Origin of the sequence: Pseudarthrobacter sp. L1SW, from assembly GCF_020809045.1 — a bacterium.
GTDB lineage: Bacteria > Actinomycetota > Actinomycetes > Actinomycetales > Micrococcaceae > Arthrobacter.
The window spans coordinates 2,736,184-2,791,829 of record NZ_CP078079.1; the positions used below are offsets into that span (position 1 = coordinate 2,736,184).

Annotated in this window: 57 protein-coding genes, 1 tRNA gene and 1 pseudogene (2 of these 59 only partly in view); 24 read left to right on the forward strand and 35 right to left on the reverse strand. The window is 65.7% G+C overall.

Annotation, left to right across the window (positions count from 1 at the left end; genetic code table 11):
• Nucleotides 1-332 carry the 3' end of an Mrp/NBP35 family ATP-binding protein gene (locus tag KTR40_RS12555; protein ID WP_228403945.1) on the forward strand. 811 nt of this gene lie to the left of the window's left edge, so only the last 332 of its 1,143 coding nucleotides appear in the window; the start codon falls outside the window, past its left edge; it ends in the stop codon at nt 330-332.
• Between the two features lie 7 nt (nt 333-339).
• On the opposite strand, the gene KTR40_RS12560 is transcribed toward KTR40_RS12555, so the two are convergent.
• From KTR40_RS12560 to sigE, 3 genes are all read right to left on the reverse strand, one after another.
• Nucleotides 340-747 carry a Sec-independent protein translocase TatB gene (locus tag KTR40_RS12560; RefSeq protein ID WP_228403946.1) on the reverse strand — a complete coding sequence of 136 codons (408 nt, stop codon included), beginning with the start codon at nt 745-747 and terminating at the stop codon, nt 340-342.
• A 69-nt stretch (nt 748-816) separates the two neighbouring features.
• Nucleotides 817-1,629: an anti-sigma factor gene (locus tag KTR40_RS12565; RefSeq protein ID WP_139029815.1), complete on the reverse strand. Its 813-nt coding sequence runs from the start codon at nt 1,627-1,629 to the stop codon at nt 817-819.
• Nucleotides 1,630-1,717: 88 nt separating this feature from the next.
• On the reverse strand, nt 1,718-2,332 hold the full coding sequence (gene sigE, locus KTR40_RS12570) for an RNA polymerase sigma factor SigE (RefSeq protein WP_139029816.1): 615 nt from the start codon (nt 2,330-2,332) through the stop codon (nt 1,718-1,720).
• Between the two features lie 226 nt (nt 2,333-2,558).
• Between sigE and KTR40_RS12575 the strand changes: the two genes are divergently transcribed.
• Complete coding sequence (locus KTR40_RS12575; RefSeq protein ID WP_139029817.1) at nt 2,559-3,191, forward strand: O-methyltransferase; 633 nt, start codon at nt 2,559-2,561, stop codon at nt 3,189-3,191.
• A 56-nt stretch (nt 3,192-3,247) separates the two neighbouring features.
• Here KTR40_RS12575 and KTR40_RS12580 read toward each other — a convergent pair whose 3' ends face one another.
• The 4 genes from KTR40_RS12580 to KTR40_RS12595 form a co-directional block, all read right to left on the reverse strand.
• Nucleotides 3,248-3,415: a DUF3117 domain-containing protein gene (locus KTR40_RS12580; protein ID WP_009357720.1), complete on the reverse strand. Its 168-nt coding sequence runs from the start codon at nt 3,413-3,415 to the stop codon at nt 3,248-3,250.
• Between the two features lie 233 nt (nt 3,416-3,648).
• Nucleotides 3,649-4,914, reverse strand: a complete 1,266-nt coding sequence (locus KTR40_RS12585; protein ID WP_370633131.1) for a hypothetical protein — start codon at nt 4,912-4,914, stop codon at nt 3,649-3,651.
• Nucleotides 4,911-5,294 (reverse strand): DivIVA domain-containing protein, encoded by a 384-nt coding sequence (locus KTR40_RS12590; RefSeq protein ID WP_228403947.1) that lies wholly within the window; start codon nt 5,292-5,294, stop codon nt 4,911-4,913. The genes KTR40_RS12585 and KTR40_RS12590 overlap by 4 nt, the downstream gene beginning before the upstream one ends.
• 49 nt (nt 5,295-5,343) lie before the next feature.
• The gene (locus KTR40_RS12595; protein WP_104998519.1) at nt 5,344-6,126 is read right to left on the reverse strand and encodes a TIGR00730 family Rossman fold protein; all 783 of its coding nucleotides are present in this window, start codon (nt 6,124-6,126) and stop codon (nt 5,344-5,346) included.
• A gap of 105 nt (nt 6,127-6,231) precedes the next feature.
• Between KTR40_RS12595 and KTR40_RS12600 the strand changes: the two genes are divergently transcribed.
• The 4 genes from KTR40_RS12600 (at nt 6,232) to KTR40_RS12615 (ending at nt 9,517) form a co-directional block, all read left to right on the forward strand.
• Nucleotides 6,232-6,987 carry an amino acid ABC transporter ATP-binding protein gene (locus KTR40_RS12600; protein WP_228403948.1) on the forward strand — a complete coding sequence of 252 codons (756 nt, stop codon included), beginning with the start codon at nt 6,232-6,234 and terminating at the stop codon, nt 6,985-6,987.
• Nucleotides 6,988-7,057: 70 nt separating this feature from the next.
• Nucleotides 7,058-7,945, forward strand: coding sequence for a glutamate ABC transporter substrate-binding protein (locus tag KTR40_RS12605; protein WP_139029821.1), 888 nt, complete (start codon nt 7,058-7,060; stop codon nt 7,943-7,945).
• An 85-nt stretch (nt 7,946-8,030) separates the two neighbouring features.
• A complete protein-coding gene (locus KTR40_RS12610; protein ID WP_228403949.1) occupies nt 8,031-8,681 on the forward strand; it encodes an amino acid ABC transporter permease in 651 nt (216 codons plus the stop codon).
• Nucleotides 8,678-9,517 (forward strand): amino acid ABC transporter permease, encoded by an 840-nt coding sequence (locus tag KTR40_RS12615; RefSeq protein WP_228403950.1) that lies wholly within the window; start codon nt 8,678-8,680, stop codon nt 9,515-9,517. Before KTR40_RS12610 ends, KTR40_RS12615 begins: the two co-directional genes overlap by 4 nt.
• A 76-nt stretch (nt 9,518-9,593) precedes the next feature.
• On the opposite strand, the gene dapE is transcribed toward KTR40_RS12615, so the two are convergent.
• Nucleotides 9,594-10,730, reverse strand: a complete 1,137-nt coding sequence (dapE, locus tag KTR40_RS12620) for a succinyl-diaminopimelate desuccinylase (protein WP_228403951.1) — start codon at nt 10,728-10,730, stop codon at nt 9,594-9,596.
• Between the two features lie 50 nt (nt 10,731-10,780).
• Here dapE and dapD point away from each other — a divergent pair, with 50 nt between their 5' ends.
• Nucleotides 10,781-11,803, forward strand: coding sequence for a 2,3,4,5-tetrahydropyridine-2,6-dicarboxylate N-succinyltransferase (gene dapD / locus KTR40_RS12625; RefSeq protein WP_228403952.1), 1,023 nt, complete (start codon nt 10,781-10,783; stop codon nt 11,801-11,803).
• Nucleotides 11,804-11,810: 7 nt separating this feature from the next.
• Nucleotides 11,811-12,668 carry a hypothetical protein gene (locus tag KTR40_RS12630; protein WP_139029826.1) on the forward strand — a complete coding sequence of 286 codons (858 nt, stop codon included), beginning with the start codon at nt 11,811-11,813 and terminating at the stop codon, nt 12,666-12,668.
• A 49-nt stretch (nt 12,669-12,717) separates the two neighbouring features.
• Here the strand turns inward: KTR40_RS12630 and KTR40_RS12635 are convergent, their stop codons facing one another.
• Entirely contained in the window at nt 12,718-13,329 is a 612-nt protein-coding gene (locus KTR40_RS12635; RefSeq protein WP_139029827.1) for a hypothetical protein, read from the reverse strand.
• A 101-nt stretch (nt 13,330-13,430) separates the two neighbouring features.
• Nucleotides 13,431-14,033: a TetR/AcrR family transcriptional regulator gene (locus KTR40_RS12640; RefSeq protein WP_228403953.1), complete on the reverse strand. Its 603-nt coding sequence runs from the start codon at nt 14,031-14,033 to the stop codon at nt 13,431-13,433.
• Between the two features lie 142 nt (nt 14,034-14,175).
• On the opposite strand from KTR40_RS12640, the gene galE reads away from it, so the two are divergent.
• Nucleotides 14,176-15,189, forward strand: coding sequence for a UDP-glucose 4-epimerase GalE (gene galE / locus KTR40_RS12645; RefSeq protein WP_228403954.1), 1,014 nt, complete (start codon nt 14,176-14,178; stop codon nt 15,187-15,189).
• Between the two features lie 146 nt (nt 15,190-15,335).
• Here galE and KTR40_RS12650 read toward each other — a convergent pair whose 3' ends face one another.
• The 3 genes from KTR40_RS12650 to fdxA form a co-directional block, all read right to left on the reverse strand.
• Complete coding sequence (locus KTR40_RS12650; RefSeq protein ID WP_139029831.1) at nt 15,336-16,622, reverse strand: citrate synthase; 1,287 nt, start codon at nt 16,620-16,622, stop codon at nt 15,336-15,338.
• A 245-nt stretch (nt 16,623-16,867) separates the two neighbouring features.
• The gene (gene dapC, locus KTR40_RS12655) at nt 16,868-18,016 is read right to left on the reverse strand and encodes a succinyldiaminopimelate transaminase (protein ID WP_228403955.1); all 1,149 of its coding nucleotides are present in this window, start codon (nt 18,014-18,016) and stop codon (nt 16,868-16,870) included.
• Between the two features lie 14 nt (nt 18,017-18,030).
• The gene (gene fdxA / locus KTR40_RS12660; protein WP_013601705.1) at nt 18,031-18,357 is read right to left on the reverse strand and encodes a ferredoxin; all 327 of its coding nucleotides are present in this window, start codon (nt 18,355-18,357) and stop codon (nt 18,031-18,033) included.
• Between the two features lie 137 nt (nt 18,358-18,494).
• Here fdxA and KTR40_RS12665 point away from each other — a divergent pair, with 137 nt between their 5' ends.
• Entirely contained in the window at nt 18,495-18,734 is a 240-nt protein-coding gene (locus KTR40_RS12665; RefSeq protein WP_139029833.1) for a hypothetical protein, read from the forward strand.
• Between the two features lie 400 nt (nt 18,735-19,134).
• Here the strand turns inward: KTR40_RS12665 and typA are convergent, their stop codons facing one another.
• Nucleotides 19,135-21,063, reverse strand: a complete 1,929-nt coding sequence (gene typA, locus KTR40_RS12670) for a translational GTPase TypA (protein WP_013601707.1) — start codon at nt 21,061-21,063, stop codon at nt 19,135-19,137.
• Between the two features lie 271 nt (nt 21,064-21,334).
• Between typA and KTR40_RS12675 the strand changes: the two genes are divergently transcribed.
• On the forward strand, nt 21,335-22,177 hold the full coding sequence (locus KTR40_RS12675) for an SGNH/GDSL hydrolase family protein (RefSeq protein WP_228403956.1): 843 nt from the start codon (nt 21,335-21,337) through the stop codon (nt 22,175-22,177).
• A gap of 67 nt (nt 22,178-22,244) precedes the next feature.
• Here KTR40_RS12675 and KTR40_RS12680 read toward each other — a convergent pair whose 3' ends face one another.
• The 6 genes from KTR40_RS12680 to ychF all read right to left on the reverse strand — a co-directional run bounded on the left by KTR40_RS12680 (nt 22,245) and on the right by ychF (nt 30,866).
• The gene (locus KTR40_RS12680) at nt 22,245-23,951 is read right to left on the reverse strand and encodes an ABC transporter ATP-binding protein (RefSeq protein ID WP_139029835.1); all 1,707 of its coding nucleotides are present in this window, start codon (nt 23,949-23,951) and stop codon (nt 22,245-22,247) included.
• A gap of 11 nt (nt 23,952-23,962) precedes the next feature.
• Complete coding sequence (locus KTR40_RS12685; RefSeq protein WP_139029836.1) at nt 23,963-24,907, reverse strand: ABC transporter permease; 945 nt, start codon at nt 24,905-24,907, stop codon at nt 23,963-23,965.
• The gene (locus KTR40_RS12690; RefSeq protein WP_139029837.1) at nt 24,897-25,826 is read right to left on the reverse strand and encodes an ABC transporter permease; all 930 of its coding nucleotides are present in this window, start codon (nt 25,824-25,826) and stop codon (nt 24,897-24,899) included. The genes KTR40_RS12685 and KTR40_RS12690 overlap by 11 nt, the downstream gene beginning before the upstream one ends.
• A 122-nt stretch (nt 25,827-25,948) precedes the next feature.
• Nucleotides 25,949-27,634 carry an ABC transporter substrate-binding protein gene (locus KTR40_RS12695; protein ID WP_228403957.1) on the reverse strand — a complete coding sequence of 562 codons (1,686 nt, stop codon included), beginning with the start codon at nt 27,632-27,634 and terminating at the stop codon, nt 25,949-25,951.
• 288 nt (nt 27,635-27,922) lie between these two features.
• Nucleotides 27,923-29,695, reverse strand: coding sequence for an ABC transporter family substrate-binding protein (locus tag KTR40_RS12700; protein WP_228403958.1), 1,773 nt, complete (start codon nt 29,693-29,695; stop codon nt 27,923-27,925).
• Between the two features lie 85 nt (nt 29,696-29,780).
• The gene (gene ychF / locus KTR40_RS12705; protein ID WP_228403959.1) at nt 29,781-30,866 is read right to left on the reverse strand and encodes a redox-regulated ATPase YchF; all 1,086 of its coding nucleotides are present in this window, start codon (nt 30,864-30,866) and stop codon (nt 29,781-29,783) included.
• 114 nt (nt 30,867-30,980) lie between these two features.
• Between ychF and KTR40_RS12710 the strand changes: the two genes are divergently transcribed.
• Nucleotides 30,981-32,222: a DNA recombination protein RmuC gene (locus KTR40_RS12710; RefSeq protein WP_139029841.1), complete on the forward strand. Its 1,242-nt coding sequence runs from the start codon at nt 30,981-30,983 to the stop codon at nt 32,220-32,222.
• Nucleotides 32,223-32,237: 15 nt separating this feature from the next.
• On the opposite strand, the gene KTR40_RS12715 is transcribed toward KTR40_RS12710, so the two are convergent.
• Nucleotides 32,238-33,317, reverse strand: coding sequence for a 4-hydroxy-3-methylbut-2-enyl diphosphate reductase (locus KTR40_RS12715; RefSeq protein ID WP_139029842.1), 1,080 nt, complete (start codon nt 33,315-33,317; stop codon nt 32,238-32,240).
• Between the two features lie 9 nt (nt 33,318-33,326).
• On the reverse strand, nt 33,327-34,178 hold the full coding sequence (locus KTR40_RS12720; RefSeq protein WP_228403960.1) for a hypothetical protein: 852 nt from the start codon (nt 34,176-34,178) through the stop codon (nt 33,327-33,329).
• Between the two features lie 202 nt (nt 34,179-34,380).
• On the opposite strand from KTR40_RS12720, the gene xseA reads away from it, so the two are divergent.
• Nucleotides 34,381-35,721, forward strand: coding sequence for an exodeoxyribonuclease VII large subunit (xseA, locus tag KTR40_RS12725; protein ID WP_228403961.1), 1,341 nt, complete (start codon nt 34,381-34,383; stop codon nt 35,719-35,721).
• Nucleotides 35,714-35,932, forward strand: a complete 219-nt coding sequence (locus KTR40_RS12730; RefSeq protein WP_139029845.1) for an exodeoxyribonuclease VII small subunit — start codon at nt 35,714-35,716, stop codon at nt 35,930-35,932. The genes xseA and KTR40_RS12730 overlap by 8 nt, the downstream gene beginning before the upstream one ends.
• Nucleotides 35,933-35,961: 29 nt before the next feature.
• On the opposite strand, the gene KTR40_RS12735 is transcribed toward KTR40_RS12730, so the two are convergent.
• From KTR40_RS12735 to KTR40_RS12760, 6 genes are all read right to left on the reverse strand, one after another.
• Entirely contained in the window at nt 35,962-36,816 is an 855-nt protein-coding gene (locus tag KTR40_RS12735) for a polyphosphate kinase 2 family protein (RefSeq protein WP_139029846.1), read from the reverse strand.
• A 51-nt stretch (nt 36,817-36,867) separates the two neighbouring features.
• Nucleotides 36,868-38,088 carry a pyridoxal phosphate-dependent aminotransferase gene (locus KTR40_RS12740; RefSeq protein WP_228403962.1) on the reverse strand — a complete coding sequence of 407 codons (1,221 nt, stop codon included), beginning with the start codon at nt 38,086-38,088 and terminating at the stop codon, nt 36,868-36,870.
• A 163-nt stretch (nt 38,089-38,251) separates the two neighbouring features.
• Nucleotides 38,252-39,214: an ABC transporter substrate-binding protein gene (locus KTR40_RS12745; RefSeq protein ID WP_139029848.1), complete on the reverse strand. Its 963-nt coding sequence runs from the start codon at nt 39,212-39,214 to the stop codon at nt 38,252-38,254.
• Entirely contained in the window at nt 39,211-39,954 is a 744-nt protein-coding gene (locus KTR40_RS12750; RefSeq protein WP_139029849.1) for an ABC transporter permease, read from the reverse strand. The genes KTR40_RS12745 and KTR40_RS12750 overlap by 4 nt, the downstream gene beginning before the upstream one ends.
• A complete protein-coding gene (locus KTR40_RS12755) occupies nt 39,951-40,694 on the reverse strand; it encodes an ABC transporter permease (RefSeq protein WP_139029850.1) in 744 nt (247 codons plus the stop codon). Before KTR40_RS12755 ends, KTR40_RS12750 begins: the two co-directional genes overlap by 4 nt.
• On the reverse strand, nt 40,694-41,791 hold the full coding sequence (locus KTR40_RS12760) for an ABC transporter ATP-binding protein (RefSeq protein ID WP_304940881.1): 1,098 nt from the start codon (nt 41,789-41,791) through the stop codon (nt 40,694-40,696). The genes KTR40_RS12755 and KTR40_RS12760 overlap by 1 nt, the downstream gene beginning before the upstream one ends.
• Before the next feature lie 247 nt (nt 41,792-42,038).
• On the opposite strand from KTR40_RS12760, the gene KTR40_RS12765 reads away from it, so the two are divergent.
• Nucleotides 42,039-43,055 (forward strand): pirin family protein, encoded by a 1,017-nt coding sequence (locus tag KTR40_RS12765; RefSeq protein WP_139029852.1) that lies wholly within the window; start codon nt 42,039-42,041, stop codon nt 43,053-43,055.
• 14 nt (nt 43,056-43,069) lie between these two features.
• Here KTR40_RS12765 and KTR40_RS12770 read toward each other — a convergent pair whose 3' ends face one another.
• Nucleotides 43,070-43,999: an N-acetylglucosamine kinase gene (locus KTR40_RS12770; protein WP_228403964.1), complete on the reverse strand. Its 930-nt coding sequence runs from the start codon at nt 43,997-43,999 to the stop codon at nt 43,070-43,072.
• A 63-nt stretch (nt 44,000-44,062) separates the two neighbouring features.
• Nucleotides 44,063-45,138 (reverse strand): annotated as a pseudogene (locus KTR40_RS12775) (LysR substrate-binding domain-containing protein).
• A gap of 71 nt (nt 45,139-45,209) precedes the next feature.
• Here KTR40_RS12775 and KTR40_RS12780 point away from each other — a divergent pair.
• The gene (locus KTR40_RS12780; protein WP_228403965.1) at nt 45,210-46,451 is read left to right on the forward strand and encodes an MFS transporter; all 1,242 of its coding nucleotides are present in this window, start codon (nt 45,210-45,212) and stop codon (nt 46,449-46,451) included.
• 130 nt (nt 46,452-46,581) lie between these two features.
• Entirely contained in the window at nt 46,582-47,085 is a 504-nt protein-coding gene (locus KTR40_RS12785) for an Lrp/AsnC family transcriptional regulator (protein ID WP_139029855.1), read from the forward strand.
• Nucleotides 47,086-47,103: 18 nt separating this feature from the next.
• Here KTR40_RS12785 and KTR40_RS12790 read toward each other — a convergent pair whose 3' ends face one another.
• Complete coding sequence (locus KTR40_RS12790; RefSeq protein ID WP_228403966.1) at nt 47,104-48,357, reverse strand: MFS transporter; 1,254 nt, start codon at nt 48,355-48,357, stop codon at nt 47,104-47,106.
• A gap of 171 nt (nt 48,358-48,528) precedes the next feature.
• Between KTR40_RS12790 and KTR40_RS12795 the strand changes: the two genes are divergently transcribed.
• The 4 genes from KTR40_RS12795 to KTR40_RS12810 are packed head-to-tail and all read left to right on the forward strand — an operon-like array spanning nt 48,529 to nt 51,025.
• Nucleotides 48,529-49,008 carry an Lrp/AsnC family transcriptional regulator gene (locus KTR40_RS12795; RefSeq protein WP_139029857.1) on the forward strand — a complete coding sequence of 160 codons (480 nt, stop codon included), beginning with the start codon at nt 48,529-48,531 and terminating at the stop codon, nt 49,006-49,008.
• 31 nt (nt 49,009-49,039) lie between these two features.
• Nucleotides 49,040-49,465 (forward strand): DUF1761 domain-containing protein, encoded by a 426-nt coding sequence (locus KTR40_RS12800; protein ID WP_139029858.1) that lies wholly within the window; start codon nt 49,040-49,042, stop codon nt 49,463-49,465.
• 37 nt (nt 49,466-49,502) lie between these two features.
• Nucleotides 49,503-50,498, forward strand: a complete 996-nt coding sequence (gene corA / locus KTR40_RS12805; RefSeq protein WP_228403967.1) for a magnesium/cobalt transporter CorA — start codon at nt 49,503-49,505, stop codon at nt 50,496-50,498.
• Between the two features lie 2 nt (nt 50,499-50,500).
• Entirely contained in the window at nt 50,501-51,025 is a 525-nt protein-coding gene (locus KTR40_RS12810) for a cell division protein ZapE (RefSeq protein ID WP_228403968.1), read from the forward strand.
• 85 nt (nt 51,026-51,110) lie between these two features.
• On the opposite strand, the gene KTR40_RS12815 is transcribed toward KTR40_RS12810, so the two are convergent.
• The 4 genes from KTR40_RS12815 to galU form a co-directional block, all read right to left on the reverse strand.
• Nucleotides 51,111-51,183 (reverse strand) — tRNA-Ala (locus KTR40_RS12815).
• 123 nt (nt 51,184-51,306) lie between these two features.
• A complete protein-coding gene (locus tag KTR40_RS12820; protein ID WP_228406137.1) occupies nt 51,307-52,224 on the reverse strand; it encodes a hypothetical protein in 918 nt (305 codons plus the stop codon).
• A 105-nt stretch (nt 52,225-52,329) separates the two neighbouring features.
• Entirely contained in the window at nt 52,330-52,950 is a 621-nt protein-coding gene (locus KTR40_RS12825; RefSeq protein ID WP_228403969.1) for a GNAT family N-acetyltransferase, read from the reverse strand.
• Between the two features lie 4 nt (nt 52,951-52,954).
• Nucleotides 52,955-53,860 carry a UTP--glucose-1-phosphate uridylyltransferase GalU gene (gene galU / locus KTR40_RS12830; protein ID WP_228403970.1) on the reverse strand — a complete coding sequence of 302 codons (906 nt, stop codon included), beginning with the start codon at nt 53,858-53,860 and terminating at the stop codon, nt 52,955-52,957.
• Nucleotides 53,861-53,995: 135 nt separating this feature from the next.
• Between galU and KTR40_RS12835 the strand changes: the two genes are divergently transcribed.
• The 3 genes from KTR40_RS12835 to KTR40_RS12845 all read left to right on the forward strand — a co-directional run.
• Nucleotides 53,996-54,619, forward strand: coding sequence for a 5-formyltetrahydrofolate cyclo-ligase (locus KTR40_RS12835; protein WP_139029863.1), 624 nt, complete (start codon nt 53,996-53,998; stop codon nt 54,617-54,619).
• Nucleotides 54,620-54,744: 125 nt separating this feature from the next.
• Complete coding sequence (locus KTR40_RS12840) at nt 54,745-55,017, forward strand: FmdB family zinc ribbon protein (protein WP_228403971.1); 273 nt, start codon at nt 54,745-54,747, stop codon at nt 55,015-55,017.
• Nucleotides 55,018-55,121: 104 nt separating this feature from the next.
• Nucleotides 55,122-55,646, forward strand: the 5' portion of a protein-coding gene (locus KTR40_RS12845) for an RcpC/CpaB family pilus assembly protein (protein ID WP_228403972.1). The gene runs 243 nt beyond the window's last position; 525 of the gene's 768 nt are visible here — the first part of the coding sequence; it begins with the start codon at nt 55,122-55,124; its stop codon lies beyond the right edge, outside the window.

Genomic DNA, 55,646 nt, shown 5'->3' on the forward strand with positions numbered 1-55,646 from the left:
CCATAGCCACGCAGACGGGCCAGAAAGTGGCGGGCGTCATCGAGAACATGTCTTACCTGGAATTGCCCGACGGCGGCAGGATGGAATTGTTTGGAAGCGGCGGCGGGTCAGTACTCGCCGAGCGGCTGACCGCGGCGGTAGGCGCGGACGTGCCGCTGCTGGGGCAGATTCCGCTTGATATCCGGCTGCGGGAAGGCGGCGATTCCGGGGTTCCGATTGTCCTCGGGCAGGCGGCTACGCCTGCTGCCGCGGCGCTGGCCGGCATCGCTGGCCAGCTGGCGGCGAAGCCGCGCGGCCTTGCGGGGATGAAGCTGGGGCTGCAGCCCCGATAGGGAGCGGCTACGTCGCCTCGGTGTCGAATGGTGCGGGCTCGCCCGGGGGCAAGGACTGGACCAGCCGTGCCGGCCGCTGCGGGGCCGCCTCCGCCGCCACGGCAGCTGCGCCGGAGACGGCGGCAACCGCAGCCGGGGCGCCGGCGCTTACGGGCTTGGAGTCGTCGTCCAGGAGCGCCTCTTTGATGATGCGCCGCGGATCGTACTGGCGGGGATCGTACTTCTTCCAGTCGACATCGTCGATGTCGATCCCCACTTCTTCCTTGATCTGCTCACGGGCACCGGACGCCATGCGCCGGACTTCCTTGACCAGGTTTGCCAGTTTCTGGGTGTATTCGGGCAGCCGCTGGGGACCGATCACCAGAACCCCAATGATCAGCAGAAGAAAGAACTCCGGGCCGTTGATTCCAAACACTTTAGGAAGATTACCCTCTCCGGGCTGCCACTGACGATTTCCGCCCGGGGGCCGGGGAAACTGCCCGTGCTATGGGGTGAATAAGGCAACGATCCGGTTAACTCCACGTTGCAGCCGGGTGCCGAGTGGTTCTTCCGCCGCTTTGACGGAGGCAGCCGGAGCACCTGCCTCAACGCCTTCCTCGGCCTGCTTCCCGAGCTGCTGCAGAATGGGCAGGGCGTCGTCAGCCTCTTCGGCGGGCAAGTCGGACTCGTAGAGGAACGTGTGGCCTGGCGTCCGGTAAGTTGCGGACCACGGAGAGGAGCTCCACACCTGCAGCTGGCCGCTCCCCGGGCTGGCCGCGTCCTGCTCCGCTTCCTGTCCCGTACTGCCCCCGGCACCGGGCTGCAGCACTATCCGTTGTTCGGTCACGGTTGCTTGGTTGGTTCCGTCGGTGAGCCGGAGCTCCACGGCCGGCTGGCCATTGAGCACGGTGGCCCTCGCCGATTGAAGCCGGAAGCCCATGGCTTCAAGCTCCGGGCAGGCCCAGCCTTCCGAACGCAGCTCGGTGAGCTGCTCCCCCGTAAGCTGCCTGCCATCCGCCGGTGTCCGGGACGAGGCGTGGGAGAGGGCTGCCTGGTTTCCTGTGGCGTCCCCCGGCACGGGGTCTCCTGCGGCGGCAAACGCACCGGCGGCCAGCACACCGGCAGCTGCCATGCTGCCGCCGGCGGCGAGGGCCAGGACACGGACGGCACCGCGGGGAGCGGCTGGCCGGTGTCCGTCCGCAGGCTGCATGGCGGCAAGCTCCTGTGTCCTGGCAAGCAGGCGGGCGGTCAGGTCATCACTGGCGGGAGGGACGGGAGCATCACGCAGCCGCTCCAGGTACTGGCGTTCGCGCCGCACGGCTGAAGAGCATTCGTGGCAGGACTGAAGGTGGCTGCGGGTGCGCTGATGCCTGCGTCCGAATGGAGAAGGGGACCTCATGCGCCGTTCAGAGGATGCCCGCGATGCGCGGCATGGACAGTTTCCGGCGCGACTGTTGGGGACGCGGATCCCGGTGGGCCAGCTTCTCCCGCAGCATGGTCCTCCCGCGGTGGATCCGGGAGCGGACGGTGCCCAGCTTCACGCCGAGGGCTTCCGCCACTTCGTCGTAGGACAGGCCTTCAAGGTCGCACAGGACGACGGCGGCGCGGAAGTCAGGCGGCAGTTCCTCCAGCGCAGCCTGCACGTCAACATCGAGGTTGTTCAGCTCGAAGCTCTGTTCCGGTCCGGGTTCCCGGCCGGGAAGCCGGGACTCAGCGTCCTCGGCAAGGGCGTCGAACCTGATCCGGGTCTTTCTCCGTGCCTGGTCCAGGAAGAGGTTCGTGGTGATCCGGTGCAGCCACCCGTCCAAGGTGCCCGGCTTGAAGTTCTCCAGCGAGCGGAAAACGCGGACAAACACCTCCTGGGTGAGGTCCTCGGCGTCGTACTTGTTCCCGGTCAGGCGGTATGCCAGCCGGTAAACCTTGGCCGAGTGGTTGGTGACCACTTCTTCCCAGGTGGGACGGACCCACTCCGGATCAGGATGATTTGCTGCAGGGACAGGTGCCACAACTGAAGATGACATCGTCCACTCCCCTCGTGGAATGCTAACGCCCGGATACTGTTGACATCTCTGATTCGGCGCCGGTCACCTTTTGGATGAGCGGATAATAATCATTTCAAAGTTGTCTGGGAATTTCCTGATTGTGCCCAAGTTCAGCCGTGGGCGCAACAGCCCGCCTCCGCTGCTGTTGCCACCGGACACAGTAGGCTGTAAAGGACATTCCCCTGCCGCCCAGAAAGCGAAACCCATGAGCGCCGACAAGTCCACCAGCTGGTCCTATGCAGAAGATCTGCCCGCTGAGGATGAGGTCATGCTTCGGGCCCGGGAGCGCTCCTTTGAGCTGGGTGTAACGCCGGTTGGACCGGGGGTTGGCGCAGTGCTCACCGTGCTGGCCGCCGCGTCCAAGGCCCAGACCGCCGTCGAAATCGGAACCGGTGCCGGGGTCTCCGGTGTCTGCCTGCTCCGGGGCCTCGGGCCCCAGTCCGTCCTCACCACCATCGACGTGGACGTGGAACACCTCAAGGCCGCCCGCGAAGCATTTTCCGAGGCAGGCAGCCCGGCCAACCGCACCCGCACCATTTCCGGCCGGGCCGGCGATGTCCTGCCGCGCCTGACGGACAACGCCTATGACCTGGTGTTCATCGACGCCGACAAGCCAGGCCTCCCGGGCTATGTGGAGCAGGCCGTCCGGCTCCTGAAACCGGCCGGGCTGCTGATCATCAACGATGCCCTGGACAAGGACAAGGTGGCCAACCCCGCCGGCCGGGAGGCCACAACGGTGGTCCTGCGCCAGGTGGGCAAGGCAATCCGCGACGACGAGAGGCTTGCGTCCGCCATGCTTCCCACCGGCGACGGGCTGCTGGTAGCGGTCAAGAAGTAGCAGCAGGATACGGGCAGGGCCCGCAGCCTGCTGGCTGCGGGCCCTGCCCGGCACGATTATTCGGTAACGCCGACGAGGCATTCCTTGAGGTTTGCTGCTTCGGCAGCGTTCAGCTCGACCACCAGGCGCCCGCCGCCCTCGAGCGGGACGCGCATGATCAGGCTGCGGCCCTCCTTGGTGACTTCCATTGGGCCGTCGCCGGTGCGTGGTTTCATAGCCGCCATGAGGAATTCCCCTCCATTTTGTCCCAGGACTGATCAGCCCGGGCGGGCTGTGTCCGCATGTCGATCAAGCCGCTATGGCGGAGTGGATGGACACCGCCAAGGCTGAGCGTATTCTGAATGCTTTTTGTCCTTGCTTACTTATCATTATCGCGGAATTACCCGTACGTAGCTAATCGATGGACATTTCCAACGTCTTGCTATTTCAGTCCTGACCTGCGCCGAAGTCCCCGTGGCTAGGGTGGATAATCCCCGCCGCCTGGCAATTGCGCCCAGGCCCACAGCCACACGATCCAGACGATCTGCAGCAGCAGGAACATGGTGACCACGGTCCACCGGTAGGCCCGCGAGCCGGAGAGCAGGACAGCACCCAGCGCGAGCGGAAACAGCGGCAGGAGCATACGGAAAGTGCTGGTCTGCGGGTGCAGGAACACCACCAGGTACCCCATGTAGCAGGCGCACCACAGCCGGAGTTCAACGCCGAGCTGCCGTACCGGCGGCAGGAACAGCATGGCGCCGAACAGTGCCACGAAAACGAACGGCGCCAGCAGGCCCAGGACCGGGCCAAAGAGGTCGACGCCGGTGTCGAACCAGGGCTTGAAGGGCACCAGGTCGTGCCCGCGCCACACAGTTTCAGTCTTGGTATAGGCCTGGATATCGCCCGTTGCTGCCCACGCGGCGGCGGGCCAGGCAAGCGCCATCGCCCCTCCGGCGGCGGTAAGGGCAGCCAGCGCCGCGAGGTCGCCGTTCGAGTGGGTCCCTTCGCGTTGCCCGCTGCCGTCCCGCCGGGCACTGAACCGCTGCCACACGTGGCGCAGGAGAACCAGTCCGAGCATGGCTGCGAACGGGACCCCCACCGGCCGCGAGAGGCACAGGAGGAATACCACCGGGATGGCCCACAAGTACTGCCGGCGCACCACCAGCAGCAATGCTCCCGCGAGCAGCAGCAGCGTCAACGACTCGGCGTAGGGCACCTGGAGGATTGCGGACACGGGGAAGGTGGAGAAGAAGGCCACGCCCCACAGGGCGGGTGCGTGGGTGGCCTTGTGCCGGAAGAGGATGTAGACCACCAGGGCGGCTCCCCACCCTGCCAGCATGGCGATGATGGTCAGGGCCGCGGCCGGATTCATGCCGGTCAGCGCGCTGAGGCCACCGGCCAGGGCAGGAAACAACGGATAGAAGGCCCAGGCGTTCTCCTGGACATTGCCGGCAGCATCGGTCGGCAGGACGGAGGGGTAGCCTTCAGCAATGACCTGGCCGTACCAGCGCGCATCCCAGATGTTGATGAAGTTCCAGTAATCCGGTTTGGCGGGAAACCAGGGGTTGGGGCCCTGGTGCAGGGCGGCGGCCATGAAGATGCAGGCGGTGACCAGCCGGGCCGCGAAGTAGATGGCGGTGGCCTGCAGCCACCAGGGCCAGCCTTGGACAGCCCGCCCGGCCTGCCCGGCCAGCACCTGGAGAGACGGGACAAGGCCTGCCCCCCGCCGCGCCACGGTGCTCACAGCGGGTTCTTTCCAGGCGATGTGTTGTTCTTGTCGGATTCCGGTCCGGGGGTGGCTTCCATGGCCAACAGTGCTGCCCGGAGCCCATCAATTTCCTGCTGTTTGGACGCGAGCTGGTCCCGCAGCTCGTCCAGGACCTGGTCCACCTGCTCCATCCGGTAGCCGCGCAGGCCGAGGGAGAAACGCACGCGGTCGACGTCCTCCGGGGCTGCCTGCGCCGGCAGCAGGACAGGAGGAAGGTTGGCCGGCGGCTGCTCGAAACCGCCGCCCGCCAGGACAGGCAGCGGGCCCTCGCCTGACGTGCCGGAACGTAGCCCAAGGCCGATCCAGAAAACCGCCCCAATCAGCACAATGGCCAGGAAAACCAGAAAAAAGCTCACCGTTCCATCGTGCCAGACGGGATGGCGCGCCGCCGTCCGGACGCTCGGGCTACTCCGGCCGCTGCTCCCCGTTAAGCGAGGGGGTAATGGCTACGTGGAGCACCCGGTCCACCGCCTCCGCGGGATCGTCAACCACCTGGATCAGGTCCAGGTCCTTCTCCGAGACCATGCCTTCGGCCACGAGTGTTCCCCTGATCCACTCGATCATCGGACCCCAGAACTCGACGCCGAGGAGCACGATGGGGAACGACGTCACCTTTCGCGTCTGAACCAGCACCATCGCCTCAAAAAGCTCATCCAGGGTGCCCAGGCCGCCCGGCAGGACGATGAACCCCTGCGCGTACTTGACGAACATGGTCTTGCGGGCAAAGAAGTACCTGAAGTTGATGCCCAGGTCCACCCACTGGTTCAGGCCCTGCTCAAAGGGAAGTTCGATGCCCAGGCCGACGGACACGCCGTTGCCTTCCACAGTGCCGCGGTTGGCCGCTTCCATGGATCCGGGGCCGCCGCCGGTGATGACGGCAACGCCGGCCTCGGCCAGCTTCCGCCCCACTTCGACGCCCATCTCGTAGTATGGGCTGCCGGGCTTGGTGCGGGCGGAACCGAAGACGCTCACGGCCTTGCCAATGTCGGCCAGGGCGCCGAAACCTTCCACGAACTCGCTCTGGATGCGCAGGACACGCCAGGGATCAGTGTGGACAAACTGGCCGGGTCCCTTGGTGTCGAGCAGATGCTGGTCAGACATATCCACGGCCGCCTGCTTGCGGCGCAGTTCAAGGGGGCCCTTACGGCGCGGCTGGGAATTTCTGGCCGGATCTGCGTTGATGCTCATTCACCAAGGCTAACCTCCCGCAGGAGGTATCTCTTGAATCACGATCCGCAGGAAGTTGGGGTGATTCGCATCATAAAGACCTGTATGTTCGCTAGATTCTTTCTTATGACTACTCATGTGCCCGGAGATGCGCTTGTCTCCCTGAACGGCGTAAATAAGCACTACGGCCAGCTGCATGTTTTGAAGGACATCAACCTGCAGGTCCGCAAGGGCGAGGTTGTCGTGGTCATCGGGCCTTCCGGCTCCGGTAAGTCCACCCTCTGCCGTGCCATCAACCGCCTGGAAACCATCGAAGGCGGCACCATCAGCATCGACGGGAAGGTGCTTCCGGGGGAAGGCAAGGAGCTTGCCCAGCTCCGCGCCGACGTCGGAATGGTCTTCCAGTCCTTTAACCTCTTCGCGCACAAAACCATCCTGGAGAACGTGACGCTCGGCCCCATCAAGGTCAAGGGCGTCGCAAAGGCTACGGCGGACAAAGACGCCATGGCCCTGCTTGAACGCGTCGGCGTTGGCCACCAGGCCCCCAAGCTGCCGGCACAGCTTTCAGGCGGGCAGCAGCAGCGCGTGGCCATCGCACGGGCTTTGGCAATGAAGCCGAAGGTCATGCTGTTTGATGAGCCCACCTCGGCCCTGGACCCGGAAATGATCAACGAGGTCCTGGACGTCATGGTCCAGCTGGCCAAGGAGGGCATGACCATGATCGTGGTCACCCACGAGATGGGCTTTGCCCGCAAGGCCGCGGATCGCGTCGTGTTCATGGCGGACGGCCAGATTGTCGAAGACGCCACCCCGGAAGAATTCTTCACCAACCCGAAGAGTGAACGTGCCAAGGACTTCCTTTCCAAGCTCCTGACGCACTGACCCACACCTGAACAAACACTCCCAGTTCGCACCGAGGCCGTGACCCACGGCCATCAATGAAAGGAATGTCATGAAGGCATTTATGACCCGGCGGAAATCATTCTTCGTGGCGGCTACCGCCGCCCTCGCCCTGTCCCTGAGCGCCTGCGGCGGAGGCGGCGGCGGAACGACCACCAACCCCAGCCCTGCCGAGAAGCCGTCCTTCGCAGCCGGGACCACCATGGAGAAACTCTCCAAGGCCGGCACCATCAAGATCGGCACCAAGTTCGACCAGCCGCTCTTCGGCCAGGTGGGCCTGGACGGCAAGCCGGTCGGCTTCGACGTCGAAATCGGTAAGCTCATCGCCGCCAAGCTGGGCATCGCTGCGGACAAGATCGAATGGTCCGAGACTGTCTCGGCCAACCGCGAACCCTTCATCGAGCAGGGCAAGGTGGACCTGGTCATCGCCACGTACACCATCAATGACAAGCGCAAGCAGGTTGTCAGCTTCGCCGGGCCGTACTACGAGGCCGGCCAGGCCCTCATGGTGAACAAGGACAACGACTCCATCAAGAAGCCGGAAGACGTCAAGGGCAAGAAGGTCTGCTCGGTCACCGGTTCGACGCCGGCCGCCACCATCGTGGACAAGTACGGGGCAGAGCTGGTCCCGGCCGCAACCTACTCGGCATGCCTGGAGCCGCTGCGCAACAAGCAGGTTGAAGCGGTCACCACGGACAACGTCATCCTTGCCGGTTTCGTTGACAAGGAACCGGACGCCTTCAAGCTGGCTTCCGACGAAACGTTCACCAAGGAGCCCTACGGCATCGGCCTGAAGAAGGACGACACCGAGTTCCGCAACTGGATCAATGACCAGCTGGAGTCCTTCGAAAAGGACGGAAGCTACAAGAAGGCCTGGGAGGCCACTGCCGGCGAAGTCATCAAGACTGCGCCCAGCCTGCCCACGATCAACCGCTACTAGGCGGCCGTTCGTTGCCGGGGCCGGTCCGCCGGTCCCGGCGACGCCACGCCTTCACTTCCGTCCACTCCCAGAGCCGAAGGATCCTATGGACGTCATTCTTGAAAACCTGCCCCTGTACTGGAACGGTTTTCTCCGCACCCTTTTTCTTTCAGCCGTATCCGGGATCATCGCGCTGGTATTGGGCACGCTGCTTGCGGCTGCCAGGGTTTCCCCGGTGGCTGCCCTCCGTGGCTTCAGCACGGTCTACGTGGAGGTTCTCCGGAACACACCCCTGACCATCGCCTTCTTCTTCGCCGCCATCGTGCTCCCCCGCCTCGGGGTCAAGTTTGAGCAGTTTGAGGTTGCCGCGATCATTGCCCTCAGCACCTACACCGCAGCATTCATCGCCGAAGCTGTCCGTTCGGGTGTCAACAGCGTTCCGGTGGGTCAGGCTGAGGCCGCCCGCAGCATTGGCATGAAGTTTGGCCAGGTGCTGTCCCTCATCATCCTGCCGCAGGCCCTGAGGACGGTGATCCCGCCGCTGATCAACATCCTGATTGCGCTGGTGAAGAACTCCTCCGTGGCGGGTGCATTCTTTGTTTTGGAACTCTTCGGCTACGGCCGCCAGCTGGCCAACGCCAACGGTGACGCCGTCATCGCGGTGCTGTTGGGAACGGCGTTCTTCTATCTGCTCCTCACCGTTCCGCTGGGCATCCTAGCCAGCACGGTGGAACGAAAGGTGGCGATTGCCCGATGAGCTCAGTCCTTTACGACGTTCCCGGCCCCAAGGCCCGGCGCGTCTCCCTGATCGCTTCGATGGCCGGTTCCGTGCTGATCCTCGGCCTGCTGGCATGGATTGTCATGACCCTCGCGCAGCAGGGCATTTTTGAGGGCCGCCGCTGGCAGATCTTCACCCGCGGCGACGTGTGGACGCTCCTGGGAAACGGCCTCGGCGCCACCCTGAGCGCGGCAGCCCTGGCGGCGGTTATCGCCTTCCCCCTCGGACTGCTCCTCTGCCTGCTGCGAATCTCTGATGCCGCCTTCATCAGGATCCCCACCCGGGTGGTGCTGGAGTTCCTCCGCGGCATGCCCGTCGTCCTGATGATGCTGTTCGTCCTGTTGGGCTTCGGTACCTCGCCGTTCATTGCTGTTGTCACCGGCCTGGTGCTCTACAACTCAGCTGTGTTCGCCGAAATCATCCGGGCCGGCATCCAGTCCCTGCCAAAGGGGCAGCGTGAAGCCGGCCTGGCCATCGGCCTGACGAGCTTCCAGTCCCGCATGCAGATCGAGCTCCCGCAGGCGATCCGCCGCATGATGCCGTCCCTGGTGGCGCAGATGGTGGTCCTCCTGAAGGACACCTCGCTCGGCTACATCGTGGCGTACGGCGAACTCCTGCGCGCGGTGCAGGTGATGGCGGACTTCCTGGGTACGCAGTTCCTGTTCCCCATCTTCTTTGTGGCCGCCGCAATCTACATCGCCATCAACATCCTTGTTTCAAGGATCGCGGTGTGGATCGAGCGCCGCGGCTCCAAGAAGGCTGCAGGCGGAATGGCCAAGGCCGAACCCGCCGCAGTGGAGGCGGGAGCGCCTTAGGGTGTACCGACACAGTGATGGCCCGGATCTTCGGATCCGGGCCATCACTGTCTTAACGGGGGCGCAGGCCGGCGGCCTAGCCTGCCATCCAGTCCTGCAGTGCCCGCAGGCAGGTACGGATGGCCTCAGCGTCAACGTGCTCATTGTCCTTGTGCGCCAGCAGCGGGTCCCCGGGCCCGAAGTTCACTGCCGGAATCCCCAGCTCGCTGAAACGCGCGACGTCGGTCCAGCCGTATTTGGGCTTCGGCCTGGCGCCCACGGCGGAGACGAAGGACGCAGCCGCAGGGTGCTGGAGGCCGGGCCGCGCCCCGGCGGCAGCATCGGTGCGGACCACGTCAAACCCCTCAAGGAGTTCCCGTACCACGGCTTCGGCCTGGTCCGGCGTCTTGTCCGGGGCAAACCGGTAGTTGATCTCCACCACGCAGCGGTCCGGGATGACGTTTCCGGCAGTGCCGCCGTTGATCTTCACGGCGTTGAGGCTCTCCCGGTACTCCAGTCCGTCCACGTTGACGGTCAGCGGCTGGTACGCGGCCAGCCTCGCCAAAATTGGCGCGGCGGCGTGGATGGCGTTGCTGCCCATCCATGCGCGTGCGGAATGGGCAGCCTCCCCCACGGTTGTTACTTCAAACCGGCTGGTGCCGTTGCAGCCACCTTCCACCGTCCCGTGGGTTGGTTCCAGCAGGATCGCAAAGTCTCCGTCCAGCAGGTGGCCGTGGTTCCGCACCAGCCGGCCAAGTCCGCTTTTGACGGCCTCCACTTCCTCGTGGTCGTAGAAGACGAAGGTGACGTCCCGCTTCGGCGACGCCCCGTCGTCGAACATGGTGGCGGCGAGGGCAAGCTGCACCGCGACGCCGCCCTTCATGTCCGTCGCGCCGCGGCCGTACAGGATCCCCTCGCCGGGGACGCCGGAGTCCCAGGTGGAGGGGACTGTCCCTTTTGCTCCGTCCGCCAGGGGCAGCGGAACGGTGTCCAGATGCCCTGCCAGGATGACCCGCTCCGAACAGCCGAGCTCGGTACGGGCGATCATAGAATCCCCGTCCCGGAGCACGCTCAGTTGGGGGATGCCCAACAGCGCCGCCTCAATGGCGTCCGCCAGTTCCGTTTCATTTCCGGACACACTGTTGATGTCCATGATGGCGGCTGTAAGGAGCGCAACGTCCTGGCGGAGGTCGAGCGTCAGGGTGGAAGGGTCCGGAGTGGTTTCGGCAGTCACGAAGCCAGTCTAGTTCGGACCCTGTCCCTGCCCCTCGATAGACTGGGGCCATGACTGAGACTGCTTCTTCCGCCGTGCCCGAAACCTCGAACGCAACCACCGACGATCGCTCCGCCTACGGCTTCGGCGTGGCCACAATTGCCACCGCCGACGCCAGCGTACTGGATGTGTGGTTTCCGGCACCGGCCCTCGGTGTTGCCGCCGAAAACCTGCGTTCCGTGGAGGACGCGGACCAGTCCCTCATCCTCATCGCAGAGAATGGTGCCGACGAGGACCGCGGCACGGAGCAGAAAGTGGTTTTTGTCCAGATCAACCTCGATGAGGCCCCGGCAGATACCGCCGATGCCTACCTGCGCCTGCACCTCCTCTCGCACCGCCTCGTCAAGCCCAACACCATCAACCTGGACGGCATCTTCGGCAACCTGCCCAACGTTGTCTGGACCAACTTCGGCCCCGCCCCGGTGGAGGGCTTCGAGCTGACCCGCGCGCGGCTGCGGCGCCGCGGCGCCGTCACCGTCTACGGCATCGACAAGTTCCCGCGCATGGTGGACTACGTGGTGCCCACCGGCGTAAGGATTGCCGACGCCGACCGTGTGCGGCTGGGTGCCCACCTGGCGGAAGGCACCACCGTGATGCACGAAGGCTTCGTCAACTTCAATGCCGGAACCCTGGGAACCTCCATGGTGGAAGGCCGCATCTCGGCGGGCGTAGTGACCGGCAACGGCAGCGACGTCGGCGGCGGCGCCTCCATCATGGGCACCCTTTCGGGCGGGGGCAAGGAAAAAATCACCATCGGCGAGCGGGTCCTGCTCGGCGCAAACTCAGGCGTCGGCATCAGTATCGGTGACGACTCCGTGGTCGAGGCGGGGCTGTACGTCACCGCGGGAACCCGGGTTCGTATCCCCGGGCCAAAGGATGAGGTGGGTGAGGACACCACCAAGATCGTCAAGGCCGCGGAACTGTCCGGCGTGCCCAACCTGCTGTTCCGCCGCAACTCCACCACGGGCGTGGTGGAGGTCCTCCCCCGCCAGGGCCAGACCGTGGAACTCAACGACGCCCTGCACGCCAACTGATCCTTCCATGGCACGAAGACGCAGCCTGCGCCGCCTTGTGGTACTGGTGCTCACCCTGGCACTGGTAGCCGGCGGCATCTATTCGGCCGTGTTTTTCCTGCAGCGTTCCGAAACCCTCGTTTCGGAACGCTGCAGGGCCGTGATTGACGAGCGGACCTCCGAGCTGGCCCCGGACCAGGCCGTCTACGCGGCGCTGATCACCGCTGTTGCCGTGCAGCGCGGACTTCCACCGCGGGCTGCGAGCATTGCGCTGGCTACCGCCATGCAGGAGTCCAAGCTGCGGAATATCGAGCACGGAGACCAGGCCGGCCCGGACTCGCGCGGACTGTTCCAGCAGCGTCCTTCCCAGGGGTGGGGGACGGAGGAACAGATCATGGATCCGTACTATGCGGCGAATGCCTTCTATGACGCCCTGGTAAAGATCCCCGGCTATGAGTCACTTGAAATTACCGAGGCAGCCCAGCGCGTGCAGCGTTCCGCCTACCCCACCGCCTACGCGCAGCACGAGGAAATGGGACGAACCTTTGCTTCCGGCCTGACCGGCCAGACGCCAGAGGCCGTCGAATGCACCCTCCGCGCCGCCGGCACTGGCGGCGACGCCGCAGCGGTGTCCGCCGAGCTGGACCAGGCGTACGGCCCGCTGGGAACAACCGTTGACGGTGAGACCCTGGTGGTCGAGGCTGCGGGCAGCCAGGCATGGTCCGTGGCCCAATGGGCGGTTGCCAACGCCAAAGGCTTTGAGGTCACACAGGTTGAGGTGGCGGGCAGGAGCTGGAACCGTGCATCGCGGGACGGCTGGCAGGAATCTACAGCCCCCGAGGGCGAGGTCCGGATCACCGTAGCTGCTGGCGAGACTGCCAGTTGAGGGCGGGCTATCGCGGTGCAGTCGGCGTCTGCGCCCAGGCCAAGGCACCCTAAACCAGGATCTCCACCACTGGCTGCACGTAGCTGCGGAAAAGCTCCGGCTCGCCCATCAGCTTGTTGCTCATGATGATCTTGTCCGGCTCCATGTACCAGGCCCGCTGTTCGTTCAGCGGCAGCTCGATGATGGTCAGCTTGAAGTCACGGGAATCACGGCCCACCTCCATGAGCCTGTCATCGACCATGTCCTCAAGAAGCTGGTCCGCACCGCTGGCTGCCCGCTCCGCCTCTATCTCGGCGTACTCGCTCCTGCGCTCCCGGGCCCAGGTGAGGGCAGCACCGAAATGTGCCTGCAGCACACGCTGCAGCGCTGGCGAATTGCCGAAGGCATCGAAGTTGGGCGGTGACAGGTCCGGGGACGTGTGGGGATGGGCCTTGAGCAGCTGTTCCCACCAGGCTTCCCACTCTGTCTTCAATGCACTGAGGCCACCGACATCCGCGGTCAGGTGCGAATGGTCGGCGCGGCGGACCTTTGGCGCCGCATGGGACAATGATGGCTGCCCTGCCCCGTCAAGCCCTGCAGTATCCCGGACGTACAGGGCTATCATCATGGGCCCTGACGTGTCCGTGGTGATTTGCCACCTGGTACCGCTTGTCTGATGCATCCGACGTCCTTCCGTGGCGTGCTCTTACCGGGGTTGGGTGATCGGGCAGCGCCCCCTGGTAATCAGTCTATTCCCCCCAATGCCCACGTTAGTGGCTGTCATCACATCCCGTCGAGGTGCCGTTCAAGGACGTCGATGCACATATCGCGCGTCATCCATTCGGGTTGCAGCAGCGCATGCATGCACAGCCCATCGAGCGTTGCCAGCAGCCTCTCCGCCTCCAGCACAAGGCTTTCCTGCGGCTCGTCCTCCGGCATCAAGGCGCTGACTACCCGCCCCACGATGACGGCCACCTCGCGGTGGCTCCGGTCCGCCTCGGCAGCCAGGAACGGCCGCACCCTGGCCGCATTCTTGAACGCCATCCAGGCGCACGCCTCGAGCGCACGCTGCTCATCCAGGGGCAGGATGCCGCACAGCAGTGTTAACACGGCCCCGCGGTGCCCATCGGAGCCGGGAACGGCCTCATGCACCGCCGGCAGGGACATTCCAAGCCGGCGGACGATGCGGTCCACTACCGTGGCGAATGAGTAGGAGAGCAGTTCCTCGCTGCCGGCGAAGTAGTGCCGCACGGAACCCACAGCGAGCCCGGCCTCATCGGCCACTTCCCGCAGCGAGGCCCGCTCCAGCCCGTCACCTGCAATAATCCGAAGAACTGCTTCAACCACGTCCTGGCGCCGGGTTTCGGCATCTACGATTTTGGGCACTACTTCTATTTAGCACGGATGTGCCCTCCTAGGGGCCCCGGCATGCCGTGGCCCGTGCATCTGACCCTGGCCCGGGCAGCTACGCTGCCCGGCATCCGGGATGCGGCGGCGGCAGTACGTGTTGTTGGGATAGCGTTGAGGCATGAAGATTCTGGTCACCGGAGGCACCGGCTACATCGGTTCCCACACTGTTTTGTCCCTGCAGGAAGCCGGCCATGACGTGGTGGTGATCGACAACCTGGTCAACTCCAGTGAAGAGTCCCTCCGGCGCGTAGCGGAACTCAGCGGCAAGACCGCAAAGTTCCATAATGTCGACCTCGTGGACGAGGCCGCCGTCGAGCGTGTCTTCGCCGACAGCGCCATCGACGCGGTCATCCACTTCGCGGGACTGAAGGCAGTCGGCGAATCCGTCCGTGAACCGCTCAAGTACTACTACAACAACCTGGTGGGGACCCTGAACCTCATCCGGGTGATGGACCGCCACGATGTCCGGTCCATTGTCTTCAGCTCCTCAGCCACGGTCTACGGCGAGCACAACCCCATCCCCTACGTCGAAAAAATGGAAATCGGCGCCAACAACCCCTACGGCCGCACCAAGGAACAGATCGAGGACATCCTCTCCGACCTCGGTAATGCCGACCCCCGCTGGCACATCGCCCTGCTGCGCTACTTCAACCCCGTCGGCGCCCACCCCTCCGGCCGGATCGGCGAAGACCCCCAGGGCATCCCCAACAACCTCGTCCCCTTCATCGCCCAGGTCGCCGTGGGCCGGCGCGAGAAACTCATGGTCTTCGGCGGCGACTACGACACCCCCGACGGGACCTGCCTGCGCGACTACATCCACGTCGTCGACCTCGCCGAAGGCCACGTAGCCGCACTCAACCACGTGGCGGACCGCGCCGGCGTCTTCCGCTGGAACCTCGGCTCCGGCAAGGGCTCCTCCGTCCTTGAAGTCCTCCGCTCCTTCGAAAAAGCCGTGGGCAAGCCCATCCCGTACGAAATCACCGGCCGCCGGGCCGGCGACCTCCCCGCCTTCTGGGCCGACGCCACCTCAGCCCTCGCCGACCTCAGCTGGTCCACCACCAAAACCGTGGACGAAATGTGCGAGGACCACTGGCGCTGGCAGAAGAACAACCCCCAGGGCTACACCTCCTGACCCCACCCGTCGGTTGCTCCGTCCCGGTCGTTTTGAGGCCCGAAAGGACCGGTACGGAGCAATCCATGAAGAATTAACGACGTCGGCCGCCCACCTTTGGAAGGTGGGCGGCCGATGTCGTACTCCAGGCTTTGCGGAACCGGTGGCTAGCGGACCGGGTAGTCCCGCTCCGGTTCGCCGATGTACAGCTGGCGCGGGCGGCCGATCTTGGTGTTCGGATCGCTGATCATCTCGCGCCACTGGGCGATCCAGCCCGGGAGGCGGCCGATGGCGAAGAGCACGGTGAACATCTTCTCGGGGAAGCCCATGGCCTTGTAGATCAGGCCTGTGTAGAAGTCGACGTTCGGGTAGAGCTTGCGCTGGATGAAGTAGTCATCGTTCAGCGCCTTTTCTTCCAGGCGCAGGGCGATGTCCAGCAGCTCGTCGTTGCCGCCGAGCTTGGTGAGGATCTCGTGCGCGGTGGCCTTGACGATCTTGGCGCGCGGATCGTAGTTCTTGTAGACGCGGTGCCCGAAGCCCATGAGGCGGACGCCGTCTTCCTTGTTCTTGACCTTCTCCATGTAGTCCTCGGGCTTGGTGCCGTCGGCCTGGATCTGGCGGAGCATCTTGAGCACAGCCTCGTTGGCGCCGCCGTGGGCAGGCCCAAACAGGGCGTTGATGCCTGCGGACACTGACGCGAACAGGTTGGCGTTGGAGGAGCCCACCAGCCTCACCGTGGAGGTGGAGCAGTTCTGCTCGTGGTCCGCGTGCAGGATCAGGAGCAGGTCCAGCGCCTTCGCGACGATCGGGTCCACTTCGTACTGCTCGGCCGGGAGCCCAAAGCTGAGGCGCAGGAAGTTCTCCACGAGGTTGTGGGAGTTGTCCGGGTACAGCATGGGCTGGCCGATGGACTTCTTGTGCGCGTACGCCGCGATGACCGGGAGCTTGGCCATGAGGCGGATGGTGGAGACTTCCACCTGTTCTGCGTTGAACGGGTCCAGCGAGTCCTGGTAGAAGGTGGACAGCGCGGAAACGGCCGAGGACAGGACGGGCATGGGGTGCGCGTCGCGGGGGAAGCCGCCGAAGAAGCCCTTGAGCTCCTCATGCAGCAGCGTGTGGCGCCGGATCTTCTGGTCGAACTCGTCCAGTTCCGTGGGTGTGGGCAGGTTGCCGTAGATCAGCAGGTAGGACACCTCGAGGAAGCTGGAGTGCTGCGCGAGCTGCTCGATGGGGTATCCGCGGTACCGCAGGATGCCCGCATCGCCATCGATGTAGGTGATAGCCGAGGTGGTGGCTGCGGTGTTCATGAAGCCGGGGTCAAAGGTGACTGCGCCCGTCTGCTTCAGCAGCTTGGAAACGTCGTAGCCTTCGTTCCCTTCAATAACCTGGATGCGCGGGAGCTTAAGCTCGCCTCCTGCGTGGAGCAGGGTCGCTGCGTTGTTGGTCTCAGTCATGGAGTCCCCTTCATGAGGCTTCTGGGCCTCTGTCGAAAGCTTGATCCAACATCAGGTGAGCCGCGCACTGACCCTGAGAACACAGGTTCCAACACCCGGGCTGCCTTCTTGTAGAGGGCCACCATTGATAGTCACTTAAAAAGTACCCGCTCCTTGGCGGGTGTCACTAATCCAAGACGCTGCCGGAGCCCTTAAAATGAGGCACTTGTGGCGCGAGTCACACGTTTGTTACGAGGCTGTAGCTGTTACCGCCCTGCTGCCAGCCGGGACACGGCTGCGTCGATGCGCTCGTCCGTACCCGTCAGAGCCACGCGGACAAAGCCGTTGCCCGCATCGCCGTAGAAGACGCCGGGGCCCACCACGATGCCGCGCTCTGCCAGCCGCGCCACCGTGTCCCACGTGCTCTCGCCCGCGGTGGACCAAAGGTACAGTCCGGCGTCGGATTCCTTGATCTCCAGGCCGAAGTCCAGCAGGGCAGGGACCATCCGTTCACGGCGTCCGCGGTACAGGTCCTTCTGCGCCTCGACGTGGGCGTCGTCACCGAGCGCCACGCGCATGGCCTCCTGGACCGGGTACGGGACAATCATGCCTGCATGCTTGCGGCTGTTGACCAGGTTGGGCATCAGGTCAGGATCCCCGGCTACGAACGCTGCACGGTAACCTGCCACATTGGACTGCTTGCTCAGCGAGTAGACGGCCAGCAGCCCCTGGTGCGATCCGCCGGCTACGCGTGGATCCAGGATGCTGGGCACGGCCTGGCCGCCGCGCTGGACGTCCCAGGCTCCCCAGCCAAGCTCCGCGTAGCACTCGTCCGAGGCCACCACTGCGCCAAGCTCACGGGACTGGTCCACAAGCGCTTTCAGGGATTCGACGCCGCGGACACTGCCTGTTGGGTTCCCGGGCGAGTTGACCCAGATGAGCCGCACGCGCGCCCGCATGGCGTCGTCCAGTTCGTCCAGGTTGTCCGTCGCTACGGACGTGGCGCCGGCCAGGGTGGCCCCGATGTCATATGTGGGGTAGGCCACCTTGGGGCGTACGACGACGTCTCCGGGCTTTAGCCCTAACAGGAGCGGCAGCCACGCCACCAGCTCCTTGGAGCCCACGGTGGGCATGATGTTGCGCGCATCGAGTCCCGTGACGCCGCGGCGCCGCTCGAACCACCCTGCGATGGCCTCCCGAAGGGCCGGGGTGCCGTGGACTGTCGGATATCCCGGGGCATCTGCCGCCGCCTTCAGCGCATCCTGGATCAGCGCGGGGGTGGGGTCGACGGGGGTGCCGATGGACAGGTTGACCGCCCCGTCCGGGTGCTGCGCGGCCTTGGCGACGTATGGCGCCATGGCCTCCCACGGGTAGTCAGGCAGGTCCAGGCCAAACGTTTTCGCTGCTGCGGTCACGGTCCCTGCCCGCGTCAGTGGTCTTGGTTCTGCGGCGGCAGTGCGGCGATCATGGGGTGGTCCTTGCCCGTGTTGCCGATCTTTGCCGCACCTCCGGGAGACCCGAGGTCATCAAAGAACTCCACATTGGCCTTGTAGTAGTCAGCCCACTCTTCCGGGGTGTCATCCTCGTAGTAAATGGCTTCAACCGGGCACACCGGTTCACAGGCGCCGCAGTCCACGCACTCGTCCGGATGGATGTACAGCGAACGCTCACCTTCGTAGATGCAGTCGACGGGGCACTCTTCAATACATGCCTTGTCCTTGACATCTACACACGGCTGCGCGATTACGTACGTCACGTCCCTGGCCTCTCCACGTTGGTTCCGGCGACCCGCCGGCTCTTGCATCCGGCAGCTGCGGCCGGACTCTTGACATCTGAGCCTATTATCTCCCAGCCTGTTCCCGCGAACCTAGCCGGGCGCCCTAGTATGAACTGGTGAGTCAGCCTACACCTGCCCCTGCCGGGTTCCTCTCCGCCGCAGCGCCCGGAACGCGGGTTGTGGTGCGCTACCGCATCGAGGACGGGCTCACGGATGCCCTCGGGCACCTGGTGGCGTGCGACGCCGGTGCATGCACCATCCGCACGCGGCAGGCCGACGTCGTCATTCCCTTAGAGCGTGTTGTTGCCGCCAAGGCCGTTCCGCCCGCCCCGGAGCGGCGCCGCCCGCGCGCCTAAGACGCCCTTCACTGGGCAGGGACTGCCCCTGCGCAGCGAACCCGGCTTCTTCCAGCAGGTAGCGGGCCATCGTCTCGATGATGGATCCTGATTCGGGCCGGATTCTTGCCACCAAACCAAGAACACTCTTTTGCCGCACCCCTGGAACCCTTCCCTCAAGGCCGAAAGCCGGACCAATCCCAATGGCGCCCGGCGTGAATGAGCAGCGGGTCGGCGTCGGGCAGTGAATACATGCCCCGCGCCTCCCCGAGCACCTATGTGGAAAATGCCGTGGCGCACTGAAGGGCCGCTCTGTTGCGCAGGGACTGGCCCTGCGCAATGACCCCGGCTATTGCCGCGCGGCGCGGAACGCAGAATGCCACCGGCACGGGGCCGGTGGCATTCTGTGAGCCAGGAGTTGTTAGACCTTGGCGCGGGCGCGGTTGGCCTTGGCACGCTCGTTGGTGTCCAGGATGACCTTGCGGATGCGGATGGCTTCCGGGGTGACCTCGACGCACTCGTCCTCGCGGGCGAATTCCAGGGACTCTTCGAGAGTGAGGTCGCGCGGCGGCGTCAGGTTCTCGAAGGTGTCGGAGGAGGCTGCACGCATGTTGGTGAGCTTCTTTTCCTTGGTGATGTTGACGTCCATGTCGTCGGCGCGGGAGTTCTCGCCCACGATCATGCCCTCGTAGACCTCGGACGTGGGCTTCACGAAGAAGGAGCCGCGTTCCTGCAGGTTGATCATGGCGAACGGCGTCACAACGCCGGCGCGGTCAGCGATCATCGAGCCGTTGGTGCGGTATTCGATGGGGCCGGCCCACGGCTCGTAGCCCTCGGAAATGGAGGCTGCGATGCCGGCGCCGCGGGTGTCCGTGAGGAACTTGGTGCGGAAACCGATCAGGCCACGGGCCGGAACGATGAACTCCATGCGGCACCAGCCGGTGCCGTGGTTGGCCATGTTGGTCATGCGGCCCTTGCGGGCTGCCATGAGCTGCGTGACGGCGCCGAGGTACTCTTCCGGCACGTCGATGGTCATATGCTCCATCGGCTCGTGGACCTTGCCGTCGATGGTCTTGGTGACAACCTGCGGCTTGCCCACGGTCAGTTCGAAGCCTTCGCGGCGCATCTGCTCCACCAGGATGGCCAGGGCGAGCTCGCCACGGCCCTGGACTTCCCAGGCGTCGGGACGCTCGGTGGGCAGAACCTTGATGGAGACGTTACCGATCAGTTCCTTGTCCAGGCGGTCCTTCACCTGGCGGGCGGTGACCTTGGCGCCCTTGACCTTGCCGGCCAGCGGCGAGGTGTTGATACCGATGGTCATGGAGATCGCGGGATCGTCCACGGTGATCAGCGGCAGCGGCTGCGGGTTCTCGGCATCGGTCAGGGTCTCACCGATGGTGATTTCCTCGATGCCGGCGACGGCGACAATCTCGCCCGGTCCGGCGGACTCGGCCGGGACGCGGTCCAGCGCCTTGGTGGCCAGGAGCTCGGTGATCTTGACGTTCTTGAGCTCACCATTGGCGCGGGCCCAGGCAACCGTCTGGCCCTTACGCAGGGTGCCGTTGTAGATGCGCAGGAGCGCCAGGCGGCCCAGGAACGGGGACGCGTCCAGGTTGGTGACGTGCGCCTGCAGGACACCTTCGGGGTTGTAGGTGGGAGCCGGGATGTGCTCGATGATGGTCTTGAACAACGGCTCAAGGTCCTCGTTGTCCGGGGCGGCGCCGTTGGCGGGCTGCTCGAGCGACGCGCGGCCAACCTTGGCGGCAGCGTAGACAACCGGAACCTCAAGGACCTTGTCCAGGTCCAGGTCCGGAACCTCGTCGGCCAGGTCGGAGGCCAGGCCCAGGAGCAGGTCCATGGACTCGTGGACCACTTCGTCGATGCGCGCGTCCGGACGGTCGGTCTTGTTGACCAGCAGGATCACGGGAAGGTGCGCGGCAAGGGCCTTGCGCAGCACAAAGCGGGTCTGCGGCAGCGGGCCCTCAGAGGCATCAACGAGGAGGACGACGCCGTCAACCATGGACAGGCCGCGCTCCACCTCGCCGCCGAAGTCGGCGTGGCCCGGGGTGTCAATGACGTTGATGGTGATGGTCTCGCCGTTGGAGGACGGACCGTTGTAGGCCACCGTGGTGTTCTTGGCAAGGATGGTGATGCCCTTTTCGCGCTCCAGGTCACCGGAGTCCATAACGCGGTCTTCAAGGTGGTTGTGCTCGGCAAAGGAGTTGGTCTGCTTGAGCATGGCGTCAACCAGGGTGGTCTTGCCGTGGTCAACGTGGGCCACAATCGCGACGTTGCGGAGGTCACTGCGTGATGCAGTGGCGACCGCGGTGTTGGTGGTGGTTTCAGACATGCGTAATGGCTCGATTCAGTGGTGAAAGTCAGCTGTTGTATCGCGACATTTCCAACCGGAACGCACGACGGATCAGGCCCTTAGCACAGGGCACCTTCCCCAAGTCTAGCCGCTCAGCCATTTATTGGCCTAAATTTTTCCGCTGCCCACGGGCCGGGCGGCCTGACAAACGCCGCGCCACGGCCCATTAATGTGGGCAAAATCACTGGCTTATCCTGCGGCCATGCCACATGATTGCTCTGACATGCAGCGCAAGCCCGAAAGACACCCGATGCGAAAAGCCACGGCCCCCGCGGCCCGGAACCGCCGCCGCGCCACGGCCGGCGTCGCTGCGGGTATTGCCTTGTCAGCTGCCCTTCTCCTCTCCGGCTGCGGCCTGCCCGCCCAGTCCGCCGGGGGTTCCTCCCCGGCGGACGTGGGGCCCGCCTTTTCCCGCGTCCTCAACCCCGGAAACGGCCGGCTTGAGGCGGTGGTTCCGGAGATCGGCAGGACCGTCCTCCTGATCGGCGATTCACAATCGGAACCGGCGGACGGCTGGCCGCGCCGGGGCCTTGCCGCTGCTGGATACCGGGTGTACTTCTGTGGCAAGGGCGGCACCGGCTTTGTCGCGTCGAAGGGAGCCACGGGCAATTACATCGATGCCCTCCTGCGCGGTGACTGGCTGCTCCCGGCCGGCACGCCCGCCATCATCGTGGTGCAGGGCGGCGGCAATGATGCCACCAGCGGAGCCAGTGACAGCGACATCATCACCAACGCTGACCGCCTGATCGGGGAGCTGCAGAGGCGCTATCCGGGCACGCGCATGGCGATGATCGGAACGCTGGCCCGTGGCGAAGGCCATGGCGGAGGCCGGCGAAGCGAGGTGGACGCCCTGCTGGGATCCGTGGCCGCGGGCCACGGCTTGCCCTTCGTGTCCGTGGGTGACTGGCTGACCCGGTACGGCCTTGTTAAGGACCTCGCGGATTCCGTGCACATGAACCCGGAGGGCCACCGGGCGCTGGGTACGCTCCTTGGGGGCCGCCTCCGTGAGCTGGGCCTGGAACGACAGCCGACGGCGGACGACGCCCCTCTGTTGGATGCACGCACCGGAGACGCCGGGCTGGGCCAGGACTGAGACGGGAACGGCTGGCCCCGGAGTCCAAGGACCCCGGCGCCAGCCGTCCTGCGTTGGCGCGGCTTCGCTATGCGACTTCGGGCGGCAGCATCAGCTTGGCGCCGGGAATGGCATTGAGCAGGGCCTTGGTGTAGTCCTGCTGCGGCGATTCGAAGACGTCGTCCGTGGATCCGGTCTCCACCAGGCGCCCCTTTTCCATAACGCAGACATGGTCAGCGATCTGGCGCACCACGGCGAGGTCATGCGTGATGAAGAGGTACGTCAGTCCGAGGTTGGACTGCAGGTCCGCCAGCAGGTTCAGCACCTGCGCCTGGACCAGGACGTCCAGGGCGGACACCGCTTCATCACAGATGATCACTTCCGGGTCCAGCGCCAAGGCACGGGCAATGGCAACGCGCTGCCGCTGCCCGCCGGAGAGCTCATTGGGGTACCGCTGCATGGCGGACTGCGGAAGGGCCACCTGGTCCAGCAGTTCCCGGACCTTCTTCTCGCGGCTCGCGCTGTCCCCGATCTTGTGAACCCTCAGCGGCTCTTCAATGGTGCGGAAGATGTTGTACATCGGGTCAAGGGAACCGTACGGATCCTGGAAGATGGGCTGCACCCGGCGCCGGAACTTGAAGAGTTCCCCCGCCTTCAGCACGGACGTGTCCACACCGTCAAAGAGGATCCTGCCATCGGTCGGCTTCTCCAGCTGGAGCACCATCTTGGCCACTGTGGACTTGCCGGAACCGGACTCCCCCACGATCGCCGTTGTGGTTCCCCGCTTGACGTCGAAGCTCACGCCGTCGACGGCGGCGAAGTCGGTAGCTTTCCCGAAACCCTGCCGGAGCTTGTAGACCTTGCGCAGGTCCTGGATCTGCAGGACATTGTCCGAAGCTGCCGCTTCAGCGGCCGGCGCCAGGAGGTCCGCCGTTTCCACGCCCTGTTCCTTGGCAGCCTGGATACGCCGGCTGGCAAGGGAAGGTGCGGACTCGACGAGTCTCTTGGTGTAGGGGTGCTGGGGGTTGCGGAGCAGTTCCAGCGAAGGCCCGGCCTCCACAACCTGCCCCTGGTACATCACCACAACCTTGTCCGCCCGTTCTGCTGCCAGGCCCAGGTCGTGGGTGATGAGCAGCACCGAGGTGCCCAGTTCCGTGGTCATGGTGTCCAGGTGGTCAAGGATCTGCCGCTGCACGGTCACATCCAGCGCCGACGTCGGCTCGTCGGCAATGAGCAGCCGCGGCTGGCAGGAGAGGCCGATGGCGATAAGCGCGCGCTGCCGCATGCCTCCGGAGAACTCATGCGGATACTGGTTGGCACGCCTGCGGGCATCGGGCAGGCCTGCTTCGGCCAGTACCTTCGCAATGTCTTCCGGACCGCTCGGCCTGCCGTTGGCGCGCAGGGTTTCCTTGACCTGGTACCCGATTTTCCAGACGGGATTGAGGTTGGACATGGGGTCCTGCGGGACCATGCCGATGGTGTTGCCGCGCAGCTCGATCATCCGCTGCTCGGTGGCATGGGCAATGTCCTCGCCGTCGAGCAGGATCTGGCCGCCCGAAACACGGCCGTTGTTGGGCAGCAGCCCAATGGCCGCCAGGGCCGTGGTGGACTTGCCGGACCCCGACTCCCCCACAATGGCCACGGTCTCACCCGGCATGATGCTCAGGTGCGCGTTGCGGACTGCCTGGACGTCCCCGCCGCTGGTCTTGAACGTAATGGCAAGGTCGCGGATTTCCAGCAGCGGCCTGACGCCGGTGGCGCCGGCCTCGTCGATGCGGATTTGTGGAGTGGTCATCTCGTTATCTCTCATCGCTGACGGCTCTTGGGATCAAGGGCGTCACGTACGGCATCGCCCAGCATGATGAAGCTCAGGACCGTGATGGACAGGGCCGCGGCCGGATACAGCATGATTTCCGGCCTGGTTCGAATGGACGACTGCGCCCCGGCGATGTCATTGCCCCAGGACATGATGCTCTGCGGCAGGCCGATACCCAGGAACGACAGGGTGGCTTCAGCCACGATGAACACGCCAAGCTCCAAGGTGGCAAGGACGATGATCGGGGCGAGGGCGTTCGGCAGTACATGGCGCACGAGGGCTCCGAACTTGGAGACGCCCAAGGCACGGGCGGCGGTCACGAAGTCAGCGTTGCGTACCTCGATGACAGCGCCACGGGTGATGCGGGCCATTTGCGGCCACGCCAGCAGCGAGATGACAAAGACCACCGTCCAAACACCCTTGTTCTCGCGGAACAGGGGAAGCTGGGTGATGACCAGCGCGCCGAGGATCAGCGGCAGGGCGAAGAAGATGTCACCCAGGCGTGCGAGGACGGCATCAATCCACCCGCCGTAGTATCCCGCGAGGGCGCCGAGGGTGACACCGATGACAAGGACGCACAGCACTGAAAGCAGGCCCACTGACAGTGAGGCCTGGGTCCCGTGGATGACCCGGGAGTACACGTCGCAGCCCTGGAAAGTGAAGCCAAAGGGGTGGCCGGCAGTGGGTCCGCCCTCGGAATTTGCCAGTTCGCAGCCCTCGTTGGGCGCCACGGAAGTGAAGAGTCCGGGGAACAGTGCGACCACGGTCAGTGCCACGATGAGCAGCGCTGAGATGATGAACAGCGGACGACGGCGGAGCTTGCGCCAGGCGTCGGACCACAGGCTGAGCGGGGCCTGGTCAGTCTTGACGGCGTCCGTTGCCAGCAGCGGGGTTTCGTCGACGGGCGCCACGAAGTGGCTGTTATTACTGGTCATAGCGGATCCTCGGGTCAAGCCAGGCGTAAAGGAGATCGACAAGCAGGTTGGCCACTACGAAGACCAGCACCAGCACGCTGACGATGGAAACGATGGTGGGTCCTTCGCTGCGGAGGACCGCCTGGTAGAGCTTGTTTCCGACGCCGGGCACGTTGAAGATACCCTCCGTCACGATCGCGCCGCCCATGAGGCCGCCGAGGTTGGCTCCGAGGTAGGTCACCACAGGAATCAGGGAGTTGCGCAGGATATGGGCAACAACCACCCGGGGCCGGGACAGGCCTTTGGCGGTAGCCGTGCGCACGTAGTCGGCGTTCATGTTTTCGCTGACCGAGGCGCGGGTGAGGCGGAGGACATAGGCGAAGGACACCAGGCCCAGGACGACGGCGGGCAGCAGCAGGCTCCCCCAGTCGGCGTTGGCGCCGACGGTGGGTTTCGCCCACCCGAGTTTGACGCCGAAGACGAGCTGGAAAACGAAGCCCAGCACGAAGGTGGGAACGGCGATGACCACGAGCGAGGCCACGAGGACGGTGGAGTCGAACCAGCCGCCGCGGCGCAGGCCGGCGAAAACGCCGAATGCGACGCCGAAGATCGCTTGGATGGCCAGGGCTTCGACGGCCAGCATCGCGGTGACCGGGAACACGCGGGCCAGGCTGGCAGCAATGGGCTGGCCGGTGAAGTCGTTGCCCAGGTTGAACGTAAAGAGGTTCTTGAGGAACAGCCCGTACTGCACCCAGAAGGGTTCATTCAGGTGGTACTGGCTGCGCAGCGTGTCGATGACGGCCTGGGGCGGCTGGCGGTCCCCGAACAGCGCCGCGATGGGATCACCCGGAAGGGCGAACACCATGTAGTAGACCAAAAGGGTGGTGCCGATGAAGACAGGGATCACTTGCAGGAGTCGGCGCAGAATAAAGCGGACCACCGGATCACCAGCCTTCCGGTTGGGAAGAAAACAGGTTCATTGGTGCCTTCCTGCCGTGCAAGCCAATGGGGGCCCGGCGGTGGCCGGACCCCCATGTGCTTGCCGACAAGTTAGTTCTGGGACTACTTTGCCGTGATGCCGTAGTAAAGGATGCTGCCGTTCCAGCCGGTTTCAGCCTTGACGACGTTGTTGCTCCACACGATCGGCCGCGCCTGGTCCCAAAGCGGCAGGCCCGGAAGATCCTGGAAGAGGATCTCCTGTGCTGCATTGAACTTGGCGTTAGCCTCTTCGGTGGTCTTGGCTGCCAGGCCCTCCTTGAGCAGCTTGTCGAACTCCGGGTTCGAGTACTTCTCGTAGTTGGAGGATGCGCCCGTGGCCCAGATCGGTCCCAGGAAGTTGTAGAGCGACGGGTAGTCGCCCTGCCAGCCGGAACGGGTCAGGCCGGGGAGTTGCTGGGACTTGCGCAGGTTCAGGACCTCGGCAAACTTGGCGAAGGGCTGGATTTCGGCCTGGATTCCCAGGTTGTTCTTGAAGCCGTTGGCTACGGCGTCGATCCATTCCTTGTTGCCGCCATCGGTGTTGGAAGCGATCTGCAGCGGCTTGGAACTGTCGTACGGCTGGATCTTCTCGGCCTGGGCCCAGAGGTCCTTGGCCTTCGCGGCGTCAAACTTCAGGACCTCGCTGCCCTTGATGCCTTCCTTGAACCCGTCGATGACCGGCGGCGCGAAAGCCTTGGCCGGGGTACGGGTGCCGTTGAAGACAACCTTGGCGATTTCCTCGCGGTTGATGGCGTAGGAGAGTGCCTGGCGGCGCAGCTTGCCGGCTTCACCCTGGAAGTTCGGGTTGTAACCCGGGATGTTCAGGGTGGAGTTGGTGGCAACGGGCTTGGTGGCGTTACGGTCCGGGAAGTCGGCAACGTACGTCTTCAGCGCGTTGGAGGGCAGGACGTCGGTGACGTCCAGGTTATCCGACTGCAGGTCGGTGTATGCGGGGCCCGGATCCGTGTAGAACTTGAACATCACGCCGCCGTTTTTCGACTCGCGGGGGCCGCTGTAGTCCGGGTTCTTGACGAGGGAGATGGACTGGTCGTGAACCCAGGCGCCCTCCTTCTCCATCTTGTACGGGCCGTTGCCTACCGGATTCTCGCCGAATGCCTTGGGGTCTGCAAGTGCAGCTGAGGGAACCGGGAAGAAGGCGGAGTAGCCGAGGCGCAGTGACCAGTCGGCTTCGGGCTGGGCCAGCTTCACCGTGATGGTGGAATCATCGGTGACAACCAGGCCGGACATGGTGTCCGCGGTGGGTGCGGGAGTGGTGGTGGTCTTGCCGTCGGCAGACTTCTCGGTGGTGACAGCCGAGACTTCCTCGTAGCCGGCGATTGATTCGAAGAAGAAGCCGTTCTGCTGCAGGTTCTTCGAGTTCGCCGCAAAGTTCCAGGAATCCACGAAGGTCTTGGCGGTGATCTCTTCACCGTTCGTGAACTTCTGGCCCTGCTTGACCTTGATGGTCCAGTTCTGGGCGTCAGTAGACTCGATGGACTCTGCCAGGGCGTTCACGGGCTTGCCGTCGGCGTCGTAGGTCCGCAGGCCTTCGAACAGAAGCTCGACGACGCGGCCGCCGTAGACTTCGCCGGTGTTCGCCGGCAGCAACGGATTTTGTGGTTCGTTGCTGTAGGCAGTGATGACCTTGTTCGGGTCGCCGGCGGCGTTGCTGGCTCCGTCAGTGCTGCCGCCTCCAGCGCCGCAGCCGGTCAAGGCAAGCGCGGCTATTGCCACTATGCCCAGTGCTTTGGAAGTGCGCGTAAAACGCATTCCGCCTCCTATGAGTTGTGGGAGATAACGAGGGGGAATCTTGCGCTTCCCCGCAGGCGAGACCCAGCTGTCCGCTGTGACGCAGCCTACATATACGAGAAGCCTAACCGCACGAAGTCCAGATACTGGTACTCCGTTGCCAAACCGTGACCGGCCCGCTCTGAACGTATAGTCGGTCAACAGAAGTTGTGCAAGTCACATGCTACTCGCCGGTAGCCGTGGCAGCGAATCCGGTCACATGGAAGCTGCCTCTCCTGCTCACAGCCTCAAGACTCCCCTGCGCAGGACTCACGACGGGGCGGCAAGCCGCCAATCCCACACGTTCCACCAGATCCCCAATGGACCGGAGCTCGTCTTGACACCGGCAACCCGGGCGTTGAAGGCAGTGGTGCCAACGGTCTGGTACAGCGGGAGTCCGTAGGCACTCTCCCAGATCTGCCTGTCGATCTCGGCCAGGAGCTCATCCTGCTTCCCCAGGTCGGTTGTCCCGGCCAGCTGCTCCATCGCCTTGTCCGCGTCGCCGTCGGAAAAGCCGTTGAAGTTGCTTCCCGCACCCGTGCGGAAGATTTGGGGGATCCGGCTGACGCCTGCGCCCGTGCCGATCCATCCGAGCAGCGCGGCTTCGTAGCCTCCGCCTCCGAGCGACCGCGCCCAGTCGGCGCTGGCCTGCCCGCCATCAAGGACCTGGAACCCTGCCCGGGCTGCCGAATCGCGGATCAGGGCAAACACTTTGGCACGGTTGGGGTTGTCACGGTTGTAGAGGATCCGGATCGTGGGGGTCCCGCCGTCAAGGAGTGCCTTCGCCGCATCGATGTCCACCTCCGCGTAGTCGGCGGAGCCGTTGTTCTTCACAGTGTCGTTGTACTTGGGCTGGCCAGGCAGGAAAACGTGGGAATCCAGCGGCTTCGCGTCCGGCAGCAGGTCACCCACGACGGCGTCGACGATTGCCTGCCGCGGGACCGCCTTAAGGAATGCCCGGCGTACGTTTTCGTCCCGGAACGGTCCGGAAAAGTTGAGGTCCAGGTGGTCGTAGCCGGACTGGTTGTACCGCTCAACAGTTATGCCCTGGCCGGCCAGTCCTGCAAAGAGCTCCTCGGTCCCGGCGGATGGCTGCGGCGAAATGATGTCGGCCTGGCCGTTCCGGAGCGCCTCGACTGCCGTGGTTGCGGCGCCGGTGAAGCGTACGTTGATGTCATCCAGCCATGGCTCCTGGCCCCAGACGTAGTCACGGTTCCGCACGAGTTTCATGGAAACTTCCGGGGTGATCTCGCGCACGATGTACGGGCCGCTGGAGAGGAACACGGAGGGATCCTCGGGAAGGCCCTTGGAGTCGAATCCGGAGTTCCAGAAATCGCTGACCTGCTTCAGCCGTGCATTGGGCGCGGGTTTCTCCGCGTCCCCGCGGGGTGAGTCCTTGATGAGGTCGATCAGGTCTTCTTCGTCATTAAGCCCGGCTTTCGCTGCCACCACATGGGCGGGCAGGCCGACGTCGAACGCCACTTCCCAGTCCGCGTAGGGCACGGCGTACTCAAGGGTGATGGAGCGGCCGTCAGCCCCGATTTCGGGAAGGACCGTGCCCGCAAGGCCGCTGGTATCGGAGGCAACCGAAAAATACTTGGTGCCTGTCCCCGCGACGGGGTCGGCATCGTCGTAGTACCCTGAGCCCGCGGCCCAGCTGAGGAGGAGGTCGCCGGCGTCGATCGCTTCACCGTCAGACCACGTGACGCCTTCGTTGACGGTGTACCGCACCTTCAGCGGCTGGTCCGATACCTTCTCGAAGCGCCCGAACTTTTCGTTCCGCACCACTTTGGCAGCATCATCGAGGTAGTAGAAGCCCGAATGGGTGATGTAGCCGATTTTCGAGTTGATGTCCGTATTCCCGTCCGCGCTGTACGGGTTGAAGGACGAGAAGGCGTTGACCTCCGCGACAGTAACGCTGCCGCCGCGCTTGGCCTCCCCCACCACCACGGGGGCGTTGCCGCCATTGCCGGAACAGCCTGACAGGACCAGGGCAGCCGCAACCGCCGCGGTGATGTACTGCATCAGACGCCTGACCGGCATGCCGCCTCCTTGTTGTGCTTCTCCGGGAGGGGCTCCTGGAATTGGCAGGATCACGCCCTGTACTCAGGATAATGCGTCCGCTGGATCAGACGTTGAAGCGGAACTCCACAACGTCGCCGTCAGCCATGACGTATTCCTTGCCCTCAATCCTGACCTTACCGCGGGACTTGGCCTCAGCCATGGAACCGGCCTCAATAAGGTCGTCAAAGGCCACCACCTCGGCCTTGATGAAGCCGCGCTGGAAGTCGGTATGGATCACGCCGGCCGCCTGCGGGGCGGTGTCCCCCTGGCGGATGGTCCAGGCCCGGGTTTCCTTGGGGCCGGCCGTGAGGTACGTCTGCAGGCCCAGCGTATGGAAGCCGACCCGCGCCAGCTGGTCCAGGCCAGACTCGTCCTGGCCGTTCATCTCCAGCATTTCGCGGGCCTCTTCCTCGTCCAGTTCCACGAGGTCCGCTTCGAGCTTGGCGTCCAGGAAGATGCAGTCGGCCGGCGCAACCATGGCACGCAACTCCTCCTGCTTTTCCGGGCTGCCGAGGATGCCTTCGTCGGCGTTGAAAACGTAGATGAATGGCTTGGCGGTCAGGAGGCTGAGCTCCTTGAGGTGCTCCATCTCCAGCTTGTCACTCTTGATGGAGGCATAGATTGTGTCCCCGCGTTCCAGCACGGCCTGGGCTGCCTTGATGGCTGCAAGCTCGGCTGCCTCCCGCTTCTTGATCTTGACCTCTTTTTCGATCCGGGGGATGGCCTTTTCGATGGTCTGGAGATCGGCGAGTATCAGCTCGGTGTTGATGGTCTCCATGTCGGAGCGGGGATCCACCTTGCCGTCGACGTGGATGACGTCGGGGTCGTCGAAGACGCGGACTACTTCGGCGATGGCTTCCGCTTCGCGGATGTTGGCCAGGAACTGGTTGCCCAGCCCTTCCCCTTCGGAGGCGCCCTTGACGATGCCGGCGATGTCCACGAAGGAGACCGCTGCGGGCAGCACACGCTGCGAGCCGAAGATGCCGGCGAGCTTCTGGAGCCGGGGGTCGGGCAGGTTGACGACGCCGACGTTCGGTTCGATGGTGGCGAACGGGTAGTTCGCGGCCAGGACCTGGTTGCGGGTGAGTGCGTTGAAAAGAGTTGATTTGCCGACGTTGGGCAGTCCGACGATGCCAATAGTAAGAGCCACGAGCATTGATTCTACCCGCAGGGCGTCCACGCACAGTAACGGCCAAAAGGCCCGGCCCTGCGGGGCGAAATGTCGCTTCGGCAAAATGTCACAGCCCCGTGCGACAGTGAGGGCATGGATGCTTTCGCCTTGATTCTTGCTTTGTTCATGCTGCTGCTGGGGGCCCTCGCGGGTGCGGCGGCTGTGTTTTTTGTGCTTCGAAGAAATGCCAAGGGACTGGAGGAGGATTTCGACGCCGTATCGTCGCGGCTTTCCGAGGTCACTGCGCAGTTCGCCGCGGCCGACGCCGAGCGGCGCCTTTTGGCGGCACAGAACAGGGAGCTGGGTGAAGCCAGGAACCAGGACGGCAGCGTGCTGCGCGCCCTTGCGCCGGTGGCCGAGAAGCTCACGGCCGTCCAGCAGCAGGTGGCGCTGCTGGAGCGTGACCGGGTGGAACAGTACGGACAGCTGGCCCAGCAGCTTCAGGAGGCCAGGCTCTCGGACGAACAGCTGATCCGCTCCACGCACGCTCTTGAGTCCGCCCTCCGGTCCAACAGCGCCCGTGGTCAGTGGGGTGAAGTCCAGCTGCGGCGGGTGGTGGAAGCCTCCGGGATGCTCCGGCACGTGGACTTCGTGGAACAGGTCCACAGCGCCGGTGGTGACTCGAGCGTGCGGCCGGACCTGGTGGTCCAGCTGCCCGGTGATAAACAGCTGGTGGTTGACGCCAAAGTTCCCCTGTCCTCCTACCTGGAAGCCCAGGAGCTGGGCGCTGACGTCCGCCCGGCCGATGGTTCCGGCACACGTCCCGCCGGTCCGGCCTCCGTCGGCGGCCACCGCACCCAACAGGCGCTGCTGGCGGCCCATGCCAAGGCATTGCGGGCACACGTGGATTCGCTGGGCAATAAGAAGTACTGGGATATCCCCGGCAACTCCCCTGAGCTGGTGATCTGCTTCATCCCGGCTGAGTCCATTCTTGCCGCCGCCCTCATGGCCGATGCCGGGCTCCTTGACCATGCTCTCTCGAAGAACGTGGTCCTGGCATCGCCCAGCACGCTCCTGGCCGTCTTGAAGTCCGTGGCCTTTACGTGGCGGCAGGACGTCCTGACGGACAGTGCGCGGGAACTGTTCGAGCTTGCCCGGCAGCTGTATGACCGGATGGGAACCCTGGGCGAGAACGTCACCAAGCTGGGGTCTTCGCTGAAGTCGTCAGTGGACCGCTACAACGCCATGGTGGGAACGCTGGAAGCCCGGGTTCTCCCCACAGCCCGGAAACTGAACTCGCTGGAGGAATCCGGGCTGGCCGCGCCGCCCGTGGTCGAAGCCACGCCGCGGGCCCTTGCCGCGCCTGAACTGCAGAGCGACGACGAAGCCGCGTAACAGGGCCGTCCGGGGTCAGTTGCGCGCGCGGCGTCCGCCGAGGGCGCGGCTGACGTCGCCGGCCTGCTTGAGGGTGGCCCGGAGCTCCTTGGGCAGCGAGAAGAGCAGGTCCTCCTCCGCCGTGACAACTTCCTCCACTGTGCCGTAGCCGTAGTCGGCCAGCAGTCGCAGCACGTCCTGCACCAGGACCTCCGGGACGGATGCCCCGGACGTCACGCCGACGGTGGCAACCCCTTCAAACCACGTTTCATCAACCTCGTTGGCGAAATCGACCCGGTAGGACGCCTTCGCGCCGTACTCAAGGGCCACCTCCACCAGCCGGACGGAGTTGGAGGAGTTGGCCGAGCCCACGACGATGACCAGGTCTGCCTGCGGCGAGATCTTCTTGATGGCCACCTGCCGGTTGGTTGTGGCATAGCAGATGTCGTCGCTGGGCGGATCCTGCAGCGTGGGAAACCGCTGCTTGAGCAACCGGACGGTCTCCATGGTTTCGTCGACGCTGAGCGTGGTCTGCGAGAGCCAGATGACCTTTTCCGGGTCCCGGACCGTCACCTTGTCCACCTCGTGCGGGCCGTTGATGATCTGGATGTGCTCCGGGGCTTCGCCGGCGGTGCCTTCGACTTCCTCGTGGCCGTCGTGGCCGATCAGCAGGATGTCGAAGTCATCCTTGGCGAACCGGACGGCTTCCTTGTGGACCTTGGTCACCAGGGGGCACGTGGCGTCGATGGTGCGCAGGCCGCGGTCCTCCGCGGACTGGACCACGGCCGGGGAGACGCCGTGGGCGGAGAAGATGACCAGGGCGCCCTCGGGCACTTCGTCTGTCTCGTCCACGAAGATGGCCCCCTGCTCCTCCAGGGAGCTGACCACGTGGACGTTGTGGACGATCTGCTTCCGCACGTAGACCGGCGGGCCGTAATGCTCCAGGGCCTTCTCTACGGCGATGACGGCGCGGTCCACGCCGGCGCAGTAACCGCGGGGAGCAGCGAGCAGCACCTTCTTGGTTCCTGATACCGGAGCTGCGGCAGCTACTTCCTCAGGTGAACGGCGCCGACGCGGGATGGTGGGCATCGAAAGGGAAACAGCTGAGGGGGTCATTCCTCCATGCTACCGGGTTGCCCGCGACCGCTTCCGCGAGGTGAACCCGGCCACGAGGCCCAGCACCAGCAACACGCCGCCGGTGACCGCCGATGCCATGGTCCAGGCCTGGAAATCCGCGGCAGAGGCGGCCACGAACTCGTCCCGGAACATGTTGGCAACTTCATTTCCGCTGTCCGCGGACACGACGGCGGCAGAGGCCGCCTGTGAGCCTGCCGCCCAGGCAGCGGCCAGGAGCAGCGCCCCAACTCCGGCGCCGGCCAGCACTGTCCAGCGGCGCCGTGCGGCCACCAGGGCAAGGAGCAGCGCCACCGCGGAGCCCCCTGCCAGCAGGTAGCCTGCGGGCGCATAGCTGGTGAGCCGTTCGGTCCACTCTTTGTACACGGGCTGGCCCACGTTGATCAGGGTTTGTTCAGGCGGATCCAGCGGCAGCCTGGTGGCGCGCGAAATCTCCTCGGCGCCCAGCGCCACCAAGGGAGCGACGTCCAGGGTGAGGGATGAAGCTGAGGCTGCTCCGCCGTCGTCCGTTGCGGGGCTGGCGAAGCTGAGCCGGTGGCTCCTGCGCAGCGTCTCCTCCCACGCGGCCGGATAGCCGGGGAGGCCTGTCAGTGAAGAAGCAGCGTCTTCAAGCACCGGCTGGACCAGGTCCGAGAGGAAACCCGGAACGGCGCTGGTGTCGATGGTGCCCACCGCCGCAACCGCCAGCTCCTGCTGGAACCCTGAATTTGTTGCCAGCGGAGCAGCCAGCTCCACGAAGCCCTGCTCCTGGACGATGTTGCGGTCCAGCCAGATGGCCGGAACCGCCACGGCGGCCAGCAGGACTGCCAGCACGGTGGCGGCAGCAGAAACAAAAGTTCGCACAGCGGTTTCCTTCGTCGGTGGTGGCGTCAACCCATCCTAGGCAGGCCTGCCGCCCGGTTCTTGTCAGCCCCGGGTGGTACAGCTTATGGATAAGGTTGATTGAGCGCCCAACGCCCACCCAAACCACACCGCCGAACACAGACAGCCAAACACCGGACGAAGGACCCCATGCCCGCAGCTCCAGCCCCGCGAGGGCGTTTGCATGTCTGAACAGGCGTCACTTCCCGGCACTGGCCAGCAACCCACAGCGCCCACCACGCTGCCCGCCACTGCTGCCGAAACCACCCCGGACAATCCGTGGCCGCTCCAGCTGCTGTCGCAGAAGCTGAAGGCCCACATCGACCGCACGCCGTCGGCTTGGGTTGAAGGCCAGGTCATCGAACTGAACCGCCGGGGCACCAACGCCTACCTCACGTTGCGGGACGTGGACGCGGAAGTTTCGCTCCCCGCCTCGGTCTGGACCAAGGTGCTGGAACGCCAGAACCTGCCGCTGGAGCGCGGGTCGCGCGTGGTGGCCCTGCTGAAACCGGAGTTCTGGATCAAGACCGGCCGGCTGAACATGCTGGTCCGGGACATCAGGCCGGTGGGCCTGGGCGATCTCCTTGCCCGGATTGAACGGCTGCGCCAGGCGCTCTCCGCCGAGGGCCTTTTCGCTGACTCCCGCAAGAAACCCCTGCCCCTGCTGCCGCACCGCATCGGCCTGATCACGGGCCGCGATTCGGACGCGAAGAAGGACATCCTGCGCAACGCGGCCCTGCGCTGGCCCGCGGTTGAGTTTGAAATCCGGGAGGTGGCGGTCCAGGGAAACACGGCCGTGGCCCAGGTGGTCCGTGCCCTCCGCGACCTGGACGCCCTGCCGGAGGTGGACGTCATTGTGATAGCCCGCGGCGGCGGCGCCCTGGAGGACCTGCTGCCTTTCAACAGTGAAGAACTGATCCGCGCCGTCGCCGCAGCCGCTACCCCGGTGGTGAGTGCCATCGGCCACGAGGCGGACAGGCCGCTGCTCGACGACGTCGCGGACCTGCGTGCCTCTACCCCCACGGATGCCGCCAAGCGGATCGTCCCGGAAGTTTCCGAAGAACTGGCAGGTGTCCGCCAGGCCCGGGAGCAGCTGCGCCGGTGCATTGAGCGGCTGGTGGACCGGGAATCGGACCGGCTGGCTTCCCTCCATTCCCGTCCCGTGCTCGCTTCGCCGGAAGGACTGGTGACCATCCGCTCGGACGAGATTGAGCGGCTGCTGCGGAGGTCGTCGGCCGCGGTCAGTTCCACCGTGGTCCGCGCGGCTGACCAACTGGACCACCTGAAGGCCCAGGTGCGGGCGCTGTCGCCGCAGAAGACCCTGGACCGGGGGTACGCCGTCGTCGAACTCGCCCGAAGGCGTGCGGCGCAAGCAGGTGCCGCCGGGCATGCTGTGGTCCGCCGCCCGGCCGAGGCCCCGGCCGGCGCCGCGCTGTCCATCCGCGTGGCGGAGGGCCGCTTCGGCGCAACCTCCACGGGAACACCTGAAGAGACAACTACTGAAATTGGAGTACCACATGACTGAGCAGGCGGCAGGAGCCGGGATCGCGGCGCTGAGCTATGAAGAGGCCCGCGAGCAGCTCATCGCGGTGGTGGGGAAGCTTGAGGCCGGCGGGGCCAGCCTCGAGGAATCCCTGGCGCTGTGGGAACGCGGCGAAGCCTTGGCCGCGCGGTGCGAGGAATGGCTGGAAGGCGCCCGGAAGCGGCTTGCCGCCGCCCGCGACCAGCCGCTCTAGCCGGCGGCTTTAAGCACGCAGGCAAGCGTTCAGGAGCGCGCCGCCAGTTCCCGTTCCATGGCGACGTCGAACTCCGCCTTGGGCCACTCGAGGCCAAGGTCGGTCAGCGCACCCAGCAGCAGCTGCTGGACGGCGATCCTGGCAAACCATTTCTTGTTGGCCGGGACAACATGCCAGGGAGCGGCCGCGGTGCTGGTTTCATCGATTGCTGCCTGGTACGCGCTCATGTAATCGTCCCAGAAGGCGCGCTCCTCCAGGTCCCCCCGGCTGTATTTCCAGTGCTTGGCCGGATTGTCCAGGCGGGCCAGCAGCCGTTCCCTCTGCTCCTCCCCGCTGATGTGCAGCATGACTTTGACCACCTTCGTCCCGGAGTCGGTCAGCCGCGTCTCGAATTCATTGATGGCCACGTACCGCCGTTTGATTTCCGCGGGAGTCGCCCACGCACGCACCCGGTGGATCAGGACATCCTCATAGTGTGAGCGGTCGAAAACGCCCACCATCCCGGCGGCCGGCACTTCCTTTTCGATGCGCCACAGGAAGTCGTAGGACTTCTCCTCGTCCGTGGGTGCCTTGAAGGCCTTGAACTGGACGCCCTGGGGGTTCATCGCCGCCATGACGTGGTTGACGATCCCGCCCTTGCCCGCGGTGTCCATGGCCTGGAGGATCAGCAGGATCCGCTTGCGTCCGCCGAACCGCGACTCGGCAAACAGCTTTTCCTGAAGTTCGGCCAGCCCACTGTCCATTTCGGCGAGCAGGGCCTGTCCGTCCTCCTTGGTGCCGCTGTAGCCGGGCGTGGAATCAGGATCGACATCGCTCAGCAGGAACCCCTTCCCCGCCCGCAGGGTTTCTGAAGGGTGCTGGTCGAAGCCGATGGCGTCGGGCATGGGAATCCTTTCCGCGAAGTTCCACGGGACCGAAGTGCCCGTGGACACAGGCTAGTTCCCTTGGTACCTGCTTAGGAAGTCCCCCATCCGGCCCACGGCTTCCTCGATGTCCTTGACGTTGGGCAGCGTCACCATGCGGAAGTGGTCCGGGCGCACCCAATTGAACGCCCGGCCGTGGGAGACCAGGATTTTTTGCTCCCTCAGGAGATCCAGGACGAACTTCTCGTCGTCGCGGATGTGGTAGACCTCGGGGTCGAGCTTGGGGAAGAGGTACAGGGCGCCCCGGGCCTGCTGCGTGCTCACGCCCGGGATGGCGTTGAGCATGTCGTACGCCTTGTTGCGCTGCTCCAGCAGCCGCCCGCCCGGCAGGATCAGGTCGTTGATGCTCTGGTAGCCGCCGAGCGCCGTCTGGATCGCGTGCTGGGCAGGCACGTTGGCGCAGAGGCGCATGTTGGCCAGGAGGCTGATGCCTTCAAGGTAGTCCGCCGCGTCCTTCTTGGGACCCGAAATGGCCATCCAGCCGGCCCGGTACCCGCACACCCGGTAGGCCTTGGACAGGCCGCTGAAGGTGAGGCAGAGGACGTCGTCGCCGGTGAGCCCGGCGAGGTTGATGTGGACGGCGTCCTCGTAGAGGATTTTCTCGTAGATCTCGTCGGCGAAGAGCACCAGGCCGTGCTTCTCTGCGAGGGCCACGATCTTGCGCAGCGTCTCTTCCGGATACACGGCGCCGGTGGGGTTGTTGGGGTTGATGACCACAATGCCCTTGGTGCGGGGCGTGATCTTGGCTTCCATGTCCTCCAGGTCCGGCTGCCAGCCGCTCTCCTCATCGCAGAGGTAGTGCACAGGCTTACCGCTGGCCAGCGCCACCGAGGCCGTCCAGAGCGGATAGTCCGGGGTGGGGATCAGGACCTCGTCGCCGTCGTCAAGGAGGGCCATCAGGGACATGGTGATAAGTTCGCTGACCCCGTTGCCCAGGTAGATGTCGTCCACATGGATGTTCTGGATGCCGCGGGTCTGGTAGTACTGCGACACGGCGGTCCGGGCGGAAAAGATGCCGCGGGAGTCGCTGTACCCCTGGGCGTGCGGCAGGTGGCGGATCATGTCCACCAGGATGGCGTCCGGCGCTTCGAATCCGAACGGCGCGGGGTTTCCGATGTTCAGCTTGAGGATCCGGTGACCCTCAGCCTCCATCTGCTGGGCGGCCTGGAGGATCGGTCCACGGATGTCGTAAAGCACGTTGTTGAGTTTCGTGGACTGCCTGAATTCTGCCATCCCTCAAATATGCCACAGGAAGGATGGACCGCCGTTGAGACGTCAGCCACACGGTGCGGCGGTTCCTGCAGGCAGGACGGACGACGGCGGCCGGACTTCCGAAAGTCCGGCAGCCGCCGTCGTACTCCTGCACAGTAGTACTGCCAAGGGTGCCGGGCGGCTCCTACTTCACGATGCCCTTTTCCTTCAGCCACGCCTGTGCGGCTTCCTTGGCGCCCTGTTTCTGGCTGCCGCTGACGGCCCGGTTCAGGTTGATCAGGTCCTCGGTGGTCAGCACGCGGGACACCGAGTTGAGCGCTTCCTTGGCCTTGTCCGTCATCTTCGCCTCGTTGTACAGCGGAACCACCTGCTGGGCGATGAAGTTGTTCTTGGGGTCCTCGAGCACCACAAGGTCGTTGTCCGCGATGGACGGGGTAGTGGTGTAGATGTCCGCCACCTGGACCTGGTCCTCCAGGAGCGCCTTCAGGGTCACTGGACCGCCGCCGTCGCTGAAGGGTTCCAGTTTCTTGGGCTCGCAGTTGTAGTTCTTCTTCAGCCCCGGCAGGCCGTAGGCGCGCTCGGCAAAGGTGGCCGGAGCCCCCACGACGATCTCGCTGCAGACCTTGGCCAGGTCCTCAATGGACTTCAGCTGGTACTTTTCGGCGGTTGCCTTGGTGACCACCATGGCGTCCTTGTCTTCGGCCTTGGCCGGCTCCAGGATGGCAAGCCCGCCGGGCAGCTTGTCCGGCAGGGCCTTGGCGATGTCTTCCGCCGAAACCTCCGAGGCTTCCTTGTCCACGTGCAGCAGCAGGTTGCCGGTGTAATCCGGAATGACGTCCACGGAACCGTCCTGGACGGCCTTGAAGTACACCTCGCGGGAGCCGATGTTGGGCTTGGTGGTGGCGGTGACCCCGGCTGCGTTCAGCGCCCCGGCGTACAGTTCGCCGATGATCTGGCTTTCCGTGAAGTCGGCTGAACCGATGACCAGGGATGTTGCTCCCCCGGAGGCTGCACCGCTGCTGGCCGGCGCCTTGCTTAGGGGGTCCGAGGATCCGCCGCAGGCAGAGAGCGCCATGGCCAGGCCGAGGCCTGCCGCGAGGCCGCTGAACGCACGCCGGCCGAGATGGTGTTGGCGGCTTTCTTTCATGATTTACCTCCTTGTACCACAGCCTCCGTAGGGACGGGGTCTGTGAGATCGGCCGCAGCCTGCTGGCTGCGGCGGGACTGCCTCGAGGCGCCTGTTGCCAGGAACAGCCTCTGGAAAAGGGAAAGGACAAGGTCGACGGCGATCGCCAGGGCCGCGATGAGCAGGGAACCGCCGAGCATCTGGGGGAAGTCGCTGAGGACGAGCCCGTCGAAGAGGTACCTGCCCAGGCCGCCCAGGTTGATGTAGGCCACCACGGAGACCGTGGCGATGACCTGCAGCACGCCGGTGCGGAAGCCGCCGAACATCACGGTGAGCGCGTTGGGCAGCTCTGCCCGGAACAGAACCTGCAGTTCGGTCATGCCCATGGCACGGGCGGCGTCCACCACGTTGCGGTCCACGCTGGAGATACCGGCGTAGGTGCCCGCAAGCAGGGGCGGGACAGTGAGGATGACCAGCGCCCAGATGGGCGGCATCAGCCCGATCCCGGCCAGGAGCACGAAGAGCGTGAGCAGGCCGAGCGTGGGCAGTGCCCGCAGCGCCCCGGCGAGCGCAACCACCGCGACCCTTCCCCTGCCCGTATGGCCTACGTACATGCCTACGGGGACGGCGATGGCGGCGGCGATCAGCATCACCAGGCCGGTGTACTGGAGGTGTTCGCCCAGCCGGGCGGGGATCCCGGCGCTGCCGGTCCAGTTCTCCGGATCGGCAAGCCAGGCGAAGGTGTCGGAGAAAACGCTCATGGGTTTCCGCCTCCCGCCTTGGGCTCGGACAGCCTGAGGGCCGGGTCAAGTGCTGCGGCAGGTGCCTCACCGGCCTGCCCGGCTTCCCGCTGCCTGTCCGGCCTCTTCCCGGCGCGCTCCCACGGGGTCAGGAGCCGTTCCAGCAGGACCAGGAACGCATCCATCAGCAGTGCCAGGACCAGGATGGCGATGATCCCCACCACCACTTCGGTGACAAAGTCCCGCTGGAGTCCGGAGGTGAAGAGCATCCCCAGGTTTCCGATGCCCAGCAGCGCGGCCACGCTGACCAGGGAGATATTGCTGACCGAGACCACCCGGAGCCCGGCGAAGAGGACGGGCAGGGACAGCGGCAGGTCCACGCGGAGGAACCGCGCCAGCGGTTTGTAGCCCATGGCGACGGCGGCCTGGCTCACGTCCCCGCTGACAGAGTCGAAGGCGTCCAGGGCCGCCCGGACCAGCAGGGCAACGGCGTAGATGGTCAGGGCCACCACCACGTTGAGTGGATCCAGGATCCTGGTGCCCAGGATGGTGGGCAGGATGATGAACAGTGCCAGCGACGGGATGGTGTACAGGAGCGAGGAGGCTGTGAGCACCACCGAGCGGAGCGCCCGGTTCTGCCGCGCCAGCTGGGCCAGGGGGATGGAGATGACCAGCCCCAGGACCATGGGGACGAGGGCCAGCACCAGGTGCTGGCCGGCGCGCTCCAGCACCATGCCGCTGTTGGCGAGGAACCAGTCCATCAGAGCGCAGCCTGCCGGAGCTGGCGTGCCTCTTCAATGAGGGCCAGCACTTCGCCGCCGCGGATCACGCCCTTCACCGTGCCCTCTTCATCCACTGCCACGCCCAGGCCCGACGGCGAGGAGAGCGCGGCGTCCAGCGCCCGGCGCAGGCTTTCCCCCGGGCGGAACAGGGAACCCCCCGGAATGAGGCCTCCGTCAGTGCCTGGAGTCGACCAGCCAAGGGGGCGCAGCTCCTCATCCACCACCAGCTGCCAGCCGCCAGCGGCTTCCGCATCGGCGTTGCCGTCGCGGCCGCGGACGATCGTGGGCACCGGATGGAGGGTAACGCCGTCGGACGGGGTGAAGCCAAGGTGCCGGAACCCGCGGTCCCGTCCGACGAACGAGGCAACGAAGTCATTTGCCGGCGCCCGGAGGATCTCCTCCGGCGTGGCGTACTGGGCGAGCTTTCCGCCCACTGCGAAGACCGCTACTTTGTCCCCCAGGACGGTGGCTTCATCGATGTCATGGGTGACAAAGACGATGGTTTTGGCCAGGTCCTTCTGGAGCCTCAGCAGTTCCTGCTGGAGTTCGTCCCGGACCACGGGATCCACGGCGCTGAAGGGTTCGTCCATAAGCAGGACGGGAGGATCGGCGGCGAGCGCGCGGGCCACTCCGACGCGCTGCTGCTGGCCGCCGGAAAGCTGGGAAGGGTAGCGCTTCCCCAGTGAACGTGCCAGGCCCACCACGTCCAGCAGTTCCTCGGCACGGCGGCGGGCGTCGGACTTGGACACCCCGTTCAGCCGGGGCACGGTGGCGATGTTGTCCAGCACGGAGCGGTGCGGGAGCAGGCCTGCCGACTGCATCACGTACCCCATAGAGCGGCGCAGTTCAGCGGCCGGGACGGCGGTCACGTCCCGGCCGCCCACAGTGATGGTGCCGGATGTGGGTTCCACCATCCTGTTGATCATGCGCAGCGTAGTTGTCTTGCCGCAGCCTGACGGGCCAACCAGGACGGTGATGGAGCCCTTGCTGATGGACATGGAGAGGTTGTCCACGGCAGGCTGCCCGCCCTGGTACTGCTTGGTAACGCTCTGAAACTCGATCATCGCCTGGTCCATGGTGCGGACTTACCTGTTCTCTGGGACGGGCTCCTGGAAGCACCGCGACACTGTCATCAGCACGCTGATAGTTACGGTAACCCAATCCGGGGCCGGCAACACCCTGCAGCGTCCCGAATCCGGGCAAAGGAATCCCTACTGTAATCATTCGCAGCCGGGAGGGCCCCGGATGGGTCCTTATTCCGGCGGAGACAGCCGGGGGCCCGGAACGGTGCCGGTTGTGGGCCGTCCGGCCTAGAGTGGATCCGTGACCAATTTGGAGATTGCGCCCCAGCAGGAAGTGTGCCCGCCGGCAGGCGCGGACGGCACGTCCGGACCCTGCCTGCAGCTGTGGCCGCAGCGCGAAGTGCCGCTGGGCGGAGTCAGGGCCATGAACGTCCAGCGGACGCTGCCGCAGCGCGGCCTTCCCACCATCGGGGCGTGGTGTTTCCTGGACAGCTTCGGCCCTGACCGGACTGCGATGTCCGTGCTCCCCCACCCCCATATCGGCCTCCAGACCGTGACCTGGCCCCTGGCCGGCCACATCAGGCACCGCGACAGCGTCGGCAGCGACGTGGTGGTCCGGCCGGGCGAGCTGAACATCATGACGGCCGGCCACGGTGTCTCCCACTCGGAGTTCGCCGTGCTGCCGCCTGCCGGGGAGGACCTCCCGGTCCAGCGCGGCCTGCAGCTCTGGGTGGCCCTGCCTGAGAGCGAACGGCACCGCCGGCCTGCGTTCGAGCAGCACCGCGAACTTCCCCGGGCCAGCGGGCAGGGTTTTACCGCCACTGTCATGGTGGGCGAACTCGCCGGCGTCGCCTCGCCGGCAACGATGTACTCACCGATCGTGGGCGCTGACGTTTCGTGCGGTGGCGGGTCCGCAGTGCTGCCGCTCAACGCCGGCTTCGAGCACGGGATCCTGGTGCTCGACGGCGGCCTGGCGGTGGACGGCCAGGAGGTTCCGCCCGGGCCGCTGGGCTACCTGGGCACCGGGCGTACAGAACTGCAGGTCCAGGCACTTCCCGGCACACGCTTCCTGCTGATCGGAGGCGAGCCCTTCCAGGAGGAACTGCTGATGTGGTGGAACTTTGTTGGCCGCACGCACGACGAAGTGGAGCAGGCACGGAGTGACTGGGAAGCCCAGGCCGGACTGCCCGAAGCCGAGGAGGCGGCAGCCCGGTACGGCCTGGTCCCCGGCCACGGGCCCGACGCCGGGCCGGAGGCGGGCCGCATTCCTGCTCCCCCGCTGCCCGGTGTGCGGCTCACGCCCCGGAAGCGGCTGTAGGGGAACTACTCCGCCTAGGACTGCTCGGCCACCAGCTGCAGCACACCGAACACCGGTTCCTGGTCCAGCACCCGGACGTCGGTGACGCCCGCAGCCGTGAGGTGGCGGCGGAAGGAATGCTGCAGCGGGGCCACGTTCATGCCCAGGCCCCCGCCCAGGATCACCGGACCGGCAATACCCAGCAGGCCCAGTACCTGAAGGGCCAGTGCTGACAGGTCTTCGCCGGCCTGCTCCAGCAGGGCCTGGCTCTCCGGGTGGCCGCCGGCTGCCGCCTCCACCACCAGCCGGGCCTGCTGCGCCCAGAAGCGCCGGCCGGTTTTGGGCGAATGGAACAGCGCAATCAACCGGTTGGGATCGTCCACCCCGCAGGACTGCAAGAGGGCATTGGTCAGGACGTCGGCCGGCAGGCCCTGGTTCATCCGCCGGAGGCTGTGCCGCACCGCTTCGCGGCCCAGCCAGTAGCCGCTGCCTTCATCACCCAGAAGGTACCCCCAGCCGCCCGCCCTGGCCTCGCCGCCGTCTGCATTCCTGCCCCAGGCCGCCGACCCCGTGCCGGCGATCACCGCAACACCGGTGCTCGCGTATCCGGCCGCCAGCAGAAGGCGCGAATCATGGACCACGGTGACCCGGGCGCCGGGGACGTGCGGCTGGATCAGGGACGCAAGGGCGGCGGCGTCGTCGTCGGTGTCAATGCCGCCGGAACCGGCGTACACCTGCGATACGTGGCCCCCGCCGATCCGCGAAAAGAGGTCGGCAAGGTTGGCTGCTGCCTCGTCGCGGCTGACGTTCTGCACATTGGAACTGCCGGCCGACTCATCCGCAACCGGTATCCCGTCCTCAAAACGGACGCCGTGGGTCTTGGTCCCGCCGATATCCAGCCCGATGATGGCGCCACGGAGTGGGCTGGAGGCAGGGAGTGCGGCGGAGTTTTCGGCGTTGGTCACGTCACAAGGGTAATGGTGCCGGAGCAACGGGACACCCGGCGCCGCACTTTCCCGGCGGGCTCGTCAGCGGGACCGCTGCCTGACCAGCCCGGCCAGGAGCCCCGGCCCTTCCGTCACCACCATGTCCCGGAACAGCCGGACGGGCACCGGCTCGGAGCCCAGCTTCCGCCGCCGCCAGGACAGGCCTACCTCGCGGAACGCCAGGGCGGACTCCAGCGGAACTTCAACCCAGCCGAGGTTCCCGGTTTCGGGGCTGACGGTCCGCCCGGGGGCATCCCCGCCCGGCGGCAGGATACTCACGCCCAGACCTGCCGAGACAAGGCCGCGGACCGTGTGTGAGTCCTGGCTTTCGAAGGCTATACGGGGCCGGTAGCCAGCCTCGCGGAACAGGGCATCCGTGAGCGACCGCATCCCGTAGCCGGGACCGAGGGCCACAAAAGGCTCTGACCTGATGTCCGCAAGCCGGGCCGCCGGCCGGGTGGCGAGAGGGTGGCTGTGGTGCACAACCAGGCGGAGCGGCGGTAAAGCGACGCCGAGGACAGGTTCCGGCCTGACGGCGCCACCGGCGCCGTCAGGGCGAGGTCCGACTCACCCGCCGCGAGTTCGTGAAGGCACGCATTGCGGGCGCCCTGGCTCAGGGTGAAGACGGCGCCGGGGTGCCTGCTCCGGAAGGCACTGATCAGGAGCGGCAGCGTGGCCTCACCGAAGGTGTGCTGGAACGAAAGGGAGATCCTTCCCCTTGCCACGTCGGACTCGTCGCGCACAACGTCGAGCCCCGCCTGGAACGCCGTGAGTGCCTGCTCAATGTAGGGCAGCAGGGTCCGCGCCGCCGGCGTCAGGCGGACTCCCCTGCCGTCCCTGACCAGGAGTTCGGTACCCACGACGGCGCTCGCCCGCGCCAGTGCACGGCTCACCGTGGACTGGGGTACGCCAAGGAGTTCCGCGGTTTCCGTGACGTGTTCGGTCCGCCCAAGTTCTGCGAGCACGGGCAGCAGCGGGAGCAGCTGCACCAGCTGTTTCTGGTCCGGTTCCACGGGCGGGCCTCCTTCGTGTCCCGCCCCCACCCCCCAACTAGGTAGCGCTAGGTGTCGTTTTGGGGGCTCAAAACGACACTTCGCGCTACCTAGTTGGGGAAGCATGCGGAATGGCTATCAGTTTGGCACAAAGCATGCATTGGAGGCATCTATTGGGTGAAAGCTAGGCTGGCCGAATGGCACACATGGTCCGTCCCGCAGGCAACAGTCCTTCCCCCCGCTGGGACGGCCATGCCAAGGGGTCGACGGCGTACGCCAGGATCCTCGCCGGCCTTTCCTTTGCGGGAGTGGCCACCTTTGCGCAGCTCTATTCAACCCAGGCCGTCCTGCCGATCCTGGCCTCGGACCTGCAGGTCACCGCGGCCGACGCAGCCCTGACCATTTCCCTGGCAACCGTGGGCCTTGCGGCGACCGTGATCCCCTGGTCCTTCCTTGCGGACCGCATCGGCCGGGTGCGGGCGATGACATGGGGGATCTCGGTGGCCACCGTCCTGGGGCTGCTGGTGCCGCTGTCCACCAGCTTTGGCATGCTGCTTGCCCTGCGGCTTCTGGAAGGCATGGCGCTCGGCGGCATTCCGGCCATCGCCATCGCCTACCTCAACGAGGAGGTCACCAAAGCGCATGCGGCCCTGGCGGCGGGAAGCTACGTCGCCGGAACAACGCTGGGCGGCCTTGCCGGCCGGCTGGTTGCAGGGCCGGCCGGCGAGCTGTGGGGCTGGCGCGCCGCCGCGCTGGCGGTTTCGATCCTGGCCACGGCGGCCGCGGTGGCCTTCCTGGTCCTGGTGCCGCGCGCCCGGGGCTTCGTCTCCGCCCCCGCATCCGGCCTGCGCGGCGCCTTCCGGACCTTGGGCGGCCACCTGCGCAATGCCCGTCTGCTGGTCCTCTACGGTCAGGCCTTCCTGATGATGGGCGGGTTCGTGGCGGTCTACAACTACCTGGGGTTCCGGCTTTCGGGCGAACCGTTCAGCCTGCCGGGAACGCTGATCAGCCTGATCTTCCTGGCCTACCTGTCCGGGACAGTGACCTCACGCTGGTCCGCAGGACTGACCCTTCGCTTCGGGCGCCGCAGCGTCCTGCTCTCCGGCCTGGCGCTGTCGACGGCGGGCCTCGCCCTGACGCTGACCGAGTCCCTCCCCCTGATACTGGCGGGGCTCGTGGTGTTCACCGGCGGCTTCTTCGCCGCGCACAGCATCGGGGCGGGCTGGACAGGTGCCCTCGGCAGCACCGGCCGGGCGCAGGCTGCCTCCCTCTATAACCTGGCCTACTACCTGGGCTCCAGCATCATCGGATGGGCGGGCGGCCTGGCCTTCCAGTCCCTCGGCTGGAACGCGCTGGCCGCGGCAGTCATGATACTGGCCTGCCTCACTGCGGCCGCTGTCGCCGTCGTCCATCCCCGGGCTGAAGGCCCCGGGGCGTAAAGCGCCCCGCACGAATTATCTGCCCCTCCGAAGGAAGCGGCAGTGCAAAAATTCGGCTGCGCGCTCCGTGGGAACGTGAAAGCGCATATTCGCGGGTCTAGGATGAACAGAGGACCAATGAGGAGTTGCAGTGAGCACGAACGCCAGGATTCCCAGGCCGGGGGCGCACCTCGAGCCGCTGGATGCGATTGACGAACGGCTCCTGGCCGCGCTGGTGGCGGACGCGCGGATCTCAAACAAGCAACTGGCGGAACTTGTCGGGATTGCCCCCTCCACCGCCCTTATGCGCACGCGTGCCCTGTCCGAGCGCGGGATCGTGCAGGGCTATGAGGCAAAGCTCAGCCTTTCCGCCATCGGACGGTCGGTGCAGGCGTTGGTTGCCGTGCGCCTGCGCGCCCACGACCGGGACCAGATTGACCGCTTCACCGCCCGTGTGCCACACCTGCCCGCGGTGCTGTCCACGTTCCACACCTCAGGCTCCGTGGACTACCTGCTGCATATCGCCGTCGCCACTACCGAGGACCTGCGGGACTGGGTGCTGGACAACCTGGCAACGGATCCGGTGGTGGGGCACACGGAAACCACGTTGGTGTTTGAACACATCCAGGGCAACCACGGGCCGCTCCCTGAGTGAGCGCCCCGCCGGGACGCGTTAAGCGGCGGCCCTGCGGCCGGTGACGGCAAGGCGGAGTGTCACCGCTGAGAGGGCCAACGCAGCGGCGCCGCACAGCACAACGAAACCTGCCACGGCGGCGGGCACCCCGACCACGCCGGAGGCCCAGCCCAGGCCCAGGACCGGCACTGCGCTTCCCAGGTACGTGATGACGTAGACAGTGCTGACGATCTGCGCATGCCGTGATGCCTCCACCTTGGCCGCTACCTCGTTGAAAACAGTGCGGAAGGCGATGCCCTGCCCTGCCCCGGCCGTAACGGCGGCTGCCACCAGCAGCGGCGGGCTCTGCCAGGCGCCCGCGGCCCCCAGGAGAAGCACGGACACGCCCAGGACCGCAAGCCCGGCCGGAACCACGAAGCGGCCCCGGAGGGTCAGCAGCTGGCTCAGCGCCGAGGACCCCAGGGCCAGGCCGGCCAGCACGCCGACCAGGGGGCGGGAGTCCGTCTCCAGGACCTGCGCGAAGTAGCCGGGGGCAAGCGACAGGGAGAAGCCGAAAACAGCAAAGCTGAGGAAGCCGACGCCGGCTGCGAGCCAGAAGGCGCCCCTCGCCTCCCGCGATACGGACGGACGGCGGGGCGCCAAGGCCTGCAGCGGCCTGGACGGGGCTGGAGGGTTGATTGCCGGGCGGGCATGAAGCAGGTACAGCGGCACCAGGAGGCCGGCCAGAACCAGGGAATGGACGTAATAGGGGGCTGTGGTGGGGCCCGGGAGGAGGGACAGCAGTCCCCCGATAACCGGTCCGGCCGCAACTCCCCCGGACGATGCCAGCAAGGTGAACCGGGATGCCCACTCGGGACGGGACGGGAGGAGCTCCCGCAGCGCTGCGGCGCTGGCTCCGGTTGCCAGCGCCACAGCTGTGCCCTGCAGCGCGCGCCCGGCGCACAAGGCAGCGAGCGTCTGCGCTTCCGCAAAGACCCAGCCTCCTGCCAGCCCGACGACGACGGCGAGGATGAGCGCAGCCCGGCGCCCGATGTGGTCCGACCAGTGCCCTGCCAGCATGAGCGTGGCCACGAGGGACAGGACATAGCTGGCGAACGCGGCGGTCACGCCCAGGCTGGACAGCCCGAGCTCCGCCTGCAGGAGCGGATACAGCGGCGTGGCCAGGTTGGCTCCCACCAGCAGAACGAAAATGACGGCGCCTGCCATCACCAGCCGCGCCGTGGTGGATGCATCCCAGCCTCCTCTGGCAGCAGCCGGGGCGGGGCGCATCCGGAGTTCACTGAAGACCGTCATGTGGGCCGCCTTTTGGGTCTACCGCGGCAGGTGGTCCTTGTGGGAGCCCGGCGCGGGGTGGGTATCCGATGGCACCAGAATGCGGCACTTCTGCTCCACTGGTCGGTGATCCGAGCACCTATTGCGCAAAACCATCAAATTTTGCCCGGCAACGTGATGCAGAATGACCATATGAACAATCTTGATGCCACCGACCTGAAAATCCTGTTGGCCCTCATCCAGGACCCCAGGATCCAGGTCGGTGAACTCAGCGAATCCTTGGGCATCGCCCGCAACACGGCCCAGACGCGGCTGCGGCGCCTCATCCGGGCAGGAGTACTGAGGCCGGGCGGCCGCGAAGTGGACCTTGAGGCCGTGGGCTATGACGTGGTGGCCTTCGTGACGATCGAAGTTTCGCACCGCGAGCTGGACGGTGTGGTAGCCGCGCTGCGCCTGATCCCCCAGGTCCTGGAAGTTCATGAGATCTCAGGCCGCGGCGATGTCTGGTGCCGCGTGGTGGCCACGGACACCCACAACCTCCAGTCCTCCCTGCGGCAGGTCCTGAGAATCAAGGGCGTGATCCGGACCGAAACCGTGCTGGCGCTGCATACCCATATCCCCTACCGCACCGAGCCGCTGATCAGCGGCCTGGCCAAGGCGTCAAACACCTGACGTCCGGGCCGGGGCGGCTAGGATTTCCAGAATGGATTGGCTCTCGTACGTTTCTCAGATCAACTGGCTCGCCGTGCTGCTGGCCTTCCTCGCGACCATGGCCATCGGCTTTGTCTGGTACATGCCCGCAGTCCTGGGCAACCGGTGGATGGCTGCCATCGGCAAGACCGAGGACGATCTCAAGAACATCAGCGGCGGGGCAGGAATCTGGCTCCCGATGATGGCGGCCGCAGCCCTGACTTCGGTCCTGCTCGCTATCCTGATCGCCAAGCTCGGCCTGGACAGCGCCGTGGCAGGCGGCTGGTTCGCCCTGGTCCTGGGACTGGTGTTCAGGGCCGGCGGGCACGTCATCCACAACGGCTTTGCCGGGCGCCCCGCAGCCGTCACGCTGATCGACTCCGGCCACGACCTGGTGGCCATGACAGTGGCCGGTGCCATCATCGGCGGAATGTCCTGATGGCCGCCGTCGACCAGCCGGCGGGAGGCCGCCGCCCATGACCATCATCGACAACGCCGTCTACGTGAACGGCGTGCGCCACGCCGAGCCCGAAAACCTGGAGCAGACGTTCGAAACCCTTGCCCGGCACGGAGGCATGGCGTGGATCGGGCTCTACCGGCCAACGGCGGAGGAAATGGCAGCCGTTGCCGCCGAGTTCGGCCTGCACGCGCTTGCCGTGGAGGACGCCATCTCCGCCCACCAGCGCCCCAAGATCGAGCGCTATGAGGACAACCTCTTCACCGTCCTCCGGCCCGCACGGTACCTGGACGCGACTGAAACGGTTGAATTCGGCGAACTGCACATCTTCACGGGGAAGAACTTCGTGGTCACGGTCCGGCACGCCGAGACGGCCGGTGTGGCACGGGTACGGCAGCGGCTGGAAGGCCGGCCGGACCTGCTGCGGCACGGGCCCGAGGCCGTGCTCTACGCACTGCTGGACAGGGTTGTGGATGACTACGGGCCCGTGGTGGCCGGACTTGAAAACGACATCGACGAGATTGAAGACCAACTGTTCAGCGGCGACACCGCAGTATCCCGGCGCATCTATGAGCTTGCCCGCGAGGTCATCCAGTTCCAGCGGGCCATCCATCCCCTCCCGGACATCATGCGCCAGCTCAAGCAGGGCTTTGAAAAGTACGACGTCGAGACCGACCTCCGGCACAACCTCCGCGACGTGGAAGACCACGTGGAACGGGTCATTTCCCGGGCCGACTCCTTCCGCGACCTGCTGCAGAACGCCCTGACGCTGGACGGCACGCTCACAGCCAACCGGCAGAACGAGGCCAGCGCCGAGCAGAACGAACAGGTGAAGAAGATTTCGTCCTGGGCTGCGATCCTCTTCGCGCCGTCCTTCGTTGCCGGTGTCTACGGGATGAATTTCGACCACATGCCCGAGCTCCACTGGGAGCTCGGGTATCCGATGGCGATCGGACTGATGATCGCGACGGCGGCCCTCATGTACGGCATCTTCAAGGGGAAGGGCTGGCTCTAGGCATGGAAACAGGGCCGGAGTCGCCGGTTCTCCGGCAAGGCCGCATTATTGTTCCCGGCAGCAGCCGCCAGTTGGCCGCCTACGGCCTGTTCCTTCCGCAGCCCGACCAGCACCGGATCCTCCATTCCGGCTCCCGTACGTTCCATGCCAAGGCGCTGGAGCATGAACTGCTGTGGATCAGCTTCGACGAACTGTGCGCGCCGGGCACCACGTCGGATGACTACATCGGCCTGGCGGCCGGGCCGGAGCTCTGCGTTATTGACGGCGTACCCCCACCGGAAGCGGCGGATGCAGGGTTTCGGGTGGAAGCCTGGGAGCAGTTTGCCGCCGTTCTTGCCGTCCTCGCGGCCCGGAATGCGACGGTCTTTATTGTGGGCAACAGGCGGATGGAGTGGGCGGCCGCCTCCTCTGCGGCCCAAGATGCCCGGCTGCGTGCCTCCCTGGACGGCATCGGCCGGCTCCTGGCGGGCCTTAAAAGGATTGAATCGGACGAGACCGTCACCGTTGAGGGCGTGTCCGGGAGTTAGCTGGAGAACTTCCGACGGCGGTCCGTTGACGGGGACAGCCGCCCCCGTTAACGGAGAAGGCCCCGCACAAGCGGGGCCTTCGTTGTGGAGCTAAGGGGATTCGAACCCCTGACCTCTTCGATGCGAACGAAGCGCTCTACCAACTGAGCTATAGCCCCGGAACATCCGCGCCTGGCGGGCACCGGTGACCCTAGGCTACAAATTTTCCCGGCGGAATGCCAAACCGCCATGCCCAACCGGTCGCGAAACCGCGCGGGATAGCCTGGGCGGCACAACACCTGTCAGGCGCGGCGGCGCTGCAGCACGTCGTCGAGATTACTGAGGGCGCTCTGCGCCTTGGACAGCTGGGGGCCCTCCGCGGCAGCAGGAGCCGCCGGCGGCGCGGCCGCACCCTGCTTCAGGGACGGCTTGCCAACAGCCTTGGGCGCCGCCGGGAGCTCCAGCGGCTCGGGGTCCGGGCGCTCGGCCTTTGCAGCCTCAACATAGACCGGCTTGGGGACCTCCACGGGCTCCCACGTTGCGGAAGCCGGCGCAGCGGCCGCGGCACTGGCTGCTGCGGCACTTGGATCCCCGGCGGCCACAGCGACGGCCAGGGCGGCCTCGCGCAGTTCCACTGCCGTCAGCGGCTTGACCTTCGGCTGGTGCGCCTCGGCGTCGAACAGCGGGTTGTCCTTCTTTGCCGGTGCTGCTTCCGGTTTCGGCGGGACGTTCCCGGCAGCGGCGGGCTGCCGGGCAGGCGCGGTCATCGCGGACCGGAAGGCTGCATTGACCTTGGCCCTTCTGTCCCGGACGGCAAGCCCACGCAGCAGGACCAAGGATCCGACCGTCAGTGCCACGCACACCAGCGGAAGGACCGGGGAACCCAAGCCGAAGAGGAGAAGCACCCCGGACACGAAGGCTGTGGCCAGCGACAGCAGCCCGATCAGGGCAATTGCGGTCCGGCCATAGCGTATGCGGAACTTGCCTCCGGCCGGCGAGCCGGCAGCAGCGGTCCCGGGTCCGGCGCTCTTCCTGGTGTCCATGGCTTTCTCCTGCTGGGCGGCGACGTTCAAAACCAAAGCGGCTGGCGGTTCCGGTGTTTCATCGGCTGCGGTCTCTGCCAGGAAATCGCCGGCGGGCTGAAACTGGTGCCTGCGGTTCCGGAGGACGTAGGGCGCAACCCACACAATCCAGAGCACAACGGCAACCACAAGGATCACTGAGCTGCTAAGGGGGAAGTCCACACTCAAAACCGTATGAGCATCCGGCCCGCTGCCGCAGCATTAGCTGCGGTGTGTCGTGGTACAGCCCGCAATTCACTGGATTTATGACCGGTGTGAGGCCAGCCACGGCCGGAGGAGTCCATCCGGGACCTCTTCCGACGTCAGGGCGAACGAGCGGTGGTCGGCCCACTCACCGTTGATGTGAAGGTACCGCGGCCGGTAGCCCTCATCGCGGAATCCCAATTTCTCCACCACGCGCAGGCTGGGTCCATTCTCCGGCCTGATGTTGATTTCCATCCGGTGCAGGCCCAGGGTCTTGAAGCAATGGTCCGTCACCATGGCGACGGCGGTGGGCGCAATGCCGTGGCCCGCACGGGCCTGGTCCACCCAGTAGCCGAGGGTCGCCATCATGGCCGAGCCCCACACAATGGAGGAGACAGTCAGTTGGCCAACAATGGGCGGATTGACGCTGCCGGGCCGCCGCTCGGTAATGACGAAGGGCAAGGCCGTTGCCTGGGCGGCCTGCGCCTTTAATGACCGGACCATTTGCCGGTAGTCCGGCAAGCCGCCGGAAGGATCCGGGTTGGATGCTTCCCACGGGGCCAGCCATTGGCTGTTGCGGGACCTGACCTCGGTCCATTCCTTTTTGTCCCGGTACCGGATGGGCCGCAGGACCAGATCCCCGCATTCCAGTGTTACGGGCCAGATGGGACCAGGACGCATGGCACTACTTGGACAGGCTGGCAGTGAAGCCGGGCAGCCATTCCCGCAAGCCGGGGCCGAGGTCCTCGCTGTCAATGGCCAGCTGGACACAGGCCTTGAGGTAGCTCAGCTTGTCCCCGGTGTCGTAACGCCGCCCCCGGAACACGACGCCGTAGACCCCGCGCCCTTCGCCGTCACCCGTGGCCAGTTCCTGGAGCGCGTCTGTCAGCTGGATTTCGCCGCCCCGTCCCGGACCCGTGCGCTCGAGGACGTCGAAGACTGCGGGGTGGAGTACGTAGCGGCCAATAAGCGCCAGGTTGGAGGGCGCTTCCTCCGCGCTCGGCTTCTCCACGAGCCGGTTGACCCGCACGTATGACTCACCGTCGATCGGTTCGATGTCAGCGCAGCCGTAGGCACTGATCTGCGACGGTTCCACTTCGATGAGTGCGACGACGGACCCGCCCGTTTTGGCCTGCACGTCAATCATCGTGCCGAGCAGTTCGTCCCGGGCATCGATGAGGTCATCGCCCAGCAGCACGGCGAAGGCTTCATTGCCAACGTGCTGCTTGGCCCGGAGTACTGCATGGCCCAGTCCGTGCGGGTCCCCCTGCCGGACGTAGTGGATGTCGCCCAGGTTGCTTGCGGCCTGGACGGACGCCAGCTTCTCGGCATCCCCCTTGCCTTCAAGGGTGGACTCCAGTGACGGCACACGATCGAAGTGGTCTTCCAGCGCCCGCTTGTTCCGCCCGGTGATCATCAGGACATCGTTGAGGCCGACGTTCACGGCTTCCTCAACCACGTACTGGATGGCAGGCTTGTCCACAACGGGAAGCATTTCCTTGGGCATCGCCTTGGTTGCCGGCAGGAACCTGGTGCCAAGTCCGGCGGCAGGAATGACGGCTTTGCGCACTCTCGGGTTACTGGTAGTCACCGGACTAATCTAACGTCAGCGTCAAGCATTCAGTAATCATTGGATGGCCAGCGATGTCCGGTGCTGCCGGACGGACCGGCGGCACCGCGTTGGCCCGGGCATTGGCCAACGCCGCGGCAGCTACGGAGGAAAGATATGACGCTCGAGGAAATAAAGGCAGCCAAGGACCAGATACGTGTTGCCCATCGCCGCCGCCGGGCTTCCCTGACGCTCCAGGAGCGCCAGGACGCGGGGGAAGCCTTGGCGAAGCATGGCGCAGCGTGGGCAGATTCAGTAACCCAGGGGAACGCAGCGACAGTCTGCGCCTACCTCGGCGTCGGGGCGGAACCGCCTACGCTGCCGCTGATCGCGGCCCTCCACGATGCCGGCCACAAGGTCCTCCTTCCCGTCTGCGAACCGGGGCGGGAGCTGAAGTGGGTCTTCTGGACGCCGGGCGTCGACCTGGTGAGGAGCAGCTTTGCCCCCATCCTGGAGCCTGTGGGGACACGGCATGAGATTGAGGTGGCCGGCGAAGCTGCCGCGCTTTTCATCCCTGCCACCGCGATTGATCTTGCAGGCAGCAGGGTGGGCCAGGGCGGCGGTTATTACGACAAGTTCCTGGGCCACCTCGCATCAGCCGGGAAGCATATTCCGCTGGCCGCGGTGATCTACGACGGTGAACTGTTGCCTGCCGGCAGGATTCCTGTAGAGGAATTCGACCGGCCCGTGCCGGGCGTTGTGCTTCCTTCCGGATTCCGGAGCCTAACGGAGGCCGCCTGACCGGGAAGGCCGGCGCAGGAGGATGGTAGAATTAGCACTCAGGCCCTGTGACTGCTAATAGACATCCAGCTGGATGACCGTGCGGCAGTCCGGGACCTCTCGTTTGCCCAAGAGGAGGAGCACCAGTGCCAACGTATGCGTACGCCTGCAAGGATTGCGGCCATGCCTTTGACATCGTCCAGTCGTTCTCGGACAGCTCTCTGACGTCCTGCCCCGAGTGCCAGGGGACCCTGCGCAAGAAGTTCAACAGCGTGGGCGTCGTCTTCAAGGGTTCCGGCTTCTACCGCACGGACTCCCGGGACGCCAAGGGCAGCACGGTATCGGCCGCCCCCGCGGCGCCGCCAGCAACAGCGGCTCCTGCGTCTGCGGCTCCGGCTCCGGCGGCCGCCGCGAGCTGATCCAAGGTTCCTCCGCCCGGGCGGCTGCCTGCGTTTGGACCCGGTTGTCCACATAGCTGCCATGGCTCCTGCCGCGGTCCTCAGATGCGCCCTAGCGTGGGCACATGCCTGCAAACGGACAGCTACGCCTGGTCAGCCCACGCACGCCACACAGACGTGGACTCCCGGGGAAAAAACAGCGCGGTGGCCCCCACGGCAGGGGCCCCGGCGCCGGCCGCAACGCAAGCCGCCGCCCGCCGGCCCGCTTTGCCGGCTGGCTGAGCCGCAACAGGAGGCTGGCGGCCGCGCTGCTCCTGTGCGCCGCAGCCGCCATCACGGTCCAGCAACTTACGCCGGCGCCGGTCTACACCATCTCCGCCCTGGCCGCCGCCCGGGACCTGCCCGCAGGCACCGCCATGGCGTCCGCTGACCTCGCCTCCGTCCAGGTCCCGCCCGGCATGCTGGCCGACGGATTCCTCCATGAACCGGGCGAGGCGGCAGGGAAGCAACTCGCGGCCCCGCTGCGCAAGGGGCAGTTACTGACGGATGCCCAACTGCTCGGTCCGGGGCTCCTGGCGGGCACTCCACCCGGATCAGCGGCTGTTCCCCTCCGCATGGCGGATCCATCGTCCATCCAGCTCGTTTCCCCC

Coding starts and splice junctions, on each gene's coding strand:
- sigE (WP_139029816.1), bottom strand. CDS start 2,332: ATGTCATCTTCAGTTGTGGCACCTGTCCCTGCAGCAAATCATCCTGAT.
- KTR40_RS12790 (WP_228403966.1), bottom strand. CDS start 48,357: ATGACGGTCTTCAGTGAACTCCGGATGCGCCCCGCCCCGGCTGCTGCC.
- galE (WP_228403954.1), top strand. CDS start 14,176: ATGAAGATTCTGGTCACCGGAGGCACCGGCTACATCGGTTCCCACACT.
- KTR40_RS12700 (WP_228403958.1), bottom strand. CDS start 29,695: ATGCCGGTCAGGCGTCTGATGCAGTACATCACCGCGGCGGTTGCGGCT.
- corA (WP_228403967.1), top strand. CDS start 49,503: ATGACCATCATCGACAACGCCGTCTACGTGAACGGCGTGCGCCACGCC.
- KTR40_RS12600 (WP_228403948.1), top strand. CDS start 6,232: ATGACTACTCATGTGCCCGGAGATGCGCTTGTCTCCCTGAACGGCGTA.
- KTR40_RS12735 (WP_139029846.1), bottom strand. CDS start 36,816: ATGCCCGACGCCATCGGCTTCGACCAGCACCCTTCAGAAACCCTGCGG.
- KTR40_RS12610 (WP_228403949.1), top strand. CDS start 8,031: ATGGACGTCATTCTTGAAAACCTGCCCCTGTACTGGAACGGTTTTCTC.
- KTR40_RS12595 (WP_104998519.1), bottom strand. CDS start 6,126: ATGAGCATCAACGCAGATCCGGCCAGAAATTCCCAGCCGCGCCGTAAG.
- xseA (WP_228403961.1), top strand. CDS start 34,381: ATGTCTGAACAGGCGTCACTTCCCGGCACTGGCCAGCAACCCACAGCG.
- KTR40_RS12675 (WP_228403956.1), top strand. CDS start 21,335: ATGCGAAAAGCCACGGCCCCCGCGGCCCGGAACCGCCGCCGCGCCACG.
- KTR40_RS12740 (WP_228403962.1), bottom strand. CDS start 38,088: ATGGCAGAATTCAGGCAGTCCACGAAACTCAACAACGTGCTTTACGAC.
- KTR40_RS12745 (WP_139029848.1), bottom strand. CDS start 39,214: ATGAAAGAAAGCCGCCAACACCATCTCGGCCGGCGTGCGTTCAGCGGC.
- typA (WP_013601707.1), bottom strand. CDS start 21,063: ATGTCTGAAACCACCACCAACACCGCGGTCGCCACTGCATCACGCAGT.
- KTR40_RS12795 (WP_139029857.1), top strand. CDS start 48,529: ATGAACAATCTTGATGCCACCGACCTGAAAATCCTGTTGGCCCTCATC.
- KTR40_RS12760 (WP_304940881.1), bottom strand. CDS start 41,791: ATGGACCAGGCGATGATCGAGTTTCAGAGCGTTACCAAGCAGTACCAG.
- KTR40_RS12615 (WP_228403950.1), top strand. CDS start 8,678: ATGAGCTCAGTCCTTTACGACGTTCCCGGCCCCAAGGCCCGGCGCGTC.
- KTR40_RS12730 (WP_139029845.1), top strand. CDS start 35,714: ATGACTGAGCAGGCGGCAGGAGCCGGGATCGCGGCGCTGAGCTATGAA.
- KTR40_RS12630 (WP_139029826.1), top strand. CDS start 11,811: ATGGCACGAAGACGCAGCCTGCGCCGCCTTGTGGTACTGGTGCTCACC.
- KTR40_RS12800 (WP_139029858.1), top strand. CDS start 49,040: ATGGATTGGCTCTCGTACGTTTCTCAGATCAACTGGCTCGCCGTGCTG.
- KTR40_RS12715 (WP_139029842.1), bottom strand. CDS start 33,317: ATGACCCCCTCAGCTGTTTCCCTTTCGATGCCCACCATCCCGCGTCGG.
- KTR40_RS12710 (WP_139029841.1), top strand. CDS start 30,981: ATGGATGCTTTCGCCTTGATTCTTGCTTTGTTCATGCTGCTGCTGGGG.
- KTR40_RS12835 (WP_139029863.1), top strand. CDS start 53,996: ATGACGCTCGAGGAAATAAAGGCAGCCAAGGACCAGATACGTGTTGCC.
- KTR40_RS12695 (WP_228403957.1), bottom strand. CDS start 27,634: ATGCGTTTTACGCGCACTTCCAAAGCACTGGGCATAGTGGCAATAGCC.
- KTR40_RS12825 (WP_228403969.1), bottom strand. CDS start 52,950: ATGCGTCCTGGTCCCATCTGGCCCGTAACACTGGAATGCGGGGATCTG.
- KTR40_RS12750 (WP_139029849.1), bottom strand. CDS start 39,954: ATGAGCGTTTTCTCCGACACCTTCGCCTGGCTTGCCGATCCGGAGAAC.
- KTR40_RS12680 (WP_139029835.1), bottom strand. CDS start 23,951: ATGACCACTCCACAAATCCGCATCGACGAGGCCGGCGCCACCGGCGTC.
- KTR40_RS12650 (WP_139029831.1), bottom strand. CDS start 16,622: ATGACTGAGACCAACAACGCAGCGACCCTGCTCCACGCAGGAGGCGAG.
- KTR40_RS12810 (WP_228403968.1), top strand. CDS start 50,501: ATGGAAACAGGGCCGGAGTCGCCGGTTCTCCGGCAAGGCCGCATTATT.
- KTR40_RS12605 (WP_139029821.1), top strand. CDS start 7,058: ATGAAGGCATTTATGACCCGGCGGAAATCATTCTTCGTGGCGGCTACC.
- dapD (WP_228403952.1), top strand. CDS start 10,781: ATGACTGAGACTGCTTCTTCCGCCGTGCCCGAAACCTCGAACGCAACC.
- KTR40_RS12575 (WP_139029817.1), top strand. CDS start 2,559: ATGAGCGCCGACAAGTCCACCAGCTGGTCCTATGCAGAAGATCTGCCC.
- KTR40_RS12755 (WP_139029850.1), bottom strand. CDS start 40,694: ATGGACTGGTTCCTCGCCAACAGCGGCATGGTGCTGGAGCGCGCCGGC.
- KTR40_RS12580 (WP_009357720.1), bottom strand. CDS start 3,415: ATGGCGGCTATGAAACCACGCACCGGCGACGGCCCAATGGAAGTCACC.
- KTR40_RS12780 (WP_228403965.1), top strand. CDS start 45,210: ATGGCACACATGGTCCGTCCCGCAGGCAACAGTCCTTCCCCCCGCTGG.
- KTR40_RS12685 (WP_139029836.1), bottom strand. CDS start 24,907: ATGACCAGTAATAACAGCCACTTCGTGGCGCCCGTCGACGAAACCCCG.
- KTR40_RS12635 (WP_139029827.1), bottom strand. CDS start 13,329: ATGCATCAGACAAGCGGTACCAGGTGGCAAATCACCACGGACACGTCA.